The organism is Streptomyces sp. YIM S03343 (genome assembly GCF_054729195.1).
This window is the reverse complement of the sequence record NZ_JBPUKX010000001.1, coordinates 802,284-858,506: the sequence shown is the minus strand read 5'-3', so window position 1 is coordinate 858,506 and position 56,223 is coordinate 802,284. Positions and strand designations below refer to the sequence as shown.

51 protein-coding genes and 2 pseudogenes (2 of these 53 running past the window's edge) are annotated in these 56,223 nt (G+C 72.2%); 28 read left to right on the top strand and 25 right to left on the bottom strand.

Features of this window, described 5'->3' with window-relative positions:
- The 5 genes in view from ACSYGN_RS03745 to ACSYGN_RS03725 are tightly spaced (at most 5 nt apart) and all read left to right on the top strand, a layout consistent with a single transcriptional unit that may run on beyond the window.
- A protein-coding gene (locus ACSYGN_RS03745; RefSeq protein WP_460391772.1) for an ATP-binding protein crosses the window boundary here: on the top strand, positions 1-301 show its end. 1,454 nt of this gene lie to the left of the window's left edge; the window shows 301 of its 1,755 coding nt (coding positions 1,455-1,755); the start codon falls outside the window, past its left edge; it ends in the stop codon at positions 299-301.
- 5 nt (positions 302-306) lie between these two features.
- Positions 307-717, top strand: a complete 411-nt coding sequence (locus tag ACSYGN_RS03740; protein WP_360962141.1) for a roadblock/LC7 domain-containing protein — start codon at positions 307-309, stop codon at positions 715-717.
- Positions 714-1,085 (top strand): DUF742 domain-containing protein, encoded by a 372-nt coding sequence (locus tag ACSYGN_RS03735; protein WP_460391770.1) that lies wholly within the window; start codon positions 714-716, stop codon positions 1,083-1,085. Before ACSYGN_RS03740 ends, ACSYGN_RS03735 begins: the two co-directional genes overlap by 4 nt.
- Entirely contained in the window at positions 1,066-1,680 is a 615-nt protein-coding gene (locus ACSYGN_RS03730) for a GTP-binding protein (RefSeq protein WP_460391768.1), read from the top strand. The genes ACSYGN_RS03735 and ACSYGN_RS03730 overlap by 20 nt, the downstream gene beginning before the upstream one ends.
- Positions 1,677-2,930, top strand: a complete 1,254-nt coding sequence (locus tag ACSYGN_RS03725; RefSeq protein WP_460391766.1) for a cytochrome P450 — start codon at positions 1,677-1,679, stop codon at positions 2,928-2,930. The genes ACSYGN_RS03730 and ACSYGN_RS03725 overlap by 4 nt, the downstream gene beginning before the upstream one ends.
- Before the next feature lie 120 nt (positions 2,931-3,050).
- On the opposite strand, the gene ACSYGN_RS03720 is transcribed toward ACSYGN_RS03725, so the two are convergent.
- From ACSYGN_RS03720 to ACSYGN_RS03705, 4 genes and pseudogenes are all read right to left on the bottom strand, one after another.
- Positions 3,051-4,082, bottom strand: coding sequence for a 7-epi-alpha-eudesmol synthase (locus ACSYGN_RS03720; protein WP_460391764.1), 1,032 nt, complete (start codon positions 4,080-4,082; stop codon positions 3,051-3,053).
- Between the two features lie 743 nt (positions 4,083-4,825).
- Positions 4,826-5,146 (bottom strand): DUF4235 domain-containing protein, encoded by a 321-nt coding sequence (locus ACSYGN_RS03715; RefSeq protein WP_460391762.1) that lies wholly within the window; start codon positions 5,144-5,146, stop codon positions 4,826-4,828.
- A gap of 59 nt (positions 5,147-5,205) precedes the next feature.
- Positions 5,206-5,314: pseudogene (locus ACSYGN_RS03710) on the bottom strand (glutathione S-transferase family protein); the annotation flags it as partial.
- Between the two features lie 209 nt (positions 5,315-5,523).
- On the bottom strand, positions 5,524-5,976 hold the full coding sequence (locus tag ACSYGN_RS03705; RefSeq protein WP_460391760.1) for a nitroreductase family deazaflavin-dependent oxidoreductase: 453 nt from the start codon (positions 5,974-5,976) through the stop codon (positions 5,524-5,526).
- Positions 5,977-6,382: 406 nt separating this feature from the next.
- On the opposite strand from ACSYGN_RS03705, the gene ACSYGN_RS03700 reads away from it, so the two are divergent.
- Genes ACSYGN_RS03700 through ACSYGN_RS03690 form a run of 3 tightly spaced genes read left to right on the top strand, consistent with a single transcriptional unit; the run spans position 6,383 to position 8,458 of the window.
- A complete protein-coding gene (locus ACSYGN_RS03700; RefSeq protein WP_460391758.1) occupies positions 6,383-7,681 on the top strand; it encodes a cytochrome P450 in 1,299 nt (432 codons plus the stop codon).
- A gap of 11 nt (positions 7,682-7,692) precedes the next feature.
- Positions 7,693-7,902 carry a ferredoxin gene (locus ACSYGN_RS03695; protein ID WP_460391756.1) on the top strand — a complete coding sequence of 70 codons (210 nt, stop codon included), beginning with the start codon at positions 7,693-7,695 and terminating at the stop codon, positions 7,900-7,902.
- Between the two features lie 31 nt (positions 7,903-7,933).
- The gene (locus ACSYGN_RS03690) at positions 7,934-8,458 is read left to right on the top strand and encodes a flavoprotein (RefSeq protein ID WP_460391754.1); all 525 of its coding nucleotides are present in this window, start codon (positions 7,934-7,936) and stop codon (positions 8,456-8,458) included.
- Positions 8,459-8,473: 15 nt separating this feature from the next.
- Here the strand turns inward: ACSYGN_RS03690 and ACSYGN_RS03685 are convergent, their stop codons facing one another.
- Positions 8,474-9,298: an endo alpha-1,4 polygalactosaminidase gene (locus ACSYGN_RS03685; protein ID WP_460403199.1), complete on the bottom strand. Its 825-nt coding sequence runs from the start codon at positions 9,296-9,298 to the stop codon at positions 8,474-8,476.
- 365 nt (positions 9,299-9,663) lie between these two features.
- Here ACSYGN_RS03685 and ACSYGN_RS03680 point away from each other — a divergent pair, with 365 nt between their 5' ends.
- Positions 9,664-10,635 carry an aldo/keto reductase gene (locus ACSYGN_RS03680; RefSeq protein ID WP_460391752.1) on the top strand — a complete coding sequence of 324 codons (972 nt, stop codon included), beginning with the start codon at positions 9,664-9,666 and terminating at the stop codon, positions 10,633-10,635.
- Positions 10,636-11,248: 613 nt separating this feature from the next.
- Entirely contained in the window at positions 11,249-13,123 is a 1,875-nt protein-coding gene (locus tag ACSYGN_RS03675) for a ricin-type beta-trefoil lectin domain protein (protein WP_460391750.1), read from the top strand.
- Positions 13,124-13,173: 50 nt separating this feature from the next.
- On the opposite strand, the gene ACSYGN_RS03670 is transcribed toward ACSYGN_RS03675, so the two are convergent.
- On the bottom strand, positions 13,174-13,896 hold the full coding sequence (locus tag ACSYGN_RS03670) for a DUF4232 domain-containing protein (RefSeq protein ID WP_460391748.1): 723 nt from the start codon (positions 13,894-13,896) through the stop codon (positions 13,174-13,176).
- A gap of 231 nt (positions 13,897-14,127) precedes the next feature.
- Positions 14,128-15,495 (bottom strand): serine/threonine-protein kinase, encoded by a 1,368-nt coding sequence (locus tag ACSYGN_RS03665; RefSeq protein ID WP_460391746.1) that lies wholly within the window; start codon positions 15,493-15,495, stop codon positions 14,128-14,130.
- Between the two features lie 125 nt (positions 15,496-15,620).
- Between ACSYGN_RS03665 and ACSYGN_RS03660 the strand changes: the two genes are divergently transcribed.
- Positions 15,621-16,169: an RNA polymerase sigma factor gene (locus tag ACSYGN_RS03660; RefSeq protein WP_460391744.1), complete on the top strand. Its 549-nt coding sequence runs from the start codon at positions 15,621-15,623 to the stop codon at positions 16,167-16,169.
- Positions 16,170-16,258: 89 nt separating this feature from the next.
- Here the strand turns inward: ACSYGN_RS03660 and ACSYGN_RS03655 are convergent, their stop codons facing one another.
- Both ACSYGN_RS03655 and ACSYGN_RS03650 read right to left on the bottom strand, forming a co-directional pair.
- A complete protein-coding gene (locus tag ACSYGN_RS03655) occupies positions 16,259-18,649 on the bottom strand; it encodes a SpoIIE family protein phosphatase (RefSeq protein WP_460391742.1) in 2,391 nt (796 codons plus the stop codon).
- A 454-nt stretch (positions 18,650-19,103) separates the two neighbouring features.
- On the bottom strand, positions 19,104-19,496 hold the full coding sequence (locus tag ACSYGN_RS03650) for an SHOCT domain-containing protein (protein WP_460391740.1): 393 nt from the start codon (positions 19,494-19,496) through the stop codon (positions 19,104-19,106).
- A gap of 192 nt (positions 19,497-19,688) precedes the next feature.
- Here ACSYGN_RS03650 and ACSYGN_RS03645 point away from each other — a divergent pair, with 192 nt between their 5' ends.
- The 4 genes from ACSYGN_RS03645 (at position 19,689) to ACSYGN_RS03630 (ending at position 22,997) form a co-directional block, all read left to right on the top strand.
- On the top strand, positions 19,689-19,934 hold the full coding sequence (locus tag ACSYGN_RS03645; protein ID WP_460391738.1) for a hypothetical protein: 246 nt from the start codon (positions 19,689-19,691) through the stop codon (positions 19,932-19,934).
- A 3-nt stretch (positions 19,935-19,937) separates the two neighbouring features.
- The gene (locus ACSYGN_RS03640) at positions 19,938-20,327 is read left to right on the top strand and encodes a toxin Doc (protein ID WP_460391736.1); all 390 of its coding nucleotides are present in this window, start codon (positions 19,938-19,940) and stop codon (positions 20,325-20,327) included.
- Between the two features lie 394 nt (positions 20,328-20,721).
- On the top strand, positions 20,722-22,275 hold the full coding sequence (locus tag ACSYGN_RS03635; RefSeq protein WP_460391734.1) for a ricin-type beta-trefoil lectin domain protein: 1,554 nt from the start codon (positions 20,722-20,724) through the stop codon (positions 22,273-22,275).
- A 299-nt stretch (positions 22,276-22,574) separates the two neighbouring features.
- Positions 22,575-22,997, top strand: coding sequence for a protease inhibitor (locus ACSYGN_RS03630; protein ID WP_460391732.1), 423 nt, complete (start codon positions 22,575-22,577; stop codon positions 22,995-22,997).
- A gap of 385 nt (positions 22,998-23,382) precedes the next feature.
- Here the strand turns inward: ACSYGN_RS03630 and ACSYGN_RS03625 are convergent, their stop codons facing one another.
- Positions 23,383-23,814 (bottom strand): STAS domain-containing protein, encoded by a 432-nt coding sequence (locus ACSYGN_RS03625; protein WP_460391730.1) that lies wholly within the window; start codon positions 23,812-23,814, stop codon positions 23,383-23,385.
- A 242-nt stretch (positions 23,815-24,056) separates the two neighbouring features.
- Positions 24,057-25,562: an MFS transporter gene (locus tag ACSYGN_RS03620; RefSeq protein WP_460391728.1), complete on the bottom strand. Its 1,506-nt coding sequence runs from the start codon at positions 25,560-25,562 to the stop codon at positions 24,057-24,059.
- A gap of 195 nt (positions 25,563-25,757) precedes the next feature.
- Here ACSYGN_RS03620 and ACSYGN_RS03615 point away from each other — a divergent pair, with 195 nt between their 5' ends.
- From ACSYGN_RS03615 to ACSYGN_RS03605, 3 genes are all read left to right on the top strand, one after another.
- Positions 25,758-26,126 carry an ArsR/SmtB family transcription factor gene (locus ACSYGN_RS03615; RefSeq protein ID WP_460391726.1) on the top strand — a complete coding sequence of 123 codons (369 nt, stop codon included), beginning with the start codon at positions 25,758-25,760 and terminating at the stop codon, positions 26,124-26,126.
- 18 nt (positions 26,127-26,144) lie between these two features.
- A complete protein-coding gene (locus tag ACSYGN_RS03610) occupies positions 26,145-26,672 on the top strand; it encodes an SRPBCC family protein (RefSeq protein ID WP_460403197.1) in 528 nt (175 codons plus the stop codon).
- 261 nt (positions 26,673-26,933) lie between these two features.
- Positions 26,934-28,271 carry a S1 family peptidase gene (locus ACSYGN_RS03605; protein ID WP_460391724.1) on the top strand — a complete coding sequence of 446 codons (1,338 nt, stop codon included), beginning with the start codon at positions 26,934-26,936 and terminating at the stop codon, positions 28,269-28,271.
- A gap of 279 nt (positions 28,272-28,550) precedes the next feature.
- On the opposite strand, the gene ACSYGN_RS03600 is transcribed toward ACSYGN_RS03605, so the two are convergent.
- Positions 28,551-30,689 carry a SpoIIE family protein phosphatase gene (locus ACSYGN_RS03600; RefSeq protein ID WP_460391722.1) on the bottom strand — a complete coding sequence of 713 codons (2,139 nt, stop codon included), beginning with the start codon at positions 30,687-30,689 and terminating at the stop codon, positions 28,551-28,553.
- Between the two features lie 732 nt (positions 30,690-31,421).
- Here ACSYGN_RS03600 and ACSYGN_RS03595 point away from each other — a divergent pair.
- The 6 genes from ACSYGN_RS03595 to ACSYGN_RS03570 all read left to right on the top strand — a co-directional run bounded on the left by ACSYGN_RS03595 (position 31,422) and on the right by ACSYGN_RS03570 (position 37,310).
- Entirely contained in the window at positions 31,422-33,878 is a 2,457-nt protein-coding gene (locus tag ACSYGN_RS03595) for a SpoIIE family protein phosphatase (RefSeq protein ID WP_460391720.1), read from the top strand.
- A gap of 102 nt (positions 33,879-33,980) precedes the next feature.
- Positions 33,981-34,256 carry a hypothetical protein gene (locus ACSYGN_RS03590; RefSeq protein ID WP_460391718.1) on the top strand — a complete coding sequence of 92 codons (276 nt, stop codon included), beginning with the start codon at positions 33,981-33,983 and terminating at the stop codon, positions 34,254-34,256.
- Between the two features lie 153 nt (positions 34,257-34,409).
- Positions 34,410-35,477, top strand: coding sequence for a glucose-1-phosphate thymidylyltransferase (locus ACSYGN_RS03585; RefSeq protein ID WP_460391716.1), 1,068 nt, complete (start codon positions 34,410-34,412; stop codon positions 35,475-35,477).
- Positions 35,474-35,629 carry a hypothetical protein gene (locus tag ACSYGN_RS03580; RefSeq protein WP_460391714.1) on the top strand — a complete coding sequence of 52 codons (156 nt, stop codon included), beginning with the start codon at positions 35,474-35,476 and terminating at the stop codon, positions 35,627-35,629. The genes ACSYGN_RS03585 and ACSYGN_RS03580 overlap by 4 nt, the downstream gene beginning before the upstream one ends.
- Positions 35,629-36,510 (top strand): dTDP-4-dehydrorhamnose reductase, encoded by an 882-nt coding sequence (gene rfbD / locus ACSYGN_RS03575; protein ID WP_460391712.1) that lies wholly within the window; start codon positions 35,629-35,631, stop codon positions 36,508-36,510. Before ACSYGN_RS03580 ends, rfbD begins: the two co-directional genes overlap by 1 nt.
- Positions 36,507-37,310: a class I SAM-dependent methyltransferase gene (locus tag ACSYGN_RS03570; protein WP_460391710.1), complete on the top strand. Its 804-nt coding sequence runs from the start codon at positions 36,507-36,509 to the stop codon at positions 37,308-37,310. The genes rfbD and ACSYGN_RS03570 overlap by 4 nt, the downstream gene beginning before the upstream one ends.
- A gap of 272 nt (positions 37,311-37,582) precedes the next feature.
- Here ACSYGN_RS03570 and rfbC read toward each other — a convergent pair whose 3' ends face one another.
- Positions 37,583-38,173, bottom strand: a complete 591-nt coding sequence (gene rfbC / locus ACSYGN_RS03565) for a dTDP-4-dehydrorhamnose 3,5-epimerase (protein WP_460391708.1) — start codon at positions 38,171-38,173, stop codon at positions 37,583-37,585.
- Positions 38,174-38,177: 4 nt separating this feature from the next.
- A complete protein-coding gene (locus ACSYGN_RS03560) occupies positions 38,178-40,148 on the bottom strand; it encodes a glycosyltransferase family 2 protein (protein ID WP_460391706.1) in 1,971 nt (656 codons plus the stop codon).
- Positions 40,149-40,350: 202 nt separating this feature from the next.
- On the opposite strand from ACSYGN_RS03560, the gene ACSYGN_RS03555 reads away from it, so the two are divergent.
- Positions 40,351-40,851, top strand: coding sequence for a metallophosphoesterase family protein (locus tag ACSYGN_RS03555; RefSeq protein ID WP_460391704.1), 501 nt, complete (start codon positions 40,351-40,353; stop codon positions 40,849-40,851).
- 202 nt (positions 40,852-41,053) lie between these two features.
- Here the strand turns inward: ACSYGN_RS03555 and ACSYGN_RS03550 are convergent, their stop codons facing one another.
- The 7 genes and pseudogenes from ACSYGN_RS03550 to ACSYGN_RS03520 form a co-directional block, all read right to left on the bottom strand.
- Positions 41,054-41,704 (bottom strand): SRPBCC family protein, encoded by a 651-nt coding sequence (locus tag ACSYGN_RS03550; RefSeq protein ID WP_460391702.1) that lies wholly within the window; start codon positions 41,702-41,704, stop codon positions 41,054-41,056.
- A gap of 101 nt (positions 41,705-41,805) precedes the next feature.
- Positions 41,806-42,906, bottom strand: coding sequence for an XdhC family protein (locus ACSYGN_RS03545; protein WP_460391700.1), 1,101 nt, complete (start codon positions 42,904-42,906; stop codon positions 41,806-41,808).
- A gap of 238 nt (positions 42,907-43,144) precedes the next feature.
- Positions 43,145-44,251, bottom strand: a pseudogene (locus ACSYGN_RS03540) (vWA domain-containing protein); the annotation flags it as partial.
- 470 nt (positions 44,252-44,721) lie between these two features.
- Positions 44,722-45,597, bottom strand: coding sequence for an AAA family ATPase (locus ACSYGN_RS03535; RefSeq protein ID WP_460391698.1), 876 nt, complete (start codon positions 45,595-45,597; stop codon positions 44,722-44,724).
- A gap of 30 nt (positions 45,598-45,627) precedes the next feature.
- Positions 45,628-46,482: an FAD binding domain-containing protein gene (locus tag ACSYGN_RS03530; protein WP_460391696.1), complete on the bottom strand. Its 855-nt coding sequence runs from the start codon at positions 46,480-46,482 to the stop codon at positions 45,628-45,630.
- Positions 46,479-48,854 (bottom strand): xanthine dehydrogenase family protein molybdopterin-binding subunit, encoded by a 2,376-nt coding sequence (locus ACSYGN_RS03525; RefSeq protein ID WP_460391694.1) that lies wholly within the window; start codon positions 48,852-48,854, stop codon positions 46,479-46,481. The genes ACSYGN_RS03530 and ACSYGN_RS03525 overlap by 4 nt, the downstream gene beginning before the upstream one ends.
- Positions 48,851-49,369, bottom strand: a complete 519-nt coding sequence (locus ACSYGN_RS03520; protein ID WP_460391692.1) for a (2Fe-2S)-binding protein — start codon at positions 49,367-49,369, stop codon at positions 48,851-48,853. The genes ACSYGN_RS03525 and ACSYGN_RS03520 overlap by 4 nt, the downstream gene beginning before the upstream one ends.
- Before the next feature lie 194 nt (positions 49,370-49,563).
- Here ACSYGN_RS03520 and ACSYGN_RS03515 point away from each other — a divergent pair, with 194 nt between their 5' ends.
- Positions 49,564-51,426, top strand: coding sequence for a cellulase family glycosylhydrolase (locus ACSYGN_RS03515; protein ID WP_460391690.1), 1,863 nt, complete (start codon positions 49,564-49,566; stop codon positions 51,424-51,426).
- Between the two features lie 136 nt (positions 51,427-51,562).
- Here ACSYGN_RS03515 and ACSYGN_RS03510 read toward each other — a convergent pair whose 3' ends face one another.
- Positions 51,563-51,820 (bottom strand): DUF1876 domain-containing protein, encoded by a 258-nt coding sequence (locus ACSYGN_RS03510; protein WP_460391688.1) that lies wholly within the window; start codon positions 51,818-51,820, stop codon positions 51,563-51,565.
- A gap of 883 nt (positions 51,821-52,703) precedes the next feature.
- Here ACSYGN_RS03510 and ACSYGN_RS03505 point away from each other — a divergent pair.
- Complete coding sequence (locus ACSYGN_RS03505; protein WP_460391686.1) at positions 52,704-53,738, top strand: Acg family FMN-binding oxidoreductase; 1,035 nt, start codon at positions 52,704-52,706, stop codon at positions 53,736-53,738.
- An 86-nt stretch (positions 53,739-53,824) separates the two neighbouring features.
- Here the strand turns inward: ACSYGN_RS03505 and ACSYGN_RS03500 are convergent, their stop codons facing one another.
- The 3 genes from ACSYGN_RS03500 to ACSYGN_RS03490 all read right to left on the bottom strand — a co-directional run bounded on the left by ACSYGN_RS03500 (position 53,825) and on the right by ACSYGN_RS03490 (position 55,937).
- On the bottom strand, positions 53,825-55,072 hold the full coding sequence (locus ACSYGN_RS03500; RefSeq protein ID WP_460391684.1) for a YncE family protein: 1,248 nt from the start codon (positions 55,070-55,072) through the stop codon (positions 53,825-53,827).
- Positions 55,073-55,302: 230 nt separating this feature from the next.
- Positions 55,303-55,581 carry a hypothetical protein gene (locus tag ACSYGN_RS03495; RefSeq protein WP_460391682.1) on the bottom strand — a complete coding sequence of 93 codons (279 nt, stop codon included), beginning with the start codon at positions 55,579-55,581 and terminating at the stop codon, positions 55,303-55,305.
- A complete protein-coding gene (locus tag ACSYGN_RS03490) occupies positions 55,569-55,937 on the bottom strand; it encodes a nuclear transport factor 2 family protein (protein ID WP_460391680.1) in 369 nt (122 codons plus the stop codon). Before ACSYGN_RS03490 ends, ACSYGN_RS03495 begins: the two co-directional genes overlap by 13 nt.
- 154 nt (positions 55,938-56,091) lie before the next feature.
- On the opposite strand from ACSYGN_RS03490, the gene ACSYGN_RS03485 reads away from it, so the two are divergent.
- Positions 56,092-56,223, top strand: the start of a protein-coding gene (locus ACSYGN_RS03485) for a metal-sensitive transcriptional regulator (RefSeq protein WP_460391678.1). Its footprint extends 174 nt past the window's final position; only the first 132 of its 306 coding nucleotides appear in the window; its start codon is at positions 56,092-56,094; the stop codon falls past the right edge of the window.

Sequence of the window (56,223 nt, the reverse complement as noted above, 5' to 3'; positions counted from 1 at the left end):
GGTCCGTGAGTCGGTGACCATGGCGCCGCCCGCCGCTCCGGCCGACGCCGTGGACACCACGCCGGGCGGGCTGCCCCGGCGGCGCAGCAGGCGGGGGTCCGAACCGGAGCGTCCCGCCGGACGCCCCGTACGCGGCGAGGAGACGACGGTCTCCGCCATTCCGCCGGACGCGTCCTTCGCCGGTCTGGCCGCATTCGCCACGGCCGGACGCGAGTTCACCGAGGCGGACCCGCCGGCGGACGACCACGAGCCGTCCGCCGGACGCCAGTCCACCGAGCCCCGCACGGAAGAGAGCGACTAGTTCACATGACTCAACAGGGAACCGACGTGAGCTGGGCGCTCCGTGATCTGGTGGAGAGCATCCCGGAGATCCGTTTCGCCCTCGTGGCCTCCAGCGACGGCAAGGCCATCACCGCCTTCGGCGCCGAGGACCCCGACGATGTGGACCGCTTCGCGGCCGTGGTGGCCGGGCTCCAGGCCCTGGCCCAGCCGGTCGCCGAGCAGTTCCCCAAGTATGCGGGGCAGTTGCGGCTTGCGATGATCGAGGTCGACGGCGGTCACCTCTTCGTCGTACGGGCGGGGGTCGAGACGTATCTGGGTGTCCTCGCCCGCGAGGGTCTCGACCAGGGCCTGCTGGGTCATCAGATGAGGGACCTGGCCCGCAGAATGGGCGAGCTGTTGGGTACCACCCCCCGCCTGGAGGAGCACTCTGGATGAGTGCTTCCCGCCGGCCCCACGATCCGTCCGGTCTCGAGCGCTACTACGTCCTCACCGGAGGACGTAGCGGGCCGGGCGGCTCGGCCTCGAGTCTCGACGTGGCAACTCTGATCGTCTCCCGTAACGCCCCGGTCCCCGGGATGCAGCACGAGCACGAGGAGATCCTCCGGCGCTGCCGCGATCCGCTGGCGGTGGCCGAGCTGGGCGCCCATCTCGGGCTGCCCTTCAACATTCTCGCGGTGCTGCTGGCGGATCTGCTGGAGGCAGGCCGTGTCGAAGCCCGTGACCCCATCCCGGCGCACGACGCCGGGCGCGGGCCCGACCTCGCGCTCCTTGAGGAGGTACTCAGTGGACTTCAACGGCTTTGACCAATCCGGCAGGCCGGGCGCCGGAAGCACCCGCTCGGTGAAGGTGATGATCGCCGGCGGCTTCGGTACCGGGAAGACCACCATGGTCCGCTCGGTCAGCGACATCAAGCCGCTCACCACCGAGGAGACCCTCACCCAGGCCAGCGCCGACGTCGATCATCTGATCGGTGTCGCCGACAAGACGGAGACCACCGTCAGCCTGGACTTCGGTAAGATCGCCATCAGTGACGACCTGATCCTCTATCTGTTCGGCACGCCCGGCCAGGAGCGGTTCTGGTTTCTGTGGAACGGCTTGTTCAAGGGCGCGCTGGGGGCGATCGTGCTGGTCGACACACGGCGGCTGGCCTCCAGCTTCCGTGCGATAGAGGAGATGGAGCGGCTGGATGTGCCGTTCGTCATCGCCCTCAACAAGTTCCCCGACTCCAGGGAACACCCGGTCGACGAGATCCGGGACGCCCTGGACATCTCCCCCCACACACCGGTCGTGGAGTGCGACGCCCGCGACCGGAATTCCAGCCGTGATGTGCTGATCGCACTGATCCGGCATCTGAAGGAACGCTCCACCGTCGCACCCGTCGCTCTGGAGACCCGATGAACGCCCAGCCCTTAAACGATCCCGGCTCCGGGGGCTCGGGCGGCTGCCCGTTCGCCCATGGGGAGGGCCCGCGCAGGCTGTTCGGGCCCGAGGTGGCGACCGACCCCGTCGGGATGTACGAGCTGCTGCGCGGGGAGCACGGACCGGTGGCCCCGGTCCTGCTGGAGGGCGACATACCGGCCTGGCTGGTGCTCGGCTACCGGGAGAACCGGCGAGTGCTGGACAATCCGCGGCAGTTCACCCGGGACGCGCGGATCTGGCGGGACTGGCGTGAGGGGCACATCGAGGAGACGTCGCCCCTCATTCCCATGCTCGGCTGGCGGCCGGACTGTGTCTCGCAGGACGGCGAGCCGCACCGCAGGCTGCGCGGCGCGGTCACCGACAACCTGCTGGCCGCCGCGGGCCGGGGCATCCGCCGGCATGCCACGCACTTCGCGAACAAGCAGATCGACGCGTTCGCGGAGACCGGGCAGGCCGATCTGGTGATGGATTACGCCGAGTATCTGCCGATGCTCGTCATCACCAGGGTCCTCGGTCTCGCCGAGGCCGAGGGGCGGGAGCTGGCGGAGTCCAGCGCCCAGGTCCTCAAGGGCGGTGAGGACGCCGTGCTGCACGACAAGCGCATCATGGAGATCCTCGCGCGGCTCGCCGAGCGCAAGCGCGCCGAGCCCGGTGCCGACTTCACCAGCGGCATCATCAAGCACGGTGCGGGACTGGACGAGGACGAGATCGTCAGCCATCTGCGTCTGGTGCTGATCACCGGGCACACCACCACCAGCAACCTGCTGGCACGGGTGCTCCAGTTGGTCCTCACCGACGCGTCCCGGCTGTCCGGCCTGATCAGCGGCGAGCTCGACATCACCGGAGTCATCGAACAGGTGATGTGGGACTCGCCGCCGCTGGCCGTGCTGCCGGGCCGGTTCGCCACCTCGGACCTGGAGCTCGGCGGCCACCACGTCAAGGAGGGCGACCTGCTCGTCCTCGGCCTCAACCCGGGCAACCGCGACCCCGAGGTGCGGCCCGACACGGGTGTGTCCGTGCAGGGCAACCAGTCGCATCTGGCGTTCAGTTCGGGGCCGCACGAATGCCCCGGCCAGAACCTCGGGCTGGGCATCATCGAGGTCGCCGTCGACGTGCTGCTGCACCGGTTGCCCGGGCTCAGGCTCGCGGTGCCGCCGGAGGAGCTCACCTCCACGGCGTCCACCTGGGAGTCCCGGCTGGACCGATTGCCCGTGGAGTTCCCCGTCTGATCCGATCGCGAGCCGTGTCCCGTGCCCTCGGGGACCGGCTCGTACAACCCGCTTGTGCCACAAGGCCGCTGTCCGCCGCATTCGGACAGCGGCCTTGTTCCACAAGGAGGTTCAGGAGGGTCAGACGGCCAGCAGGTCGTCCACCGAGCCCTTGCCGGCGAGTTCGGCGTTGGCCGTCGGGCCTTCCTTGGCCGCCGCGTAGCGGCCGGTGGTCAGCGCCCACTCGTAATTGCCGTTGATCCAGTGCTGGATGGCCTCCACGCCCATCCGCACCCGGGTCCGCTCCTGCTCGTCCAGGCCCAGCTCGTCGCACATCCGCGGGATGCGCGACTCGAGTTCGAGGTACTCGTCGAGGCAGGCGGACGTCATCTTGTACGCCTCCTCCGCGGCCTCCTGCCAGCTGTACTCCCGTTCCCGGTACAGCACGCAGATCAGATTGTGGCCGTCGCCGCGCCGCCGCTCCCGCTCGAACGAGTGGATGTCGTTCATGAACCCGATGGTGTCGGCGGCCAGATCACGCATCCGCTCCATCAGCGGATGCCCCATCACCGCGGACGGCACCTCGAAGCCGCGGCTGCGCTCACCGGCGTCGATGCTGTGGTGGATGCCGACCGTACGGCGGCGGAAGGCGGCGTACTCGTCGAGGCCCAGCGTCCCTGCGAGCCCCCGCGCGGCCAGGTCCACCTCCTCGCAGTGCGCGACGAGGAAACGGCCCCAGGAGGCGGCGAACCGCGTCTGCCATGTCAGGCTCATGCCAGTGGAAAGATGTTCCCAGACCTCGGTCCAGGCCAGGGTGATCGGGCACACCACGCGCGGCCGGGTGCCGGCCGGGCGCAGCGGGGTCACTATCAACTCGCGCGCCACGTCGGCTATGAGCTCGGCGCGGTCGGGCTGATTTGCGTCGAACTGGTCGTCGAAGAGGAACGCCAGCGAGAACCAGTTCATCAGCACGACCATGTCGTCCGCCGAGGCGTACGGGTAGGTGCGGGCTGCCGCCTGCGGAAGGTCCCAGGTCTTGTACTCCTCGAACCCGGCCAGGCTGCGCACCAGCCCCATGTCCCAGATCCAGCGCAGATGACGGGCGCGTGCATACTCCAGGTGCTCGCTGACGGGTGTGTCGAAGGGTAGGTCGAACCGGACGTCCTGTGGCATGAGCTTCCTTTCGGGAGACGGAGCGCAGAGTCCCCCGGCCCTGCGAGCGGACGGCTTCCTTCGGCCGTCCGCGGGCTCGAAAACTGCTTCGAGTTCCGGAAGTTGAGCCGAGAAGCGGTACGAGCCTGCCCAGAGCCTAAATGATCTACACCGTGACCTGGCCGTGATCTGGGTTACTGTTCAAGCCACTTGGGCCGAGTACACTCCCTGTCCCCTCATGAGCGCCGTGAGTGTCGATACGCAACAGGCGTACCCGCCAAGGGAGATCGCCCGTCGGGCGAAGTGAACCGAGGGGGCGGGACCGGGCCCGACTCGCTTTCCTGGTCGAGGACCTGTTGGACGACCTGGACAAGGCGGAGCACAGGTGGTCGCGCTCGGCGGGCGGCCCTGGAGACGAGTGATGCGCCCGGGCCGTCCGAGGAGCGCGGCTCGCCGATCCGGCAGACCACTGCTGCAACCTGTCCGGCACCGTGCCCGCCTGGCCGAAGGAGGGCCGAAGGGGCCGGGGGAGGGCCGGGAGGGCAGGGAGAAGCCGAGGGAGGGCCGGGAGGGCAGGGAGAAGCCGAGGGAGGGCCAACCGAGGGCTCAGGGAGGGCAGGGTCGGGCCGACGGAGGGCTCAAGGAGGGCCTGAGAGCCGACGCAGGGCTGAGGGAGGGTTCAGGGAGGGCCCGGCGGGTCGGCGGCCGAATAGGGACCGTGGGTGGCCGGATGAGAGGTCCGGACTCAGACGCGGGCGGGGGATTCAGGCCGCGTCGCCGGAGTCCTTCTTCGCGGACGGCTCCTTCACGGGCCACGCCCCGGTCGACCGTGAGATCGCCTTCGCCCCGGAGCGGTTCACCGCGCTCTGCACCACCGCGAAGATCGCGCCCTGGAGCGCCGCCGCCAGCAGGATCTCCCCCCAGCCGCGGTCGCGGTCGAGCGCGTCCGGCACCTCGTCGTCATGCCGGATCGCATGGAGCGTTCTGCGGAACGCGAGCCCGGCCAGCGCACCGCCCGTCCAGCCGAGCGCCATGCCGATGGGACGGTAGACGAGGAGGAGCTGCTTCTTCTTGGGTCTGGCCATGGCGGCCTCCTTCGTACGGCGCCGGACGCAGCGGCGGTCGGGGCGAGTCACGGGCGGTGCGGAGCCAGGGGCACGACCCGGGTCGGGTCGATGCGGCTGTGCACCTGGTGACAGAGCCGTGTGATGTGATCGAAGTCCTACGGTGTCACCGAAACCGGACGTCTGGTAGCCGAGATCGTCCCGGACGTGACCGACCGGTCCGCCGGGGAGGCACAGAAGAGCCCCGCCGCGACGGGGGAACGCGGCGGGGCCTGACGCACGGTTGCCCGGTGCCGGATGGATTTATGCGTCCTGCGCCGAGATTTTTCCTCCGGACCGCGAAGCGGAACCCCAGCGGCCGAACGGAAGGCCGCCTACCGGCCTGTGACCTGCGGACTTCACCCGTTGCCCGCAGCCGGTTCGAGCACGAACACCGGGATCTCCCGCGAGGTCTTCTTCTGGTAGTCGGCGTACGGCGGGTACGCGGTCACCGCCCGCTCCCACCACTCGGCCTTCTCGGCCCCGGTCAGCTCCCGGGCCCTCATGTCCTGCTTCGCCGGGCCGTCCTGGAGCTCGACACGCGGGTCCGCCTTGACGTTGAAGTACCACACCGGGTGCTCGGGGGCGCCGCCCTTGGAGGCGACCACGGCGTACCGCCCGCCGTGCTCCACCCGCATCAGTGGGGTCTTGCGGATCTTGCCGCTCTGCGCACCCCGCGTCGTCAGCAGGATCACGGGAAGCCCCGTGTCCATCAGGGTCGTCCCCTTGGTGCCACCGGAGCTCTCGTACAGCTCCACCTGATCCCGCACCCACTGGGCGGGGCTTGGTTCGTACTCACCTTCGAGAGGCATGGCGTCAGTCCCAATCGTCGGTTACACAGCTCACTGCACCTTGATTCAACACCGGGACATGCCCGCGTCATCCATCACACTCACCCCTTCGGGGACACGGCCCGTCGGACAGCCGCAGGCGGGGGCGGGGGGGCCGGACCGGCCACGGCGGATCCGGGGCGGCGGACCCGTCCGGCCACGGCGGATCCAGGTGCGGCGGACCGTCCGGGCGGGCACCTCCGCCCGGCCTCGGAGCACGGCCCGCCGCCCGCCGGGGCGCCGCACGGGCTTCGGCCAGAAGCCGCGCTTCACCGATCTGGCCGAACTTCCCGTCGCAGAGTAGATGCCCCAGGCATCTAATGAGTGAGAAAGATCGAACGATCGGTACGAAGCACGCCCATCGGCTGCGAGGTCTCGAGGTCTGCCCATGACGGAATCGATGACACCGACGGAACCGACCACCCCCACCGAGCCCACCACCCCCACCGAGCCCACCGCATTCGCCTCACCCGGCCGTCCCGGCGGAGCCGCGGACGCCGCCCGCCCGGCTGTCGCCTTCCCACAGAGCCGTTCCTGCCCCTACCACCCGCCCACCGCCTACGAGCCGCTGCGTGCCGAACGTCCGCTGGCCCGCGTCACCCTCTTCGACGGCCGCGAGGTCTGGCTGGTCACCGGCCACACCGCCGCCCGGCAACTGCTCGCCGACCCCCGGCTGTCCAGCGACCGCACCCGCTCCGGCTTCCCGGCCCCCACGCCCCGCTTCGCCGCCGTACGGCACCGCAGGCCCGCCCTGCTGGGCCTCGACGGCCCGGAGCACCGGGCCCAGCGGCGCATGATGATCCCCGAGTTCACCGTGCGCCGCGCCACCGGACTGCGGCCGCACATCCGGGAGATCGTCGGCGAACGCCTCGACACGATGATCGCCCAGGGGCCGCCCGCCGAGCTGGTGAGCGCCTTCGCGCTGCCGGTCCCGTCCATGGTGATCTGCTCCCTGCTCGGTGTCCCCTACGCCGACCACGAGTTCTTCGAGGCGCAGTCCCGCCGGCTGCTGCGCGGTCCCGAGCCCGCCGACACCCTGGACGCCCGCGACCGGCTGGAGGCGTATCTGGGCGAGCTGATCGACCGCAAGCGGCGCGAGCCGGGCGACGGCATCCTGGACGACCTGGTCGCCCGGCAGCGGCGGGACGGCACCCCGGAGCGCGCGGACCTCATCGCGCTGGGCATCGTCCTGCTGGTCGCCGGACACGAGACCACCGCCAACATGATCTCGCTCGGCACCTTCACCCTGCTCCGGCACCCCGAGCGCCTCGCCGAACTGCGCGCCGACCCCGCGCTGCTGCCCGCCGCCGTCGAGGAACTGATGCGGATGCTGTCCATCGCGGAGGGGATCCAGCGCATGGCCGTCGACGACATCGATGTCGAGGGCAGCACGATCCGCACCGGCGACGGAGTGCTCTTCGCGACCTCCGTCATCAACCGCGACGAGTCCGTCTACCCCGAGCCCGACACCCTCGACTGGCACCGTCCGGCCCGCCATCACGTGGCCTTCGGCTTCGGCATCCACCAGTGCCTCGGCCAGAACCTGGCCCGGGCCGAGCTGGAGATCGCCCTCGGCGAGCTGCTCGGGCGGCTGCCCGGGCTGCGTCTCGCGGCACCGGCCGACGAGATCCCCTTCAAACCCGGCGACACCGTCCAGGGGATGCTGGAACTCCCCGTGACCTGGTGAGAGGCCCCGCCATGCACACACAGCACATCGACATCGACACGGGCCTGTGCATCGGCGCGGGCCAGTGCGCCCTGGCCGCGCCGGGGGTCTTCACCCAGGACGACGACGGCTACAGTGCCCTGCTGCCGGGCCGCGAGGACGGCGCCGGAGACCCGATGGTCCGGGAGGCCGCCCGCGCCTGCCCGGTGGGCGCCATCACGGTCACCGGTCCGGGCGGCTGAGCGCGGTTGAGCGGTCCAGTAGGGTGCCCGGGTGAGCGAACAGCCTTTCCTGTACGTCGTCGTGTGTGCCGCGGGGGTCGCCTCCGGTGTCGGCAAGCTGATCGGCGCGGCCCGGGAGCGGGGCTGGGAGGTCGGGGTCATCGCGACCCCGGCCGCCATGAACGGCTTCTTCGACACCGATGCCGTGACGGCGCAGACCGGCCGTCCCATCCGCTCCGCCTGGCGCACCCCGGCCGACCCGCGGCCCTTCCCGCCGCCGGACGCCGTGGTCGTGGCGCCCGCCACCTTCAACACGATCAACAAGTGGGCGGCGGGCATCTCCGACACCCTGGCGCTGGGCACCCTGTGCGAGGCGTACGGCCTGGACGTCCCGATCGCCGTGCTGCCCTGCGTGGGCGAGGCCCTGGCCGCCCATCCCGCCTACGGGAGCAGTCTGCGACGGCTGCGCGAGATGGGCGTCCGCTTCGGCGAGCCGTACGGCGGTGAGCCGGGGGAGGACGGCCGGTGGCCGGAGTTCGAGTGGGAGCACGCGCTGGATCTGCTGGAGCTGGGCTGAGGGGAGGCGGCGGCCTCACCTCACCTTGCGCACATATTCCCCGCTGCCCGGTGTGCTGACGTCGACGTCCCGCCGGACGATGCTCAGCCGGTTCCCGTAGCTCTTCAGCGCCTTGCTCAGCCCCGAGTCCGTGTACTCGATCACCAGGACCCGGTCGTCGAACGCCTTGGCGTAGACCCCGCACTCGTCGTACTCGCCGCACTCCTCCGCCACCGCGAAGTCCAGACCGGCCCTCCTGCGCTGCCCGGCCAGTTCGGAGGTGTTCTTCTGCCCGATGGCCAGACGACGGGAGTGCGCGTGGCGGGAGAGCAGGGTGATGAACGCGGTGGCGTCGTCGGCGGTGAGCAGATCCTGGGAGCGGGTGTAGCTGTCGTAGTTGTCGGGCTCGATCGCGTCGAAGCCCTTGGCCGCGCAGCCGTCGATCCAGTGGTTCACGCGTTCGGCGACCCGGGCCCGCTTGGCGGGGGTGCGGATGTCGAGCAGCGGCTCGTTCCAGTCCTCGTCGATGACGACGTCGCCGTCCGCGTCGCGCAGCAGCAGATCGGCGGGCCAGGACGCGCGTTCCTCGGGCTGTGCCTGGAAGGCGTTGACGTAGCAGATGTTGTAGAGCCCGGGCGCAGGGGAGGACGAGCGGTCGCGGGAGACGATACGGACCCCGGCGGGCGGGGTGTAGGCGCCGCCGATCTGGTAGTCGAACCCGGCGTGCTTCGGGGGCAGGCGTACGCCCGTGGGCGCGGCGGACGAGGCGGTCGCCGATGCGGTGGCCGACCGGCTGGGCCTGTGCGCGCTCGCACTGGGCGAGCTGTCCGCCTTCGGCGGCTTGGAGGTCGGCGTGCCCACGGCGGACGTGCCGGCACCTGAACGCGTCGCCTTCGGACCGGCCGAAGCGTCCTTGCCGCCGCCTCCGCAGGCGGCCAGCGTCAGCGCCGCGGTCGCCGCGAACACGGCGAGGGCGGCCGTCCGGCGCGGACCCCGCGTACCTGCTCCACCCTTGACGGGCACGGTCACGCTCCATCCGTCAGGGGTACGACCGGTACGCAGAGGATCAAAGCGTCGGCGAACACGCTCAGTCAAGTCGGCGCGGGGTGTGCCGAGTCGAGTGGGTCACGGCATCGTACGCTCCCCACGGGCGGCGACCCCGTCGACCACCGCGGTCGTCACCCGGCAGTCATCTGATGGCCACCCCGAAGGCAGGAGCAGCAACGATGCAGTACGTGAAGCTCGGTTCGACGGGCCTCGACGTGTCGCGGATCTGTCTGGGCTGTATGACCTACGGCCTTCCCGGCCGCGGCGTGCACGAGTGGACGCTCGACGACGAGGCGTCCCGCCCGTTGATCCGGCAGGCGCTGGAGGCGGGCGTCAACTTCTTCGACACCGCGAACGTCTACTCCGACGGCACCAGCGAGGAGATCGTCGGCCGGGCCCTGAGGGACTTCGCCCGCCGCGACGAGATCGTGCTGGCCACCAAGGTGCACGGCCGCACCCGGCCGGGACCCAACGGCGCGGGGCTGTCCCGCAAGGCGATCATGGCGGAGATCGACCACAGTCTGCGCCGTCTCGGCACCGACTACGTGGACCTCTACCAGATCCACCGCTACGGCCATGTCACACCGGTCGAGGAGACGATGGAGGCGCTGCACGACCTGGTCAAGGCTGGCAAGGTGCGCTACATCGGGGCGAGTTCGATGTTCGCGTGGGAGTTCTCCAAGGCCCAGTACACGGCCGAGCGGCACGGCTGGACCAGGTTCGTCGCCATGCAGAACCACTACAACCTCCTCTACCGCGAGGAGGAGCGCGAGATGCTGCCGCTCTGCGCCGACCAGGGCGTCGGGGTGCTGCCCTGGAGCCCGCTGGCCCGCGGACGGCTCACCCGGGACTGGGACACCGTCACCGAGCGCAGCGCCAACGACGCCTACGGCAGCCGCCTGTATCTGGAGAGCGACCGCGCGATCGTCGAGGCCGTCACCCGTGTCGCCGGCGCTCGCGGGGTGCCGCGCGCCCAGGTCGCCCTGGCCTGGCTGCTCCACCAGAACACCGTGGCGGCCCCCATCGTCGGCGCGTCCAGGCCAGGACACATCGAGGACGCCGCGGCGGCCGTGGAACTCACGCTGAGCGACGACGAGTTGGCCGAGCTGGACCAGCCGTACACACCGCACGCGATCGTCGGCCACTCCTGACAGACCCCTTCTGGCAGATCTTCTGACAGATCTTCTGACAGATCTTCTGACGGGCCCTCGACGCGAACCCTTGTGCTGCGGACTCCGCACCGCGGGGGCCCGCTACAGGACCCGTGCGCACCGCTGATCGGTTTCCGGACGGGGCGCCGGGTCACGGCCACCGGACATCCGCCCGTAGGCGCGGCGGGGCGGTCGGGGGAGACACTGTGCAGGTTGTGCGAGGGTTCCGGGTCCGTCGCCGGGGGAGCGAGTCGAAAAGCCGGTGCGAATTACGTCCCGCAAGAGGGCAACTTGGATGAAGCATATTGACGCTTCGTCAATATGCTTCGCCCCCTCCGACTCGGCGAAAAACCGTAAGGATCACTTGTTCGGGTGTGCTGGGCTGTGCGAAGGTGTGCCCTGTCGGCGTGCGGTGGCAAAGATTTCCCCCAACTGCGCGCACGAGGCAGCTTCGTGCGTCCCCACGGTTCAAAAAGGCTTCCCAGGGTGGTCGTTCGAAATGCCGAATCCTGAGCGGGTGGGCCCGGTCATGCCCTGACCTGGCCGTCTTCCCAAAAGTATGTACTAATTCCCGTGTTGCGTCTGGAGGATTGCAGCCGTGAGAGACGCACGCATGCCGAATTCCCCCGGGTCGGGCCGCGTCGGTCCGACCCCCTTTGTGTCGGCCCCCGTGTTCGATGTGACGGACGAACAGCTGAGTGTCGAACTGAAGAACTGGACGGGATCGGCACCCGCGCTGCATCCCGTCGGTGAGCTCCTCGACCGGCACTGGGAAGCGGCCTTCGCCTATGCGCGGCTGTGCACCGACGGCCCGCGTGCCGCAGGGATGCTCACCACCGCCGCGTTCACCCGTATCTTCGGCGAGTCGATCCGCCAGGCCGGGCCGACGTCCGGCTGGCGGCCCCATCTGCTGGTCACCGTGCGCCGGGTGGCCGCCGAGTGGGACACCGACGGACGCCGGGAACTGCTGCACCCCGAACTGCGCACCGGCGTCGCCGAACGCCTCGCGGCCAGGCTGCTGCCGCCACCCGAACGGCGCATGCTGTCCAGGGCGTTCCAGCGGCTGCCGCAGCCCGCCCGCGCCCTGCTCTGGCACGGCGAGGTCGAGGCCGAACCCCTCGCCGTACCGGCCGCGCTGCTCGGGCTCTCCGAGGACACCGCCCGCGCCGAACTCGGGCGCTCCCGCGAGCGGTTGCGCGACGAATGCCTTCAGGTGCACCGCGAACTCGCCCCCGAGCAGGAGTGCCGCAGCTACACCCGGATGCTGGACGTGACCTACCGGCGCGGCGCCGTCGCCGTCGACCCGGATCTCGCCGAGCATCTGGCCCGCTGCACCCAGTGCCGTGAAACCGCCGCGCAGTTGAGCCAGTTCAACGACGGTCTGCTCGGAGTGGCCCTCGCCGAGGCGGTGCTCGGCTGGGGCGGGCGCGCCTATTGCGAGGCCCGGCTGCACACCGCCCGTGAGGGGGCGGCCCCGGCCGAGGCGACGCCTCCGTCCGCGGAGTCCGTCCTCGCAGGCGGCGAGCCCTTCGTGCAGGCCGCGCCCGGGCCGGTGCCCGCCCCGGCGCACGCACTCGTCCCGGTGCCCCGTCCTCCCTCCCGGCGCACCGCCCACCGGGCCGCCCGGCGCGCGCGCCGCCGCAATCTCGCGCTGGCCGTGGCGGCCGTGAGTTCTCTGGTCGTCCTCCCGATCGTGCTGTGGAGCGTGCTCGGCTCCGCCGACGGTTCCACCGACGCCTCCGGTACGGCGGGCAAGGCGGCGAAGCCGTCCTCGAAGCCCTCCTGGATCGGCTCCGGGCAGACCTCCAAGGGCGCCCTGCGCGGGCGGCTGCACAACGTCGCGTCCGGGCTGTGCGTCGCCGTCACCGGCGGCAAGGCCCTCAAGGGCGCCGAGGCGGAGCTCGCCGACTGCTCCGCCGCCGCGACCCAGCAGTGGTCGTACGAGAGCGACGGACTGCTGCGCAGCGGCGCCGACCCCGGACTCTGTCTGGACTCCCATCTCGCCTACTCCGTACGGCTGGAGTCCTGCACGGACACGGCGGACAAGAACGTGCGCTACGACTTCACGCTCCCCGGTGTCCTGGTGCCGCGCTGGAACCAGGACCTGGCGATGACCCCGGCCGCCACCGACGACGCGGGTGCCCTCGTCCTGAAGACCCGTGCCGACGCCGCCAGCCAGCGCTGGGTGATCGACACCTCCGATCCGGACCTCCAGATGGAGGCGGTCAACTGGGACGCCGACAGCACCCCGGCGCCCTCCGTCACCCCCGCGCCCCCGGCGTCCGGGACGACGAGGACCCGCTCGGCCGCCGCCCCGGCCCCCGCGACCAGCGCGGCCCCGCAACTGACGGCGACCGCCGCGTCGGCCGGTCCGGGCACCGCTTCCTGCCCGGACGCTGGCTCCTTCTGCGGCGGCGACGCAGGAACCGGCCACGGCGGCAGGGGCGGCGGCGGAGGCGGCGGGGGAGCCGTCCGTACGACGCGCTGACGCACTACCGCCACCGCCACCGCCGCCGGCCGGTGCGACGGCCTACGGGGTCAGGGGGCGGTGCCGGGGTGGAAGACGCTCAGGAACACGGACGAGGAGTTGCCCGAGACCGGCACCGGCCCGCCCGTCCACGCCACCTTCAGCGGGTCGCGCTCGTCCGGCGGGGTGACGATCAGCTTGGCGGGTGTCGCCGAGGCGGCGCCGCTGACCTCAGGGTTGGAGAAGCTCAGCCCCGACCAGGCACTCTGGCCGGGCTTCAGGGTGACGGTGACGGGCGTGCCGGAGGACCGCTCGGGGTCGGGCCCGAGCTGCGTGCCGGACGCGTCCGTGAACGCGGCGCCCGGATAGCCGCGCACCGTGCAGGTGCGGCCCGAGGCGTTGGTGAGCACGACCGGGAAGTTCTCCTGCCCGGCCCCCGGGTCGTTGCGTCCGACGCTCGCCCTGAGCTCGGAGGTGTGGCAGCGGGTGCTGGTCGAGATGCCCGTGCCGGTGCCCGACGAATGCGTCGAGCCGGACGATTTCGACGCGGAGGACACGGATGTGCCCGACGACGCCTTCGCCGCCGTGGACGACGACTGTGAGGAACCGCCGTTCGTGCCGTCCGACGACGGTGCACCGGTGCTCTCGGTGGCGGGCCCGGCCGTGCCGGACACCGTGGACGGACCGCCCGCCGAGTTGCTGCCGTTGCCGCAGGCGGTCAGCAGACCCAGCACGGCGACCGTGCCCGCGAGCAGCGCCGCCGCCCGGTACGAGGACTGGGACGTGTACGCCATCATTCACACTCCTGGGAGTTCACCGCGTGCGTGGTGCGGTTCTGTGCCCGGCGCCCTGTGCGCCGTTCATGAGTTTCCGATGCGCGGAAGGCGGAAAAGGTTCGCGAATCGCGTGAATTTCTTTTTGCCGCAGGTTGGTGGCACGTCAGTGGCGGCCAGCGGAGGGTCATTGGCGGGTCCGTGGTGGGTCAGTGGTGGGTCAGTGGTGGCAGGTCGGCAGCCGGTCACAGGTCAGGTGATCCGCAGGGAACCGAGTATGCGTTCGGTCGCGTCTCGGCCGCCGTGCTGCCGGATCTGTACGTACAGCTGCGGCTGGGCCGCCCCGTCCGACGGGGTCAGCGCGGTCTCCGTGACCGAGCCGCCGTCCGGGCAGCCGCTCCAGGCGCGGATCCGGCCGTGCCAGCCGCCGCCCGCCCAGGCGCGGCTGCCGTCGTAGCGGCAGCCGGTGTGTGTGAGCCCGGCCACCCGCGGTGTGACGGCGCCGTGCTCGCTGAGGCCGACGAAGACACCGTTCACACCCCGCGTCAGATCCGGCCACCTCGCCAGGTCGTCGGCGACCGCGAACCCCGGTTCGTGCCCCGCCCCCAGGCCCAGCGCGCCGGGGTCCCAGCCCGAGTCCCGCAGCTGCCGCCCCCACCCTGCGGGCACCTCGGCCGTGACCCGCCCGGTACGGTCCGCGATGGGCACCTCACCGGGCCCGGACGACAGGCTCAGCAGGGTCACCGTCACCGCGGCCGCCGTCACCGCCGCGATCCCCGCGGCCACCGCGAGGACCCAGGGGCGTGGCCGTCTGCGCGGTCCGGGACCCGGCCGGGTGTCCGTCCGCTCCAGCTCCGCCGCGAGGTCCGCGGCCGAGGGCCAGCGGCGCTCCCGGTCCGGCTCCAGCGCCCGCAGCAGCGCCCGCTCGGCTTGGGCGCCCAGCTCCGGACGCAGCCGGGACGGCCGCACCACCTTGCCCGGCGCGCCCGGCACCGCGCCGGTGACCAGGGCGTAGCCCAGCGCGCCCAGACTGTACACATCGGCGCGCGCGTCGATGCCCGCGCCCGGCTCGGCCTGCTCCGGGGGCCGGTAGCCCTCCGAACCGGCGGCCAGGGTCAGCCCAGACGCCTGCGCCAGGCTCTTGGCAAGGCCCAGATCGGCGAGCAGCAGCCGCCGGGTGCCGTCGGGCGAGGTGCGCAGCAGGACGTTGCCCGGCTTGATGTCCCGGTGCACGATCCCCGCCTCGTGCAGCGCCTGCGCCGAGCGGGCCGCCAGCGCGGTCAGCCGCAGCGCCTGGTCGACCGGCAGCGGGCCCGCGGCGAGCCGGTCGGCGAGGGTGCCCGCGTCGGCGTACTCCATCACGAAGTACGGCCTGCCGTCGGGCAGTTCACCGATGTCGTAGACCTGCGCCACCCGGTTCGAGCCCGCCTTGCGCAGCAGCCGGGCCTCGGAGAGGAAGCGCTCGCGGATGTCGAGACGGTGCGACCAGTTGTCGGCGAGCACCTTCACCGCCACCGGCGCGTCCAGCACCTCGTCGTGCGCCAGCCACACCGTGCCGAAGGCTCCGCTGCCCAGCGGGCGTTCGAGACGGTAACGGCCGATCCGCTCCGGAGGCTGCATGCGACTATCATGCCTGCCCGAGATCGACTCCGACCGCAGCCGGCCCGCTGCCGTGGCCTCCGGCCGCCGCCGACCGCGTACGACCGAGTCCGACCGCCCTCCGACGAGCCCGAAGGGGACCTCCTGTGCCCGACCCCGCGCCGACCGAAGACCTCGCCCGGTACGCCGCCGCGGGCGACCCGGCCGCGCTGGAGCGGCTGCTGACGGAGATACGGCCCGAGGTCCTGCGGCGCTGCGGACGGTTCCTGCCCTGCCGCGAGGACGCCGAGGAGGCCGCGCAGGACGTGCTGCTCCAAGTGGCCCGGAAGATCACCACGTTCGAGGGCCGCAGCCTCTTCACCACCTGGCTCTACACCGTGGTCGCCAACTGCGCCCGGCAGAAGTACCGCGAGCTGAAGCGGCGCGCAGTCGAGCAGCCCGCCGCGATCGAGCCGTCCCGGTACGCCGACCCGCGCACCACCAGTGTCATCGCGGGCTCCCGCGTCGATCTGCTGGAGGCGCTGGACCGGCTGGAACGCGAGCATCCCCAGCTGGTGGCCCCGCTGGTCTACCGCGACATCTGCCAGCTGGAGTACGCCGAGGCCGCCGAACGGGCCGGTATCCCGCTCGGCACGCTCAAGTCCCGGCTGCACGAGGCCCGCCGACTGATCAGGCCCTGGCTGTCCGTGCACTGACGGGCCGCGCACTGTGGGGCCGCGCACTGAGGGTCATGCACCGAGGGGCCGTACGCCGCCGGGCCGCGGACTGCCGGGCGGCCGCGGGATCATTCGAGGTCCAGCAGATCCAGTTCGGCCCAGATGGTCTTGCCCTCGGGGGTGTAGCGGCTGCCCCAGCGCTCGGTGAGCTGGGCGACCAGCAGCAGCCCGCGCCCGCCCTCGTCCCAGGTCTTGGCGCGGCGCAGATGCGGCGCCGTGTGACTGGCGTCGGACACCTCGCAGGTCAGCGTCGCCGCGCCATGGATCAGCCGCAGCCGGATCGGGTGGGAGCCGTACCGGATGGCGTTGGTGACCAGCTCGCCGACCACCAGCTCGGTGGTGAACGAGGCCTCGGTCAGCCGCCACGCGTCGAGCTGCGCCACGACCTGCTTGCGGATCGGCGCGACCAGCGACGGATCGGCCGGTATGTCCCAGGTCGCCACCTGCGCGGCGGGCAGGCCCCGGGTGCGGGCGAGCAGCAGCGCCACGTCGTCCGCGACGCCGCCCGAGGGGAGCAGGGCGCGCAGCACGCGGTCGCAGGTCTCGTCCAGGGAACCGGAGGAACCGGAGTCCCGGGCGAGCGCCGCGCACAGCAGCTCACGGCTGGCGTCGAAGTCCCGCTCCCGTGCCTCCAGCAGACCGTCGGTGTAGAGCGAGAGCAGGGTGCCCTCGGGCAGCTCCAGCTCGGCGGACTCGAAGGGCAGCCCGCCCAGACCCAGCGGGGGCCCGGCGGGCAGGTCGACCAGCTCGGGAGCGGCACCCGGCCGGACCATCACCGGCGGCAGATGCCCGGCGCGGGCCATGACACAGCGCCGCGACACCGGGTCGTAGACCGCGTACAGACACGTCGCGCCGACCTCGCCGGTGGCGGTGTCGCCGCCGGTCTCCGCGGACAGCCGGACCACCAGATCGTCGAGATGGGTCAGCAGTTCGTCGGGCGCCAGACCGATGTCGGCGAGGGTACGGACCGCGGTGCGCAGTCTGCCCATCGTCGCCGACGCCTGCACCCCGTGCCCCACCACGTCGCCGACCACCATCGCGACCCGCAGCCCGGACAGCGGGATCACATCGAACCAGTCGCCGCCCACCCCGGCGCGCGCCGCGGGCAGATAGCGGGACGCCGCCTCCAGCGCCTCCGTGTGCGGCAGGGTGCGGGGCAGCAGACTGCGCTGGAGGGCGAGGGCGGTCTCCCGCTCGCGGGAGTAGCGGCGGGCGTTGTCGATGCAGACGGCCGCGCGCGCGGTGATCTCCTCGGCGAGCAGTACGTCGTCCGGGGTGAAGGGGTCCGCGCGGCGGTGCCGGCTGAGCACCGCGACCCCGAGCGTGAGACCGCGCGCCTGGATCGGCACCGACATCAGCGCGTGGATGCCGAACTGTCTGACCTGATCGCCGCGCCGCGCGTCCCAGGCCAGCCACTTGCCCGGATCGCCCGCCGGGGCCGACGTGGTGATGGTGCGGCCCGCGGTCAGGGAGTCCGCCTGCGGGGAACCGGGCGGGTACGTCAGGAACTCGCCCGGCCCCACCAGGGCCTCCGGGGCGTGGAAACGGCGGGAGCGGTGCGCGGCGCGGCGCAGCCGGACCGGCGCGGTGACCCGGACCGGGGGCTCGCCGCCGTACTCCAGCGGGTCGAGCAGATCGACGCTCACGAAGTCCGCGAACGCGGGCACACAGACGTCCGCGAGCTCCTGTGCCGTCCGGGTGACGTCGAGGGTGGTGCCGATGCGGACGCTGGCCTCGTTGACGATCTGGAGGCGCTGGCGGGCCAGGAAGTTGTCCGTGAAGTCATGGATGGCCGCGCACACGCCACGCACCCGGCCGCCGCCGTCGGTCACCGGGGAGATCCGGACCAGCCAGGCGTGCGCGCGGTTCTCGTTGCCGGTCCGCATGAACGACCGTACGTCCTCCGGGACGCCGCTGGTCAGCACGCGCAGCAGACGCCGCTCCATGTCCTCGCTCTCCGGCTTGCCGCCGATCTCGGAGGGCCGCAGCCCGCGGATCCGCTCCTCGGGGAGGCGGAGCAGGGCGGACATGGCGTCGTTGATCCTGTGCAGCCGCAGCGTCTCGTCGTAGAGGGCGATGGCGCAGGGCGACTGCGTGAGTCCCGCCGTGGTGAGCGGGCCGTACACGGCGGGGCCGGGCGCGCCGAGGGGGGTGACGATCAGCCATCCGCCGGGGCCGCCGGTGCCCTCGGGGGCGGGGCGGTAGTGGGCGAGCAGCCACACGCCGACGGTACGGCCGTCCCGGTGGCGGAGGGGGAGGACGCCGTCCCAGCGGGGGCCGGCCGGCATGGGCAGGGCGGTGCCCTCGGCGAGCAGTTCCGTCGCCGGGCGGCCCAGGACCTCGGCCGGCTCATGGCCCAGGAGGCGGCGGGCTCCGTCGTTCCATTCGACCAGGGTGCCGTCCGCGCCGATGACGGCCCTGGCGGTGGCCGCGTCGTCGAACGGGTAGACCGAGGTCATCTCGCCACTCCCCAGCGGACACTCAGCGTGAGCGGGTACGTTCCACTTGTGTCCCAGAGTAACCCTGTGGGACTGGGGCCGGGTTTCGTCCGCGGGTACGTCGTGGCTTGTCGCGCAGTTCCCCGCGCCCCTTGGGGTGGCTGGCGCCGGTTCTTCGGCTGCGGGTGCGTCGTGGTCTCTCGCGCAGTTCCCCGCGCCCCTGGGGGGTGCAGCCTGCGTTCGCTGCATGGCTCCCCGCCAGCCGCGGGCAGTCGTGCCGCTGCGGGGGTCCCCCCTGCTCGAAGAGCTTGGGGGAGGCACGGGTGGGCGCGGGCGGCACCCCGTCAGCGCCGGGCAGCGCGACCCACCCACGGCCGCCGGCAGCACCGGCCAGCCCGGCAACCCCGGCAACCCTGGCAAGTCCCGGCGACCCCGGTCGGCCCGGCGACCCGGCCAGTCCCGGCGGCCCCAGCCGTCAGTGCGATGCCAGGACCTTTGCCTTCGCCTGGGCGTACTCCGCGTCTGTGATGTCTCCGTGATCGTGCAGCCCCGCCAGCTTGGCCAGGGCCTCCGCCTCGCTCGGCTGGGTGCCCGCCGTCTCCTGGACGTACGCCCGGAACGCCTTCTCCTGCTGCTGTGCCTGCCGCAAGTCGCGCTCCCCCATACCCCGTCCCCGGGCGACCAGATAGACGAAGACGCCCACGAACGGCAGCGCGATCACGAAGATCGTCCAGCCGGCCTTGCCCCAGCCGCTCACACTGTCGTCCCGGAACAGATCACCGAAGACGCGGAACAGCAGTACGAACCACATGACCCACAGGAAGAACCACAGCATGGTCAAGAAGGCGTTGAGGAGTGGGTAGTTCATGGTTGCCTCCGCTTTCCGAGAAGTCCCAGAAGTCCCACCCCCGAGATTCCACGTCCGGCAGGGCCGCGTCCTCACCCGGGGAGGGTGACACCCGCCCGCGCGCGAAAGCCCCGCGCCGCCCGAGGTACCGTCAGGTGCACCTGCTGACCTGCGGGTATTTACGCGTGAGTACCCGGGCTGTACCGTTGACGCATGCCAGCCCTCAACGTGGAGTTCAGTGACCGCGAGCTGGAGGATCTGCGGCAGATCGCCAAAGAACGCGGTACGTCGATGAAGGCCCTCGTGCGTGAGGCGGCCGCGGCCGACATCGCGCGGCACCGGGCGCTGCAGGAGGGAGCGGAGGCGTTCCGGCGCTTCTTCGCCGCCCACGCCGACGAGTTCGCCGCCGCCTTCCCCGACGACGAGGCACCCGCCGCGGGTGTGGAGCGGACCGCCTGAACGATGTCACCGGCCTCCCACCCCGTGATCCACATCGATGTGCCCTGGCTGCTCCAGCGCCATGAGGAAGTCATGCCGGAGCAGCCCACGATCAACGACTTCTCCGCGCTGGTCGCCGCCGTGGCCCGGCACCGTGTCGACCCGCCCCGGCTCGGTGTCGACTCCGACCCCGCCTGGCGGGCCGCCGCCCTGCTGCACACCCTCGCCCTCCTCAAGCCGCTGCCCTCCGCCAACGCCCGTTTCGCCTGCGCGACCGCCGTGGCGTACATGTTCGTCAGCGGCGCGGGCATCGACCCTCCCTACGGCGCGATCGTCGACCTGGCCCGCGATCTGATGTCCGGCAAGGCGGACGTCTACGGCGCGGCCGACCGGCTGCGTTCCTGGCAGATCTGAGGCCGACCGGCCCCTGTGCATCAGGCTCCCGGGCCGCCGGCCGAGGGCGGGAGGAGCTGGGCCGGCGGCCGTTTCGCGCGGGAGAGCCGCCGTTCCTGCGCGGGGCCTCCGAGAGGGCCGGTCCCATGGGACTACGTTCGCCGGGCGGGCCGGGAGCGTGCGAGCCGCCCCGGCAGGGGTGCCCGATTCACACGGGGCGCACGACCGGACGAAGCGCTCCGGAGAATGCCGGAAACCGGCGCGACGGCGTCGTCCGGTCACCCGAACCGGGCGTTCCCTAGAAGGTTACGGATGTTTTCCGAGTGCCTTGTTGGGCCGGAGCGAGGTGTGCGAGGGTGAATCATCCGCGCGGCACCAGCGGCACCAGAAGGTACGCACCAAAGGAATCCGCCCAGTGGCCACCCCGCTCTCCCCTCGGTCTCCCCGCTCTGTTTTCCCGCCCCCGGACGGCGGATTACCGTGGGAATCCGACGAGTTGCTCGCCGCCCGGCTGAGAAGCGGCCCTGACGGCGAGGTCACACATTCCACGGCCGCCCTGATCGCCCGCCACTGGCAGCCGGTCCGCGACTACGCCGCGATCTGCCTCGCCTCCTCCGCGGGCACCGCCGACATGGTCACCGCCGCCGCGTTCCACCAGGTCTTCGACCGGCTGACACTGGGCGAACCCGGCGCCGCGCTGCGGCCCCGGCTGCTGCTGACGGCGCGTGACCTCGTACGGTTCTGGGCCGCCGACGACCTGATGTCCGGGATGCTTCCCGAACTCGGCAATCCCGCCGGAGCACGCGGACTGCGGACCGTGAAGTCCCCGACGCCGGAAAACCGTGAACTGGCCGAACGGGCATTCCACGGACTGACGCCGACCGCCCGCTGCCTGCTGTGGCACACCGAGGTCGAAGGGGAACCGATATCCGTCCCCGCCGCCCTCCTCGGCCTCGACACCGCCACCGCCGTGATCACTCTCGAACAGACCAGGGAACAATTCCGCGAGGGCTGTGTCCGCGCCCACCGGGAACTCGCGCCGACCAAGGAATGCCGATTCCACAACCGGCTTCTCGACGTCCCCCTCCGCCGCGGCGGCGAACTCCTGCCGGAGGTACGGCGGCATCTCGACGCGTGCCCCTACTGCCGGTATGCCGCCGAGCAGCTGAGCCACTTCGAGGCCGGCCTCGGCGCGCTGCTCGCCGAGGCGGTGCTCGGCTGGGGCGCCGACCGCTATCTCGCCTCACGCCCCGGCCGCACCGCACGCCGGTCCCGGACGGGACCGGCCCCGGCACGCTCCGCCGGGCGCCCGCGCCGGGCGGGCGGTGGACGGCACCGGCACCGTGCCCTGCCGCGCATCCTCGTCCCGGCGGAGGCACTGCGCTCGCCCCGTGCCCTGCTCGCCGGCGTCGGTATCGCCTCGGCCGGGCTGCTCGCCACCGTGCTCGCCCTGAGCCTCTGGCCCGACGGAGGCTCAGGCCCCGCGCCCGCCCCGTCCGCGGGCGCCACCGACGGCCATGGCACCGCCTCCCCGTCCACGCCGACTGCCAATGCCACCACCGGCCGGACCCGGCTGCGCGAGTCCGCGGCCGGTCTGTGTCTCGGCATCCGAGGCAAGCCCGAGACGGGCGCCGACGCCACGCTCGCGGTGTGCTCGTCCGCCGCGACCCAGCAGTGGTCGTACGAGCGCGACGGACTGCTGCGCAGCGCGGCGGCCCCGGGTCTGTGCCTGGACTCCCACGCCGACGCCGGTGTCATCATCCTGGGCCGCTGCGCCCCCGCGAAGGCCGCGCGCGGCGACGACGTGCGCTACGACCTCACCGCCCGGGGCGAGTTCCTGCCCCGCTGGACCCGGGACCTGGCCCTGACCTCGGCGAGCGCCCGGCCGGACGCCCCGATCGTCACCAGGGTCCGGGACGGCTCACCGGCCCAGCGCTGGCAGACCGTCCGGGTTCCGGCAGCCGGCTAGCCGGCCGTCCGGGCGCCCGGCGGCGGAATGTTTCAGGACGATTGACGAGCGTGCCGGTTTCGGCCAACTGGCGGTTTCCAGCGATCGGAAGGCGCCTGGTTCCGGGCTTCACTCGATCGTTTTCCGTAACTTCACGCCACTGATTGAATACAAAAGGTTACCGAAACATGTGCGTCCGATGTGTGTTCCGGGCGCGGACTCGGCAGACTCGCGCTCGCCGCCGCAGCCCCACCGGGCCGGGCGGCAGCCCTTGGCCCTGTCCTCAGGGCCTCGTCGAACCGAGCGGAAGGATGCACACAATGCCGAACACCGCGCGCTGGGCAGCGATCGTCTCTCTCACGGCCACCGCCGTCTGCGGTCCCCTCGCCGGGGCCGCCGTCGCCGCCCCGGACTCCCTCTACGCCCCGTCGGCCCTGGTGCTGACCGTCGGGCACGGCGAGAGCGCCGCGCTCGCCACCCCGGAACGCGCCGTCACCCTGACCTGCGCCCCGACCGCCTCCGGCAGCCATCCGGACCCGGCCTCGGCCTGCGCCGAACTGCGCTTCGCCGGCGGCGACTTCGACGCCATCGCGCCCAGAGACGACCGGATGTGCACCAAGCAGTACGACCCCGTCGTGGTCACCGCCGAGGGCGTCTGGCAGGGCAAGCGCGTCTCCTACGAGCGCACCTTCGGCAACAGCTGTGAGAAGGACGCCTACGGGAGCACCGTCTTCGCGTTCTAGGGCGTGTTTCGAAAGTAGCGCCGGCCGCCCGAAGGGCGGGCCCTGCGGCGTCTGGTGCGTGCGATCGCAAGGCGGAGGGTCGCCCTCGTACTGGGCGTACGTGGGCGATCCCGACAACACAGCCGGGGGCACCCCCTGCTCGTCAGAGCTTGGGGGAGTGCGTGCCAGGCGTCGCAGGGCAGGCGGGACTTTCGAAACACGCCCTAGCGGTACAGGACGTCCTGACACGTCGTAGGACGACGTTCCCAGGACCGGGATCGCACGGCCCCCCGGGTACGCCGGAGGGGGCCCGCCGCCGGGGAGTGCGGACCCCGCCGCGGGGGCCGGCGATCTCGCAGGGGGGTCCGGCAAGGGTGGTGTGGGGCCGCCCTGCCGGATCCCGGAATCACCGCCGCTCCCCGGCACCACCGGGAAAGCCGGGGAGCGGCGGGAACCGCGTCAGCAGTCCCGCGGCACGCAGCAGCCGGCGGATGCGCGGGCCGTCGCCGACCAGCCGCAGCCTGCCTCCCCGTGCGGCGGCCCGCGCCTCGGCCCGGCACAGCACCCGCAGCCCCGAGCAGTCCAGGAAGCCGACGGACCGCAGATCGACCAGCACATCGGGGGCGGAGCGTGCGGTCGCCGCGTCCAGATGCTCGGCGAGCCGCCCGGCGCTCTCCAGGTCGATCTCGCCCGCGGCCTGGACCACGGTGAAGGGGCCGCGCGTATACGTGCGGGCGTTCGCGTTCGGCGCGGGCCTGCGCCTGTCGCGGCCGTCGCGGGGCTCGGTGTCCGGGCCCCCGGCCGGTCCGGGGGTGAGGTCGTCGATGTCCGGAGTCATGTCCGCTCCAGCGGGGCAGGGCCGACTGTGATCCCGGAAGCTACCCCGCTCGTCGGGGCTGCATCCCTTTACGGCCGTCCGCAAGATCTAGTTCACTCGTGGCGGTGAATTTCACCGAATCGACTTGACTGATTCGGCTTGACCGAGGTGTCGGAGGGGCCGCCGTCTCCCTGCGGACGGCGGCCCCGGCACGGTTCGTGCGGCCCGGCGGCCCCTGCACGGCTCGCGCGGCCCGTCGGCCGTCACATGTGGACGACCGGTTCCGCGACCGCGTCCCGCTGCGGCACGTCCCGCCGGTAGAGCAGGAAGGCGATCACCGTGCCCGCGGCGAAGAACGCCGCCGACCACCAGAACGCGGTCGTGTAGCTCTCGATGGTGGCCTGTGCCCGGACCAGTTTGCTCGTCGCGTCCCGCCCGGCCAGATAGTCGGTCGCCGCGCTCGCGGCCAGCGTGTTCAGCAGCGCCGTACCGATCGAACCGCCCACCTGCTGCATGGCGTTGACCGTCGCGGAGGCGACACCCGCGTCCTCGGCGGCGACCCCGCCGGTGGCCAGCTGCATGGCAGGCGGCATCACCAGGCCGAGGCCCACGCCGATGACGACGACCTGCGGCAGGACGGCGCTCGCATAGTGCGAACCGACGCCGATGCCGGTCAGCCAGGCCATACCGGCGGTGGCGATCGCGAAGCCCAGCGGTATGACCGCCTTCGGGCCGATCCTGGGGAGCAGCATCGTGGTGCCGACCTGGGCCGTCACCATCAGCGCGCCGACCATCGGCAGGAAGGCCACACCGGTCTTCGTCGGGCTGAAGCCGAGGTTGAGCTGCAGGTAGTAGGTGAGGAACAGGAACACACCGAACATCCCGGCACCCGTGATCAGCACCGCCGTGAAGGAGGCCGCGCGGTCGCGGTCGAGCAGGATGCGCAGCGGCAGCAGCGGATGCGCGGCCCGGGTCTGCCACCAGGCGAACGCCGCGAGGAGCGCCCCGCCGGCGATCAGGAAGCCCCAGGTGAGCGGGGAGCCCCAGTCGTGGGTCTCGGCGTTGGAGAAGCCGTAGACCAGGGTGAACAGACCGGCGGCGACCAGGACCGTGCCCGGCACGTCCAGCTTGGAGTTCGCGGCGTCGCGGTGGTTGGTCAACAGCAGCCAGCCACCGGCGAAGGCGACGACGGCGATGGCCACGTTGACATACAGCGTCCAGCGCCAGTCCAGCGCGTCGGTCAGCAGCCCGCCGAGCAGCAGGCCCACGGCGCCGCCCGCGCCCGCGATGGCGCCGTACACGCTGAACGCCCTGGCCCGCTCGCGGGCGTCGGTGAACGTCGTGTTGAGCAGCGACAGGGCCGCGGGTGCCAGCAACGCGCCGAAGGCGCCCTGGAGGGCGCGCGCGGTGACCAGCATGCCGAAGCCGTTCGCGGCGCCGCCCAGAGCGGAGGCCGCGGCGAAGCCGACGACGCCCACGAGGAAGGCGGGCTTGCGGCCGAACAGGTCTGCCATCCGGCCGCCGAGCAGCAGAAGGGAGGCGAAGGCGAGGGCGTACGCGGTGACGATCCACTGCCGGTTGCCGTCGGAGAAGCCGAGGTCCGCCTGGGCGGAGGGCAGCGCGATGTTCACGATGGTCGCGTCCAGCACGACCATCAGCTGCGCCACGGCGACGACCGCGAGGATCCACCAGCGGCGTGCGGCAACCGCGTCGTGCGCGGCCCGCACCCCGCTGCCGGAGGCGCGGTCGGAGAGGGTCTTCTGTGGCATCGGGAACCACTCCAGGGAAGTCGTCCGAAGGGACGGAGGGTCAAGGATGGGGGTCGAGAGGAACCTAAACGAAACGGTTTCGTACAGATCGAGCCTAGAGCAGTTCCATCGAAACGGCAACGTTTCGCTAGGGGTTCTCATCGGACTCCGATTCATTCCTTGACGGGCATATAACCGGTCAGGCATATTGGACTTATGTCCGACGCCTCGCTGTGGACCGCCCTCGCCGATCCGCACCGCCGGGCCATCGTGGCGTTGCTCCTGGAATCGCCCCGGTCCGTCGGCGAGATCGTGGAGGCATGCGGTCTGAGCCAGCCGAGCACCTCCAAACATCTGAAGGTGCTGAGGGAGGCGGGCCTGGTGCGGGTACGGCAGGACGCGCAGCGCCGCGTCTACGCCCTCGACCCGGCCCCGATCGCCGAGCTCGACGCCTGGCTGACCCCCTACCGCAGACTCTGGAACCGGAGCCTGGACGCCCTGGGACGCCGCCTCGACGAGACACAGACGCAGACACCGACGCAGACGCCGGACGACCGCACGGAAACCTCCGTCCCGAAGGACTGATCCGTCATGCCCGCAGACCTGCCCACCGACCTGACCGGCAGTTATCTCACCCTCGACGACGGCCGCCCCGCCATCCGCTTCAGCCGTGTCTACGACCACCCCGTGGACCGTGTCTGGACCTGTGTCACCGACCCCGCCGAACTCGCCCACTGGTTCCCGTCCCACGCCGAGTTCGACCTGCGCGCCGGCGGCACCGTCACCTACAGCGGCGACCCCTGCACTGAGGACTCCACCGGCACGGTCGTCGCCGTCGACCCGCCCCGGCATCTGGCCTTCACCTGGGGCGGCGACGAACTCCGCTTCGATCTGGAGGACCTCGACGGGAAGCGGACCCGCTTCACCCTCACCAACGTCTTGGAGGCGGCGGACACCGCGGCCCGCAACTGCGGCGGCTGGGAGGTCTGCCTCCTCGCGCTCGACGCCACGGTGGCGGGCGCCCCGCACCGCGGGCCGCACTCCGAGGACGCCGCCGACTGGGCGCCGATCTACCGGGCCTATGTGGCCGCGGGCGTCCCCTCCGGCGCACCCGTGCCGCCCGGCGCCTGAACCAGTTCTCCGGTGCCCGTAGGGTGACGAACCGTCACCTTACGGGCACCGCCGTTGTGGCCCCGTACGGCCGATTCGCCTGCGCCTCAAAGGAGTTGGTAAACGGAATTGAACACACCTCCTGTCCCGCCCGTACCTAGTGCTGTCCGGTCGCCCAGCACGACACAACAAGAGCGAACGAACACGCACCCGTACGGACAGGCACGCGCAGGCGACTGCCGGCCGGCGGCACGGACCCCGTCCCCCAGGAGGTCGAGAAGGTTGAGTCACAAGCGAATTCCGAAGCGCAAGGCCGCGATAGCCGTCGGCGGAGTGGCGGCGCTCGGAGTGGCCGCGATCCTGCTGCCGAACGCCAACGCCTCCCAGGACGGCGGTACGGCCGCGAGCACCGCGCCCAAGACCTTCAAGGCGAGCGACGCGTCACAGCTCGCCTCGCAGCTCTCCGGTCTGATGGGCGACACCTTCGCCGGCTCCTACTACGACAGCGCCACCAAGCAGCTCGTCGTCAATGTCGTCGGCGCCGACAGCAGCGCCGTCGCCCAGGCCCAGCAGGCCGGTGCCAAGGTCCGCGAGGTCACCAACAGCACGGCCGCACTCAAGTCCGCCGCACAGACGCTGAAGACCAAGGCCACCATCCCCGGCACCGCGTGGGCCGTCGACCCGAAGACGAACAAGGTCGTGGTCACCGCCGACAGCACCGTCACCGGCAGCCAGTGGAACACCGTGCAGTCCACCGTCCAGGGCCTCGGCTCCGGGACGGCCGTGCTGAGGAAGTCGGCGGGCACCTTCAAGACCTTCGTGTCCGGCGGCGACGCCATCTTCTCCCAGGTCACCGGCGGCACCGTGCGCTGCTCCCTGGGCTTCAACGTCACCGCCAGCGACGGCAGTCCGGCCTTCCTGACCGCCGGTCACTGCGGGGTCGCCGCCAAGCAGTGGTCCGACGCCCAGGGCGGCGCGCCGGTCGCCACCGTCAACCAGGCCGTCTTCCCCGGCAACGACTTCTCGCTCGTCAAGTACGACGACCCCAACACCCAGACCACCAGCGACGTCAACACCGGCAACGGGCAGACCGTCCAGATCACCGCCGCCGCCGACGCCACCGTCGGTGAGACCGTGTTCCGGATGGGCTCGACGACCGGCCTGCACAACGGCCAGGTCACCGGCCTCGACGCCACCGTCAACTTCCAGAGCGAGACCGACCCCAACGGCGTCGACACCGTCAACGGTCTCATCCAGACGAACGTCTGCGCCGAGCCCGGCGACAGCGGCGGCTCCCTGTTCACCCAGGACGGCGGCGCCGTCGGCCTCACCTCCGGCGGCAGCGGCGACTGCACCACCGGCGGCGAGACCTTCTTCCAGCCGGTCACCGCGGCCCTCCAGGCCACCGGCGCCACGCTCGGCGGCGGAGCGGGCGCGGCGTCCGCCGACCCGTCGGCGACGGCTGCGGACCCCTCCGCGACGGCTGCGGACCCGTCGGCGACGGCCGCCGACCCGTCCGCGACGGCTGCGGACCCGTCGGCGACGGCCGCCGACCCGTCCGCCACGGCGACCGACCAGGCGGCGGCATCCGGCACCACCCGGCACCGCCACCGGCGCTGAGCGGGTAGTGCCGCGATGTGTCGTCTGTCGTCTGCGGCACCACCGTGGCCGGTCGCTCCCCCAAGCTCTCAACTTCGTTCGAGCAGGGAGGTACCCCCATCGCGGCGGAGCCGCATGTCGGCACATCCCCGCGCCCCTTCAGGGCGCTGGTCCGGCCCTTCTATCGCGCGCGTTCCCCCTCGCGCCGCACGGCCCACCGGTCCGGTCCCGCCGCTCAGCCGCGGCCGGGTGGGGCGGTGGACCCGGCCCGGCCCTCCGGCGGGAGGGCCGGGCCGGCCTTCACTCCTCGGCGCGCAGCAGCAGCAGTGCCACGTCGTCGATCCGCTCCCGCGCGGCCGTGCTGTGCCGCACCAGATGGTCGGCCACCTCGTCCAGCGGACAGTCCCCGACCTCCGCGAGCCGCTCGCCGAGATCTGCCAGCGCATCCTCGATGTCGACGCCGGGAGACTCGATCAGCCCGTCGGTGTAGAGGGCGAGCAGCGAACCGGCGGCCAGGTCGACCTCCGTCGTCGGATACCGGGCCGAGGCCGTGATGCCGAGCAGCGGCCCCCCGGCCAGGTCCAGCACCCGCACCTTGCCGTCGGGGCGCAGCAGCAGCGGCGGCGGATGCCCGGCCCGGGCCATCACGGCCCGCCCGCGCTCCCGGTCGAGCCGTAGATACACACAGCTCGCGAACAGCTCGGAACCGAGCTCGATCAGCAGCCGGTTGGTGCTGCCCATGACCTCCTCCGGCTCCTGGCCGACGGCCGTGTACGCGCGTACGGCGGTGCGGATCTGGCCCATCAGCCCGGCCGCCGTGACGTTGTGCCCCTGTACGTCCCCGATCACCGCGGCGGGCAGCGGCCGGGAGGCCACCAGGTCGTAGAAGTCGCCGCCGATGTCCATGCCCTGGGTCGCCGGGAGATAGCGGGCGGCCGTACGGAACCCGGGGAGGGAGGGCAGCGACTCCGGCAGCAGGGCCTGCTGGAGGCCGTGGGCGAGCCGGTGCTTCGCGTCGTAGAGCTGGGCCCTCTCCAGGGCCTGCGCGATCAGACCGCCCAGACTGGTGAGCGCCGCGCGCTCCTCGGCGGAGAAGGCGCGCGGTTCGGCGTAGGCGAGGACGCAGAAGCCGACCGGACGGCCGGTGGCGACCAGCGGCAGATACGCCCAGGCCTCCAGACCGTCCGGGACCACGGGCAGCTCGGGGAAGAGCCGCTCCAGCTGCTCCCGCGACTCGAAGAACGCGGGCACGCCCTCCTTCAGAACGTGCACGCCCGGTGTCCGGACGGTCAGCGGCATTCCGTCGTACCGAAGGACCGCGTTCGTGTCCTTGTAGCCGTGGTGGCCCAGCACATGCATCCGCCCGGCGCGCGCTGCGAGGATCGCCATGGCACGGCCGCCCGCCGCGGGGAGGATCTCGTCCGCCACCAGCTGGACGACGTCCTGCACCCCCGCCGCCTGGGTGAGCGCGCCCGCGAGATTCAGCATGTTCGAGATGGTGACCAGACCTCTCGATCCGTCGCCGGCGGGGCCCGTCGCGTCCCGGCGGTCCGGCGGAGCCACCGAGCGGGCCCGGCTGATCCGCACGCTCAGCCCGCTGGTGTCCGGGTACATCCGGAACGACAGCCAGGTCGCGGGCGGCCGCAGCGCCACGAACGACGTGACGTGCTGGCTGAGCAGCGCGGCCCGGTAACGGTCCTCGTACACCGGGTCGTTGAGCCAGCGCACCGACCCCCACAGCTTGGTGCCGAGCAGCTTGCCCGTCGGAACGCCCAGCAGATCCACCGCGGCCGCGTTGGCGAACCCGATCCGGCCGTGCAGATCCAGCGAGAGCATCCCGTACGGCAGCCTCGCCACCATCCTGGCGGCCTCCACGGTGCCCAGCGTTCCGGCCATGCCCATCATCGGCGAGCCCACCAGATCGGGTTCCGGGCGCAGCGGGCGGCCCTGCGCCGCGGCCCGCTCCAGTCGCAGCGCCAGCCGTCCGCAGGCCGCGGTCAGATGTTCCTGTTCCCAGTCGGACAGCTCCGGCGGATGGCCGCCGGGCCAGGTCACGAAGACGGCGCCGAAGACCGTAGTGGCCGTCGCCACGGGGAGGGCGGCGAGCGCGAAGGGGTACGGCAGCACCACCGCGATACGCGGATACGAGCGGGCCATGTCCGCCTCGCCGCCCACCCAGATCAGCCGCCGCTCCCGCGCTGCCTCCGCGACTGGGATGGGGGCGCTGAGCCCGACCCTCTCCCAGGGTGCCGCGAACTGCCGGGGCAGCCCGGCCATCACCGCCATCTCCAGCACCGGCTCGTCCGGGTTCAGCAGATACACGGCACCGGAGTGCGCGTGCACCTCCTCCATCATCGCCGCCAGCGCCAGGGACAGCACGGGCCGCCCCACCGGAACCCGCCCCGTCCCGACCGCCTGCCCCTCGCTCAAACCACCCACCTCCTCGACCCCCCGCCCCAAGCCTCACCCCACCCCCACCCCACCGCACGACGAACCCACCACAGCGACACAGCAGCCCCCCAGCCGCACGCCCCGCACCCACCCGCTGCCCGCGGGCGGTCGCGCCGCTGCACCCGCCCCCGCCATTCGCGGGCAGCCGCGCCGCAGCCGCCCCCACCCCCACTGCCCGCGGGCAGCCGCGCGCCGCAGCCGCTGCACCCACCCCTCCCGCAATCCGCGGGCAGTCGCGCCGCAGCCGTCCCCACCCCGCTGTCCGCGGGCAGCCGCGCCGCAGCCGCTGCACCCACCCCTCCCGCTGTCCGCGGGCAGCCGCGCCGCAGCCGCCCCCACCCCCGCTGCCCGCGGGCAGTCGTGCCGCAGGGCGGCACGGGTGGGCGCGGACGGCACCCCGCCGGCGCCGGGCTGCGCAACCCCGGCCCCGCCCCCAGCCCCGGCACCCCGCCAACCCCGGGCCTATCAACCCCGGCCCCAGCCCCAGCCCCAGCACCCCGCACCCCGCACCCCGCACCCAGCCCCCCACCCCGCACCCAGCCCCCCACCCCGCACCCAGCCCCCCACCCCGCACCCAGCCCCCCACCCCGCACCCAGCCCGACGGGCCCCGCACCCAGCCCCACGGGCCCCGCACCCAGCCCCACCGCCCCGCACACACCCCCAGCCCAAGCCCCGCAGGGACCCCGCAGGGGCTGCGTCAACCGCAGATACGCGCTGTAATGGCGAACGTGGTCAGTGAGGGCGCTGCGGTGCGCGGAGTGAGGGCCTTGCGTGCCGAGGTGGCCTTGGAAGCGGTCACGGCTGATCCGGCCTCACCCGAGCGTCTGCGGCGCGTCCTAGAACAGGCGATCGTCTTCACCGGCGCGGCGCTCGCCGCCGTATACACACCAGGTGAGGACGGCGATCTGCTGTGCCTGCTGGAGTCGGCGGGGCTGCCGCGGACCCTGTACGGGCTGCGGGACGCCTATCCCGTCGCCGGCGGCTCCGCAGTGGCCGAGGCCCACCGCACCGGGCAGCCGCTCTGGCTGGGGCCCGACGAGCTCGCCACGCACTCCGAGTCGCACCGGATGCCCGCCGGGGACCTCCACCTCGCCGCCCTGCCGGTGCGCGCCGCTGACGGCGGCGGCTGTCTGCTGGTCGTCAGCGAGGCACCCGGCGGCTTCGGCTCCGAGGACCGCCAGTGCATCGCCCTGATAGCCGGCGCCGTCTCCTGGCCGGTGGCCGCGGAACGGACCCGCGCCGGGGACCTGCCCCCCGGCGCCTTCAGCCTCGCCATGGACACCGGCCGGGTCGAGGTCGGCAGCCGGATCCTGGAGCTGTTCGGCATCAGCCCCGGCGCGTTCGACGGCAAGGTCGAGACCCTGCTCGGCCTCACCGTGCCCGAGGACCTGCCCGCACTGATGTCCGTCGTGGAGGCCGACCACATGTCCATCGGCGACCGCGAGCTGGAGTTCCGCGTCCTCCAGTCCGCCGGAGAGCCAAGATGGCTTCGGCTGCGCGGCCGGCTGCTGCCCAGCGGGGAGGGCCGCCCCGGGCGCCTGGTCGGCACCGTCGCCGACGCGTCCATGCCGCGCGCCGGTGCCACCGATGTCGGGCGTGTCCAGCGGCTGGCCGCCGCCCTCGCCACCGCCGGCACGGTGCGGGACGTGGGCCAGGCCATGGTCTCCACGCTGCGCGGGCCGCTGCGCGCCGACCGCATCGCGCTCGCCGAACTGGAGGGCGACCGGCTCGTCGTCACCGTGCTCGACCCGCCGCAGCCCGACAGCTGGCCGCTGCTGTGGCGGCTGGAGTGGCGCAGCGAGTGGCCCGACGCCCCGCTGCACAACATGCCCACCCTCGCCGCCGCCCTGCGCGAGGGCCGCGCCCGGATCTGGCCCGCCGGTGCCCTCCTGGAACCGGCCCTGGAACAGGTCGGCCCCGGCGGCCTCGCCGTTCTGCCGCTGGCTGCGGGCAACCGGACGGTCGGGGTCTGCCTGATGGGCTGGACCGCCCCCCACGACTTCGCCCCCGACGAACGCGCCCTGCTCACCGCCGCCGCCGGTCTCGCCGGACAGGCCCTGATGCGGGCCCGTGCCTTCGACGCCGAGCACGAACTGGTCGGCATGCTCCAGCGCCAGCTGCTGCCGCGCCGCCTGCCCAGACTCCCGGGCGGGGTCGCCGTCGCCCGCTATCTGCCGACCACCGCGGGTCTGGAGGTCGGCGGCGACTGGTACGACGTGATCCCGCTGCCCGACAACCACGTCGCCCTCGTCATCGGTGACGTCCAGGGCCACAGCGCGGCCGCCGCCACCCTCATGGGCCAGATGCGCACCGCCCTCCGCGCCTACGCAGCCGAGGGCCACCCGCCCGACGTGGTCGTCTCGCACGCCAACCGGCTCCTCATGGAGATGGAGACCGACCTCTTCGCCACCTGCTGCTACGTCGACGTCGACATGGAGGAAGGTTCCGCCTGGTACGTCCGCGCCGGCCATCTGCCGCCCGTGCTGCGCCACCCCGACGGCAGCACCGAGATCCCGGACACGGAGGGCGGCCCGCCGCTCGGCGTGGTCACGCAGACCGACTTCCCGATGAGCCCGCTCAGACTCCAGCGCGGCACCCTGATAGCTCTGACAACGGACGGCCTCGTCGAGTCCCCCGAGGAGGACATCGACACCGGGATGGACCGCCTCGCCGACCAGCTCGCCCGGTCCGACCCCGCCCGCCTCAACCCGGTGGCCGACGCCCTGCTCGGCAACGCCCGCCGCAGCGACGACGTGGCCCTGCTCCTGATGCGCTACGACGGCATGGCCGCCCGCCCGCAGCGGGAGAGCTGGACGGTGTGGCGGGTGCCGGAGGCCGCACGGCACGCCCGCCGCTTCAGCCGCCGCACACTGCGCTCCTGGGGCGTGACGGACGACGTGATGGACGCCGTCCTGCTCGTGGTGTCCGAGCTCGTCACCAACGCCCTCGTGCACACCGAGGGCCAGGTGCGTCTCGATCTCACCCTGGTCAACGAGCGGCTGCGCGTCGCCGTCGCCGACGCCTCGCCGCGCACCCCCGTCAAGCCCACCAGCATCGGCTGGGAGGCGACCGGAGGCCGCGGCCTGCTCCTGGTGGAGGCCGTGTCGGTGGTGTGGGGCACGGTCCCGGTGAGCGGAGGAAAACAGGTGTGGAGCGAGCTGGCCCTGACGCCGTGAGACCGCAAGAGCGCTGAGCACACCGCCACTCGGGTATCCGTGCGAGCCGTTTCGGCAGGTCGGGGCGGGCGTGCGCCCGCGCGCATGGTTGGCTTTGGGACCGTGGCGCACACCTTCGAAGAAATCGTGGAGAAGCAGCGCGCGGCCGACGCGGCGCACGCCCAGGTCAACGAGCTGCGGAACGCCTACGGCTCGCCCGCGCACGAGTCGTGGACCGAGGCGCAGACCGAGACGTACGAGACGGCCGTGAGGGCCTGGCGGGACCTGGCCAGGGACGCGCAGACCGCGATCAACGAGTACGCCAGGGACGAGGGACGCCCGCGCACCGACGTCGAGGCGGACGTCGAGGAGGCCGCCACGGCACCCCCGCAGCCGTGACCGGCGACCGCGCAACGTGCCCCGTCACCCGCTCGGAGTAACCGGCCCGACTTCCACTTGATGCCTCTTCGTAGTGCCAAGGCGAGGTTTTCGTAACAAAGAAGCCGCAAAGGAGCCGGACAGGAGACGAAGATCACCGCTAGGGTGAAGCAGATGAAGGCTCTGGTGCTCTCAGGCGGCGCAGGCACACGGCTGCGACCCATCACCCACACCTCGGCCAAGCAACTCGTGCCGGTGGCGAACAAGCCCGTGCTTTTCTACGGGCTCGAATCGATCGCCGCGGCCGGGATCACGGAGGTCGGGATGATCGTCGGCGACACGGCCGACGAGATCCGGGAAGCGGTCGGCGACGGTTCGGCTTTCGGGCTGGACATCACCTACATATCCCAGGAAAGACCCCTCGGCCTGGCGCACGCCGTGCTGATCGCCCGTGACTATCTCGGCGAAGACGACTTCGTGATGTACCTGGGCGACAACTTCATCGTCGGCGGCATCACCGACCTCGTGGACGAGTTCCGCGCCCATCGCCCCGCCGCCCAGATCCTCCTCACCCGGGTGCCCGACCCGCGCGCCTTCGGCGTCGCCGAACTCGACGCGCAGGGCCAGGTCGTCGGCCTGGAGGAGAAGCCCGAGCAGCCCAAGAGCGACCTCGCCCTGGTCGGCGTCTACCTCTTCACCCCGGCGATCCACCCCGCCGTACGGGCGATCGAACCGTCCCGGCGCGGCGAGCTGGAGATCACCCACGCCGTCCAGCACCTGATCGACATCCGTGCCGACGTACGCTCCACGATCATCAAGGGCTACTGGAAGGACACCGGGAACGTCGAGGACATGCTGGAGGTCAACCGGACCGTCCTGGAGACCCTGGACCGGCGCATCGACGGCGAGGTCGACGAGGCGTCCGAGACCGTCGGCCGTGTGGTGATCGAGAACGGCGCCCGCGTCGTCAACTCCCGCATCGTCGGCCCCGTCGTGGTCGGCGCGGGCAGCGAGATCACCGACTCCTACATCGGCCCCTACACCTCCGTCGCGGAGAACTGCCGGATCACCGACAGCGAGCTGGAGTTCTCCATCGTGCTGCGGGACTCCTCCATCGACGGGGTGGGCCGGATCGAGTCCTCGCTGATCGGCCGGCACACCCGGGTGACCCCGGCGACCGGCGTCCCCAGTTCCCACCGTCTCGTCCTCGGAGACCACAGCAAAGTGCAGATCCGTTCATGAACCTCCTCGTCACCGGCGCCGCCGGGTTCATCGGCCCCACCCATGTGCGCGTGCCGCTGGCCGCCGACGGCCCCGGCGCGCCCCGTATCGCCGTGCTCGGCAGACTCACCCGGCGGGAACCGCTCGAGCGCCGTACCGGGCAGGTGGCGTGATGCGCTGGCTGGTCACCGGGGCGGGCGGCATGCTCGGCCACGACGTCGTCGCGGAACTCCTCACCCGCGGCAACCTCGTCGTCGGCCCGGACCGCTCCGCTCTCGACATCACCGACCCGGACGCGGTGTCCCAAGCCTTCCGCGAGCACCGGTTCGATGTCGTCGTCAACTGCGCCGCCTACACCGCCGTCGACGCCGCCGAGACCGACGAGGCCACCGCCCTCACCGTCAACGGCGACGGCCCGGGCGTCCTGGCCCGCGCCTGCGCCGAGCACGGCGTGAAGCTCGTGCACGTCTCCACGGACTACGTCTTCTCCGGCGAGCCCCGCGACACGCCCTACCCCGAGGACCACCCCACCGGCCCGCGCACCGCCTACGGCCGCACCAAGCTCGCCGGCGAGCGGGCCGTCCTCGAGGAGCTCCCGGACGCGAGCGTCGTCGTGCGCACCGCCTGGCTCTACGGCGTGCACGGACCGAACTTCGTCCGCACGATGCTCGACCTGGAGTCCCGCAAGGACACCGTCGACGTCGTCGACGACCAGCGCGGCCAGCCGACCTGGAGCGCCGACGTGGCCGAACGTCTCGTACACCTCGGTGCCCGGCTGTGCCGGCCCGACGCCGTACACGGCGTCTTCCACGCCACCAGCTCCGGCGAGACCAGCTGGTACGACCTGGCCCGCGAGGTGTTCCGGCTCGCCGGAGCCGACCCGGCCCGGGTGCGTCCCACCGGTACCGCGGCCTTCCCGAGACCGGCACCTCGCCCGGCCTACAGCGCCCTCGGCCACCACCGGTGGCCGGAGGCCGGTCTCACCCCGCCGCGAGACTGGCGGTCCGCTTTGCACGAAGCCCTGCCCCTGATCCGCAAGGAGAGTCTGTCGTGAAGCGTCATGAGTTCCTCCGGGAGCTCCACAAGGTCACCGCGAACCGCAACTACCTGGAGATCGGCGTCAACGACGGCCGAAGCCTGACGCTCTCCAGGGTGCCCAGTATCGCGATCGACCCCGCGTTCAAGGTGGTCTCGGAGATCCGCTGCGATGTCCACCTGGCCAAGGCGACCAGCGACAACTTCTTCGCCCGGGACAACCCGCTGGGCCACCTCAAGGGCGGCCGTCATCCGCTGCGCAACATCGCCCGCAACCGCAGCCCGTTCGGCTACTGGCAGCGCACCACGCTCGACCTGTCGTTCATCGACGGCATGCATCTCTTCGAGTTCGCGCTGCGCGACTTCATCAACATCGAGAAGCACTCCGACTGGGCCAGCGTGATCGTCTTCGACGACATGCTGCCGCGCAGTGTCGACGAGGCGGCCCGTGACCGGCACACCGACGCCTGGACCGGTGACGTCTACAAGCTGATCGAGATCCTCAACCGGCACCGCCCCGACCTGGTTACCGTCCTCGTCGACACCGCGCCCACCGGCCAGCTGGTGGTCTTCGGCGCCGACCCGGACAACACGGTGCTGAAGGACAAGTACGACGAGATCATCGCCGAGTTCGAGGTGCCCGACCCGCAGAAGGTGCCCGAGGCGATCCTGGAGCGCACCACGGCCGTGAAGCCGGAGGATCTGATCGGCGCCGGGTTCTGGAAGCCGCTGGTCGTGGCCCGCAACCGGGGCACCAAGCGCGCCAGGGGCCTGGAGCCGCTGCGGCGCGCACTGGCACCGCTCAACTCGGTGCGCTGAGCGGGGCCGCATCGCAGTCCGCACGACACGCGGCGGGCCCGGCACCTTCCTGGTGCCGGGCCCGCCGTATGTGGCGTTCAGACCAGGGACTGTCCGGCATGATCTGCCGGGGTCCTAAGCAGGTCAGGCGACGTCCGCTGCGGTCCGGCAGCGCCCTGAAGGGGCGCGGGGCTGTACCGATCTGCGGCTCCGCCGCGTGGGCGCGACAAGCCACGATGGTGCCGCAGACGACAAACGACAGAGGACACATCGCGGCGCTTCCAGCCGAGCGCTCAGCGAAGCCGCGCGTAGTGCGCGGCGCAGTCCGCGTAGACCGGCAGCAGGCCGGCGCGCTGCGCCTCGGCCAGTGTGGGCGCGGCGGCGTCCTTCTCGGACAGGACCGGGTCCACACCGTCCGGCCATGCGATGCCCACGGCCGGGTCGAGCGGGTGCAGTCCGTGCTCACGGGTGGGGGAGTAGCCCGTGGAGCACAGATACACGAACGTGGCCTCGTCGGAGAGTGTCATGAAGGCGTGCCCGAGGCCTTCGGCGAGGAACACCGCGTGGTGGGTGTCGTCGTCCAGCCGGACGGCCTCCCACTGCCCGAACGTCGGCGAGCCGACCCGGATGTCCACCACCACGTCCAGCACCGCACCGCTCACGCACTTGACGTACTTCGCCTGGCCGGGCGGCACGTCCGCGAAGTGCACCCCGCGAACCACGCTGCGCCGCGACACCGAGTAGTTGGCCTGGGCGACCGTCAGGTCGTACCCGGTGGCCTCGCGGAACTCCTCGCCCCGGTACCACTCGTGGAAGCTGCCCCGCTCGTCCGGGAACACCTTCGGCTCCAGGATCCAGGCGCCCTCAATGCCCAGTGATCGCACCGCGTCACACCCTTCCGGTACCCGACCCGGGCCCCGTCCGGCCCAGGGTCGTGCCGATCAGCTTCCGCAGCCGCCGTACGACGCGCCGCGTGAGCCCCGCCGAGGACGGCCGCAGCGCCCGTACCTCCCCGGAGCGCGTGACCCGCAGCACCGGCGGCAGCGTCAGGAACCGCGCCGGCTGCGACGCCGGGGTGAGGCAGACCGCCGTACGCCAGGACGCCGCGGTCAGTTCGTCCAGCGGCAGCGCGGACGTCGTCAGCAGCGCGCCGGTCCCCTCGACGCCCGGGGTGAGCGTGCCCGGCACCTCCACGACCCGGCCGGACGCGGTGCCGGTCAGCCGCAGCAGCACGTCGGTGCTCCGCGGGACGTACAGGGGGAGCGGTGCGGTCAGGCATCCGCCGGTGACGGTCATGTCCTCGGGGGTGAGACGGGCCAGGCCGAGGGACTTGACGGCCCGGTCCACGTCCAGGGAGAGATCGGCGTGCGACGTCGTCCAGTACGGCAGGACGACCCGCCCGGCGATCACACCCGCGGGCGGCTCGGGGCGGTGCGGTTGCGGGGCCGGTCCCAGCCGGCACTCCTTGGTCCGGCCGCCCACCGTCAGGCGGACGTACAGGTCCCACAGTCCCTCGTGCACCGGGGCACCGCCCGCGGCGGTCGCCGGGTCGAGATCGGCGGTGCAGTGCAGCACCAGCCGGACGCGGCCGTCCATACCGGCCGGGACACGCTCCCGGGTGATGTCGACCTTCTGGAAGTGGGACGCGGAGGTGGTGCGCTCGCGCAGCACCAGGTCCGCGCGGGCCTTCCCGAACGCGGCCTCGGCGTCCGCGCCGAGCCGCTCGACGGCCTCGTCCAGCCGGCCGGGCGCGCCCTCGACGGGCGTGCGCTCCCCGCCGACCGGGAAGGTCATCGCCGCCTTTGCGGCCGTGTACTCGGTGTCGAAGCCGATCCGCACCCTGCCGTCGTGCCATCCGACCGTGCCGGGCACGGCTCTCGGTGTCACGGAGGACTCCCACTCGGCGTAGGCCACCACGTCGTCGTAGCGGCCCGCCCTGATCAACTCGGCGACGATGCGCTGGGCGGGCGGGAGCCCGGCCGCCACCCCGGGGCCGAAGCGCTCCGTGACGACGCCGCGCATCTCGTCGAACAGTTCCCGCCGGTAGTCCGCGGGCTTCGTCAGCAGCCCGCGGCCCCGCATCCGGTCCACGATCTCCACGCGCAGCCAGCGGCGGTACAGCCGGTCGCGCAGCGGGCCCGGCTCGGTGTACCGCTCGACGACGTCGAGGGCCTCGCGCAGGTTCTTGAAGTAGCCGACCGGGTCGAAGCGCTGGAAGCTCGAGTTGGAGCCGTCGTCGCGCCTGACGTGGTAGTAGCAGACGTAGTCGGAGAGCACCGAGATGGTGTCCGCGCGCAGGAACGCCTCGGCGGCGAAGACATGGTCCTCCAGCCGCCGCCTGCCCTCCGGGAAACGCAGCCCGGTGCGTTCGAGGAACTCCCGGCGGATCATCTTGTACGGGGTGAGGCTGTCGAACAGCGGGGCGTTCTCCACGGTGGCGTGCGGCCGGTTCACCCGGAACAGCTCCACCGGTACGGAGCGGCCCCGGCCGGCCATCTTGCCGACGACCATGTCCGCCTTGTGGGCGACGCCGTACGCGTACATCCGCTCCAGGGCCTCGTCGCCGAGGTAGTCGTCGTTGTCGACGAACATCACGTACTCGCCCTGTGCGGCGGCGATCCCCACATTGCGGGGCTTGCCCGCCCAGCCGGAGCTCTCCTGGTGGACGACGTGGATATGGGGGTGTTCGGCGGCGACCGCGTCGAGGCGGGCCGGGGTCTCGTCGGTCGAGCCGTCGTCGACGAAGATCACTTCGAACTCGTCGGGCGGCAGCGACTGCCGCAGCATCGAGGCGACACAGTCCTCGATGTACGGCCCCGGGTTGTAGACCGGAACGACGACGCTCACTCTGACCGGCATGCGGGTCCAATCCCCCTTGGTGCGCTGCCCGTTTGTGTGTTCGTACACAGTACGTTCCCCGCATGCTAACCCGCCCGGTGCGGCAGGTTCACCTCGAACGGTCGCAGCCTGTCACCGTGTCATCGCGATGCGTCGGTCGTGGCCGGGAACTCGCGGATCTCGGCCGGACGGCCGTCCACGGGAATCGGCCTACGCTGGCGTGGTGCGTCTGCTGATCGTGTCCGACACCCATGTGCCGCTCCGGGCCAAGACACTGCCCACCCCGCTGCTGGCCGAACTGCCGCGCGTCGACGTGGTGTTCCACGCCGGGGACTGGGTCGACACGGCCACGCTGGACCTGCTGGAGAGCCGCAGCCGGCGGCTGATCGGGGTGCACGGCAACAACGACGGGCCCGACCTGAGGGCGCGGCTGCCGGAGGTGGCGTACGCAGAGCTGGACGGTGTGCGCTTCGGCGTCGTCCACGAGACGGGGCCGGCGCAGGGCCGCGAGGTCCGCTGCGCCGCGCGCTTTCCCGGTCTGGACGTCCTGGTGTTCGGGCACAGCCACATCCCCTGGGACACGACGGCACCCTCCGGGCTGCGGCTGCTCAATCCGGGGTCACCGACCGACCGGCGCCGTCAGCCGCACTGCACCTATCTGACCGCTACGGTGGCCGACGGGGCTCTCACCGAGGTGGAACTGCACCGGCTGCCGCCGCGCTGAGCCCGTTGCCCCACCTCGGGAACCGCACCGGGCCGCTCCTCGCCGGAGAAGCGGCCCGGGCGTTGCGAGTGCGTGTGATCACGGACCTCCTTCCCGCGTGAAGAATGTTCCGACGGCGCGCGCCTACCCCGGTCGGCGCGGCTCACACCACCGGATGCGGAAAAGGATTCCCGGAGTCCCGGCTGAGGCCAGGAGTCCCGGCTCAGTCCCGCCCGCGTCGGCACAGGCGTGCCACCCGTGTCACCGCCCACGCCATCACGGCGGCGGCCACCAGTGCCACCGCGGCGCGCTTGGCCACCGGTACCGCGGCCGCCCGGAACAGGTCCAGGGGTTCCGTCTCGGACGCGTCCGGCAGCGGAACCGCCGTGGCCGTCGAGGCGGTGGCCGCCGCCGGTTCCGGCTCCTGCGGCGGGGCCGTCAGCCGCTGTGACAGGCAGTCCGCGAACTGGCCCACCAGCCGGTCGCCCACCTCCGTCATCACCCCGCGCCCGAACTGCGCCGGGCGCCCGGTCACCGTCAGCTCGGTGCCCACCGACACCGTCGTACCGCCGTCGCGCTCGACGAGGGAACTGGTCACCGTCGCCCGCGCGGTGCCCTGGCCGCGGGTCTCCCGCCCGCTGGCGACCAGCACCATCCGGTGCGCGGCGTCGTCCTGCTCCTCGAAGACGGCCGTCCCCTTGTACGTGACCGTGATCGGACCCACCTTGACCTTCACCGAGCCGACGACGGTCTTGCCGTCGAACGCCTCGACCGTCGCGCCGGGCATACAGGGCGCCACCCGCTCGATGTCGAGGAGCATGTCCCACGCCTCCTCGACCGGGACCGGCACGCTGAACTCGTGGTGCAGCTCCATGTCTTCCTCCCGCTCTCGTCCCCCCGACTCCGGCTCTCGTCCCCCTGGACTCCCGCTCTCGTCCCCCGGATGTTCGCGGACCTCCGCTCCCCGCAGGGGCGTCAGCCCACCGGATGGATGGCGCCCGCCGTGGCGGTCAGCGGGGCGCCGGTGCCGTGCCAGCGCAGGGTGATGATCTCCGCGGCCACCGACACCGCGACCTCCTCGGGGGTACGGGCCCCGAGGTCGAGCCCGACCGGGGAGCGCAGCCGCGCCAGCTCGTCCGGCGTCAGCCCGGCCTCGACCAGCCGTTTCGTCCGGTCGTCATGGGTACGCCGGCTGCCCATCGCCCCGATGTACGCCGCCGGCCGGCGCAGCGCCACCTCCAGCAGCGGCACATCGAACTTGGGGTCGTGGGTGAGCACACAGATCACCGTGCGCTCGTCGGTCTCCGTGCCGCTCAGATAGCGGTGCGGCCAGTCCACGACCACCTCGACCGCGCCGGGGAAGCGCTTGGGGGTGGCGAAGACCGGGCGGGCGTCGCAGACGGTGACCCGGTAGCCGAGGAAGTCCCCGATACGGGCGACCGCGGCGGCGTAGTCGATCGCTCCGAACACCAGCATCCGGGGTGGCGGGGCGAAGGAGTGCAGGAACACCGTGACGGCGTCCTCACGGCGCTCACCCCGGGGGCCGTAGTGCCTGAGGCCCGTGGCGCCGAGGGCTAGTTCGCCGCGGGCGTCGGCGGTGACGGCGGCGTCGAGACCGTCGTTGCCCAGGGTGCCGGTGACCCTGTCCGGCCAGACGGCCAGCGTGGCGCCGCGCCGCGCGGGTCCCTCGGTCACGGTGGCCACGGTCACCGGACGGCCGCTGCCCACGGACTCGGCGACCTCGGTGAAGCCGGGGTCGGTGTCCCGGGTGACCGGGCGGACCAGCACGGTGATCTCGCCGCCGCAGGTGAGCCCGACGGCGAAGGCGTCCTCGTCGCTGTAGCCGAAGGTCTGGAGCTGTGCCTCGCCGCTCGCCACGACCTCCTGGGCGAGCTCGAACACCGCGCCCTCGACACATCCGCCGGAGACGCTGCCGAGGACCTCGTCCTGCGGCCCGACCGCCATCGCGGCCCCGGGATCGCGCGGCGCGCTACGGCTCGTCCCGACGACGGTGGCCAGCCCGAACGGAGCGCCCGCCGTGTACCAGCGGCTCAGCGCCGGAAGGATCTCACGCACGACCGACTCCCTTCTGCACATCCTTGTACGAGTGCCCCGCGACTGGCTCTTCAGCCGCGACCGGTCCTTCGCCTGTGCCCGGTGCTTCAGCCGTGACCGGTGCTTCAGCTGGTGCCGTGACCGGTGCTTCAGCCGGCGCCGTCGGGGGTGCGCAGCCCGGCGTTGCGGGGTTGCCGCCCGCGCCCACCCGTGCCGCCCCAGCGGCACGACTGCCCGCGGTTGGCGCCGGGCCCGCCGTCGCGCCCCGTACCACCCGTGCCAGCTCCTCCAGCGCCGCCAGGCTGTGGCCCTCCACGAAGGCGTCCACGTTCGGCAGGGCCGCTGCCATTCCGGCTGCCAGCGGGGCGTAGCCCGGCCGGGCCTTCAGAGGGTTGGCCCAGACGACCCGGTGGGCCAGGCGGTGCAGACGGCGGGTCTGCGCGGCGAGGAGGGCCGGGTCGCCGCGCTCCCAGCCGTCGGACAGCACGACCACCACCGCGCCGCGTGCCATCCCCCGCTGCCCCCAGCGGTTCAGGAACTCCCGCAGCAACTCGCCCAGCCGGGTGCCGCCGCGCCAGTCGGGGATCGCCTCCGCGACCGCGGCCATCGCCAGGTCCGGGTCGCGGTGGGACAGCTCGCGGGTCACGCGGGTCAGCCGGGTGCCGACGGTGAACACCTCCGTGCGGGCCGAGCCGCGCGCCGCCGCGTGGGCGAAGCGCAGCAGCGCGTCGGCGTACGGCGCCATGGAACCGCTGACGTCCACCAGCAGCACCACCCGCCGGGGCCGCTCGGCGCGCCGGTGGCGGCGCAGCCGCGCGGGCTCGCCGCCCCGCCGCAGCAGCTCCCGCACCGTGCGGTGCGGATCGACGTCCCCGCGCCGTGCGGGCCGCCGCCGGGCGGTGCGCCGGGTCTGCCCCGGCAGGGTGAACGCGGCCAGCAGCCGCCGCAGTTGCTCCCGCTCGGCCGGGACCAGACGCGCGACGTCCCGGTGCCGTAGCACCTCCCGCGTGCTGGCCAGCGCCGCCGTCGGCGGCGCCTGGACCTCGCTCTGACCGGCGGGGCGGGGACGGCGCCGGACGTCGTCCCGCACGACCAGCCGCAGCCGGGGCGGTGAGAACGCCTTCACCGCACGGTCGGCCGGTCCGCCGCCGCCTCCGAAGTACGCCGCGAAGACCCTGTCGTAGCGCTCCAGGTCGTCCCGGTCGCCGCACAGTGTCAGCCGACCCGCCCAGTACACGTCGGCCCGCGCCCCCGGCTCCAGTGCGTCCACCGACCGCAGGAAGGCGTGCAGGCGCTCCGCGCTCGCGTCCACCCCGGCGGCGCGCAGGGCGCGGGCGAAGCCCAGCAGCGCGGCGTCCCCGCGCAACGCACCGTCCGACGGACCTGAACGCCCGGACGCCCGAGACGCTCCCGACTGCCCGGACTGCCCGGACGCCCGAGAGGCCCCCGACGGTTCGGACGGTCCGGACGCTCCCGACTGCCCGGACGCCCCGGACACCTGAGACGCTCCCGACTGCCCGGACTGCCCGGACACCTGAGACGCTCCCGACTGCCCGGACTGCCCGGACGCCCGAGAGGCCCCCGACGGTTTGGACGGTCCGGACGCTCCCGACTGCCCGGACGCCCCGGACACCTGAGACGCTCCCGACTGCCCGGACTGCCCGGACACCTGAGACGCTCCCGACTGCCCGGACTGCCCGGACTGCCCGGACGCCCGAGAGGCCCCCGACGGTTCGGACGGTCCGGACGCTCCCGACTGCCGGGACGCCCCGGACACCTGAGACGCCCCCGACGCCGCAGACGGCCCCGCCGCACCCGCCGCACCCGTCACGGTCCTCACGCCCCCGTCCTCGCCAGCACCGCCGCCAAGTCCATGCCCCGGGCCCGTTCCGCGTCCTCCCGGTACTTCAGCACCGAGCCCAGCGTCGCCACCGCCAGCTCCGCGTCCACCTCGCTGGCGCCCAGCGCGTCCAGGGCCTGGGCCCAGTCGATGGTCTCCGCCACTCCGGGAGGCTTGAGCAGATCCTGCTTGCGCAGCGCCTGCACCAGCGTCGTCACCTGCTCCGCGAGCCGTGCCGACACCTCCGGCAACCGGCGCCGCACGATGGCCAGTTCGCGGGCGAAGCCCGGATGGTCGAACCAGTGGTACAGACACCGCCGCTTCAGCGCGTCGTGCACCTCGCGGGTGCGGTTGGAGGTGAGGACCACCACCGGCGGCCGCTCGGCGCGCAGTGTGCCCAGCTCCGGGACGGTCACCGAGAACTCCGACAGCAGTTCGAGCAGGAACGCCTCGAACTCGTCGTCGGCCCGGTCGATCTCGTCGACCAGCAGCACCGACGGCTGGGTCTCCAGCGCCCTCAGCAGCGGCCGGGCGACCAGGAAACGGCGGTCGTACAGCTCGCTCTCCAGCCGTCCGGCGTCCGTGACACCGGCGGCCTCCGCGGCACGCAGATGCAGGAGCTGGCGCGGGAAGTCCCAGTCGTACAGGGCCTGCGAGGCGTCGATGCCCTCGTAGCACTGGAGCCGGATCAGGGGCGCGCCGAGCGCCTCGGCGAGGGCGGAGGCGAGCGAGGTCTTCCCCACGCCGGCGTCGCCCTCGCAGAAGATGGGGCGGCCCAGTCTCAGAGCCAGGAAGCAGGCGATGGCCAGCCCGTCGTCGACGAGGTAGCCCGTCTCCTCCAGACGGGCCCGCACCTCGGCCGGGCTGCCCATCCCCTGGGTGTTCTCGCTGCTGATCGGCGCTCACCCCATTCCGGCGGCGGCCAGCACCGCTCGTCTCGTCAGTACGCGCGCGAGATGCGCCCGGTACTCGGGGGAGGCGGACAGGTCCTGTGTCGGCTGCGCGCCCTCCGCCGCCGACCGCGCGGCCGCTGCCACCACCTCCGCGTCCCCGGCGCCGGACAGCGCCTGCTCGGCCGCCGTCGCCCGCAGGGGTGTCGCGCCCATGTTGGTCAGGCCGACCCGTGCCTCGGCGATGTGCCCGTCCTCGCGCCGTACCAGCGCGGCCACGCCGACCACGGCGTACGCCTGGGCCGCACGGTGGAACTTCTCGTAGTGGAAGCCCCAGCCCTCCGCCTTGGGCAGCCGCACCTCGACCAGCAGCTCGTCGGGCCCGAGCGCCGACTGGAGATAGTCGACGAAGAACTCGCCGACCGGGATCGTGCGCCGCCCGCCCGGTCCCACGGCGACCAGTTCCGCGTCCAGGGCGAGTGCCACGGCGGGCAGGTCGCCGGCCGGGTCGGCGTGTGCGAGGGCGCCGCCGAGGGTGCCCCGGTGCCGTACGGCCGGGTCGGCGACCGTGGCCGTGGCCGCGGCCAGCAGACCGGCGTACCGCTGCACCAAGGGGTCGTGCAGGACGTCGTGGTGGGTGGTGAGCGCGCCGATCACCAGCGTGTCGCCCTCCTCCCGCACCCCACGCAGGTCCGGGATCCGGCCGACGTCGACGACCAGTTCGGGGAAGGCGAGCCGCAGCCTCAGCAGCGGCAGCAGGCTCTGCCCGCCCGCCAGCACCTTGGCGTCCTCACCGGCGTCCGCGAGGAGCCGTACCGCCTCGCCGACCTCGGTCGGGCGGGCGTAGTCGAATGCGGCGGGGATCATGCCGAGGCCTCCTTCCGCGCGGACTCGACCGCGCGCCACACGCGTTCCGGGGTGCAGGGCATGCGTACGTCGTGGACGCCCAGCGGACGCAGCGCGTCGACGATCGCGTTGACGACCGCGGGCGTCGAGGCGATCGTCCCGGACTCGCCGACGCCCTTGGCGCCCAGCGGGTTGGAGGTCGCCGGGGTCTCGGTGCGGTCGGTCACGAACTCGGGCAGGTCGGGGGCGGCGGGCACGAGGTAGTCGGCCATGCTGCCGGAGACCAGGTTGCCCTCGTCGTCGTAGACCGCCTCCTCGTACAGGGCCTGCGCGATGCCCTGGGCGATGCCACCGTGCGTCTGGCCCTCGACGATCAGCGGGTTGACGACCTTGCCGACGTCGTCGACGCTGACATAGGAGCGGATCTTCGTCTCGCCGGTCTCGGTGTCGACCTCGACGGCGCACAGATGGGTGCCGTGCGGGTAGGAGAAGTTCTCCGGGTCGAGCAGATGCTCGGCGTTGATGCTGGGTTCCATGCCGTCGGGCAGGTCGTGCGAGGTGAACGTCTCGAAGGCGATCTCCTGGATCGACTTGCGGGCCTCGGGCGAGCCCTTGACGGAGAACACGCCGCCGCTGAACTCCAGGTCCCGTTCGCTGGCCTCCAGCAGATGTGCGGCGACCTTGCGGGCCTTGTCCACCACCTTCACCGCCGCGTGGTGCACGGCGGCCCCGCCGACGACCAGCGAGCGCGAGCCGTAGGTGTCCATGCCCTGCGGGGCGGCCTTCGTGTCGCCGTGGATCACCTCGACGTCCTCGAACGGCACGCCCAGCACATCGGCGGCGATCTGGCTCCAGGCGGTCACATGCCCCTGCCCGTGCGGGCTGGTGCCGGTGACCACCTCGACTTTGCCGGTGGGCAGCATCCGGATCGAGGCCGCCTCCCAGCCGCCCGCCGCGTAGCGCAGATCGCGCAGCACCCGGCTCGGGGCGAGCCCGCACATCTCGGTGTACGTCGACACACCGATGCCGAGCCGTACGGCGTCGCCGCGCGCGGCGCGGTCGGCCTGCTCGGCGCGCAGCTTGTCGTAGTCGAACAGGGCGAGCGCCTTCTCGGTGGCCGCCTCGTAGTTGCCGCTGTCGTAGGTGAGGCCCGCGATGCTGGTGTACGGGAACTCCTCGTGCCGGATCCAGTTGCGGCGCCGCACCTCGATCGGGTCGAGACCGAGTTCGGCGGCGAGTTCGTCCATGGCCCGCTCGATGGCGTACGTCGCCTCGGGGCGCCCGGCGCCGCGGTAGGCGTCGGTGGGGGTGCGGGTGGTGAACACACCGGTGCAGTCGAACTCGTAGGAGTCCATCTTGTAGATCGCCGGGTACATGAACGCGCCGAGGATCGGAATGCCCGGGGTGACCAGCATCAGATAGGCGCCCATGTCGGCGATCAGGCCGACCTTGATGCCCAGCAGCTTTCCGTCGCGGTCCGCGGCGAGCTCGATGTCCTGGATCATGCCGCGGCCGTGGTGGGTGGCGAGATAGCCCTCGGTGCGGGACTCCGTCCACTTCACCGGGCGGCCGGTCTTCCGGGCCACCGCGAGCGCGATGGCCTCCTCGCCGTACACCTGGAGCTTGGAGCCGAAGCCGCCGCCGACGTCGGGGGCGATCACCCGCAGCTTGTGCTCGGGGATGCCGGTGACCAGCGCCAGCATGATCCGCGCGATGTGCGGGATCTGCGTGGCGCTCCACAGGGTGTACTCGCCGGACGCGGCGAGCGGGGTGGCGACGACCGCGCGGGGCTCCATGGCGTTGGGGATCAGCCGCTGCTGGAGGTAGCGCCGCTTGAGGACGACGTCGGCGCGCTCGCGGACGGCGGCGAAGTCCTCGCCGGTCCTGAGGGGCCAGTCGTAGGCGCGGTTGGTGCCCTTGTCGGCGTGGACCAGCGGGGCGTCGTCGGCGAGGGCCGCCTCCAGGTCGAGCACCGGCGGCAGCGGGGTGTAGTCGACTTCGATCGCCTCCAGGGCGTCGGCCGCCGCGTACCGGTCGCGGGCCACGACGACGGCGACCGGGTCACCGGCGTGCCGCACCTCGTCCACCGCGACGGGCGGGTGGTCGGGCAGCACCATGTCCTCGGTGACCGGCCAGGCGCACGGCAGCGAGCCGAGCCCGTCGGCGAGGTCGGCGCCGCTGAACGCCGCGACGACACCGGGGCGTTCCAGCGCGGGGGAGACGTCCACCCGGTCGATGCGGGCGTGCGCCATGGGGCTGCGCAGAATGGCGAGGTGGAGCAGCCCGGTGACGGTGATGTTGTCCGTCCAGTTGGTCTGCCCGGTGATCAGCCGGGCGTCCTCCTTGCGCAGGCGGGCCCGGCCCACCTCCGGCTCGACGGCCTGGTCGGTCATGCCGTGACCTCCTCGGAGAGCTGCTGCCCGGTTGTCCCCGGCCGCGCCGCCTGCCCGTTCTCCTCGGCCGCGGCCAGCACCGCGCGGACGATGTTCTGGTAGCCGGTGCAGCGGCACAGATTGCCTTCGAGGGCGTCGCGCACCTCGGGCGCGGTGGGGTGCGGGTTCTCCCGCAGCAGATCGCGGGCCGCCATCAGCATGCCGGGGGTGCAGTAGCCGCACTGGAGGGCGTGCCGCTCGTGGAAGGCGCGCTGGAGGGCCGTCCACTCGCCGTCCCGGGCCAGGCCCTGCACGGTGGTCACCTCGGCGCCGTCGGCCTGCACGGCCAGCACCGCGCAGCTCTTGACGGTCGCGCCGTCGAGCTCGACCGTGCAGGCCCCGCAGTTCGAGGTGTCGCAGCCGATCGGGGTGCCGGTGAGTCCGAGGCGGTCGCGCAGATAGTGGACGAGGAGCAGCCGGGGCTCCACCTCGTCCTCGTACGTCGTGCCGTCCACCTTCACCGTGATGTGGGTCATGGGCCCTCCAGAGCCGTGCGGCGGTAGCGAGGGGTTCGCGAACTCGTGCGACAGGGACAAAGCGGCCACGTGGCGTGATGTACGTCACTCTATGTCGGGGTCGTGGCTGCGGCGAGTGGTGCGACAGGTGTTTGTTGAACATTGATCTATCGCTGTCAGGTGATTGACCTACGGCGGTGAGCGGGCCGACTGTAATGGACATGACGAATATCCGGGCACGTCTGACCGTCGTCGCCTTCGTCCTCGTTGGCCTCTGCGGATCCCTGACCCTGGCCGCCCCCGCCGGCGCCGTCCCGACCGGCTCCCTCCCCTTCGACGGTTCACCGCTCACCGTCCAGAACGGCCGCTTCACCGACTCCTACGGCCGAGAGGTCGTCCTGCGCGGCTACAACGTCTCCGGCGAGACCAAGCTCGCCGAGAACAACGGCCTGCCCTTCGCCTCCGTCGCCGACGCCCAGAAGTCCGCGACCGCGCTGCGCGCCCTCGGCGGCGGAAACTCCGTGCGCTTCCTGCTCTCCTGGGCCTACGCCGAACCCGTGCGCGGCCAGGTGGACACCGCCTACCTCGCCGCCGCCACCGCCCAGCTACGCGCCTTCCTGGACGCCGGCATCCGTGTCTACCCCGACTTCCACCAGGACCTCTACTCCCGCTACCTCTTCAACACCGGCAGCTGGTACACCGGCGACGGCGCCCCGAAGTGGGCGGTGGACGCGGGCGGCTACCCGCAGGAATCGTGCGGCATCTGTCTCTTCTGGGGCCAGAACATCACCCAGAACCAGGCGGTCACCAAGGCGTTCCACGACTTCTGGCACAACGCCTACGGCCTCCAGGACGCCTTCCTCACCACTGCCCAGACGACGATGACCTACCTCAGACAGCACCTCACCGGCGACGAGTTCACCGGCATCGTCGGCTTCGACCCCTTCAACGAGCCGTACGCGGGCAGTTACGACTCCGGCCAGACCAGCCGAACCTGGGAGCGGGATGTGCTGTGGCCCTTCTACGTCGCCTTCCGCGCCCGGATGGACGCCGCGGGCTGGCAGGACAAGCCGGCCTTCGTCGAGCCCAACCTCTTCTGGAACGCCAACATCGACACCCAGAAGCAGGAGGGCGGTCTGCTGGACGCGGGCACCCTCGGCGGGCGGTACGTCTTCAACACCCACTTCTACGACCAGAAGGCCATCTCCGGGATCCTGATGTGGGGCAAGGCGTCAGACGGCCAGTACGCCGCGGATTTCGGTACCGTCCGCGACCGCGCCTCGGCCGCCGGGACGGCCGCCGTGGTCAGCGAGTTCGGCCATCCGCTGTCCGGCACGGTGTCGGACAAGGCGCCCACCGTCGACAAGGCGATGTACCAGGCCCTCGACTCCCGGAAGAAGGGCGCGAACTGGTGGACCTCGCCGTCCGCGTCCGGCCCGGTGCTGTCCGGTTCGCAGTGGCAGTGGGACATCTACAGCGGCCGTCACCACGAGCTGATGAACGGCAACGCCGACAAGGTGATGACGACGGGCGACGCCTGGAACGACGAGGACCTCTCCGCCGTGGGCCTCGACGACTCCGGGACCGTGACGCTCCGTCAGGATGCCCGCCTCCTGGACCGCGTGTACCCGAGCGCCACCGCGGGCAGCACCCTCGCCTTCACCTACGAGGACCGCTCCCGCGACGGCTCCACCACCCTGACCTGGAACCCGGTGCCGAGCACCCTGCCGAATGTGCAGCAACTGGTCGGCTCGGGGCAGTACGGGCTGCTGGTGTGGCGTTCCGACGGCGGCTCCGCGCCCACCGAACTGCATCTGCCGGCGTCCTTCCCCACCGCCAGGACCACCGTTGTCTCCGACCTCGGCACGGTCTACGGCCCGCCGTCCTACACCTCCGCCACACCGGTCGCCGCCGCCCCCGAGCCCGGCGGCACCGGCAGCCGGCGCCTGCTGCTGACCTCGGCCGACTCCGGCGTGCTGCACTACGCGCTGGTGACCAACGGGGCCACTGCACCGTCGGCGACCCTGCTGGCCGCGGCCCGCTCCGAACTGGCGGCGTGGGCCGCGGCGCGGTTCTGAACGGCGACCGCGGGACCGTCCGGGTCCCGGACACCGCGGGATCCGGACAGCGGCGGGCCGGACGGTCCTCCGGTCCGCTGCCGGGTCACCGTTCCCATCGGGTCGCTGTTCCTGCCGGGTCGCTGTTCCCGCCGGGTCACCGCTCCAGCGGGCCCGTCAGGTCCACGATGTCGTCGGACGCGACGTCGTGGAGCCGGATCGACAGGTCCTCCAGGGCACGGCTGGCCGCGAGTTCGTCGCCGATCTCGGGGATGGGCCGGTCGACCGGATTGCGCCGGGCCACCCCCCGTCCGGTCACGGACGACGAGTCCCGCGTCCTCAGCACGGCCCGGGCGCGGGTGTCGTCGCCGTCCTCGGTGATGTAGATGTCCACGGTCCACTGCTTGGCTTCCATCGTGATCACTTCCGTGCGGGGAAGGAGGGACGAGGCGGGGCGAAACAGGTCCTTCCCCTCTTGCCAGCCTGCTCCTGCGGGGCGGGCCGGTCCAGAGCCGGACGGCCTTTTCGCCGGGGTGCACGGGGCGGTGCCGGTGAGTGCGCCGGGCGCGGGGAGCGCAAGGGGCGCACCGTCCCGGAAGCCGGGGACCTGCGGACCGCCCGCGACCCGGTCGACGCCTACCGGATCCCGGTCCGGTGATCGTTCCGCGCTGATTCCGCGCTGATGAAGCTCCTTGTGCCGCTTGAATGTTGGCGGCCGGCGAGTGGCCGGAACCGGTCGTTCCGGGTCCGTCCTTCCCTTCGGGACCCGGGACCGTCGGTCCCGCAAGGGGGCGTAACGGCACCCGTGGTTGGGAAGTTCGGCCGCCCTGTGCGGTGGGGGCGGTGCGCAAAGCTAGGTCCTGACCGACCCGGAGAGATCCCGGGTACGGCCCCGGAAGCCGCCTTCCCTCGCGGCAGCGGGCCGTACCGGGTCCAGACCGGTCGCCGTCCGGCCGCCCGCCCGTCTGCCCTGACTGCGGGGCGGCCGGACGCATGTGCGGCCCCCTTTTCCTTACGGCGCAAGGGCGCGGAGCCCATGCCGTACCCGGCATTCCCCCCTCCCCGCGACCGCGGTCGCCACCGACCCGGGCGCCACCGCGGCCACCGCACCGACCCGGACACCTCGCAGGCGTTCGAGTCGCCGTAAAAGCCTCCCCAGGAGCCCGCACCCGACACAGGGCCCACCGTCTCTGGCGCAGGGCCTGACGGCCCCGCCACCGGTACCGCCCGGCCCTCCACAACCGACTGGTGGTGACGGAGCGTAGACCCAGCGGAGAGAGCCCTGCAGAGGAGCAGAGATGCACACCACGGGAGTCCAAGCCGTTGCCCTGGAGACCCTGATCTCCGCGGCGGTTGCGGCACCGTCGATCCACAACACCCAGCCGTGGCGGTTCGATCCGGACCCGGTCGCCCGCACCATCGAGGTGCGGCTGGACCGCAAGCGTCAGCTCACTCTGGCCGATCCCCAGCGCCGGGCCATGTATCTGTCCGTGGGTGCCGCTCTCTTCAACCTCCGGATCGCCGCGGCCAACGCGGGCCGCCAGCCCGTCGTACGGCTGCTGCCGCACCTGGGCGACCCCGACCTGGTGGCGATAGTGCATCTCGCCGGCACGGCCATGTACGAACGCCCGCTCTACCGCGCCCTGTACGAGGCTGTCGACCGGCGGCACACCAGCCGTATGCCGTTCACCGGCCGCCCGGTGCCCGAGCCGATCGTCGCGGGCATGGTCGCCGCCGCCCGCAGCGAGGGCGCCCACCTCGACGTGCCCGACATCCTCGGCACCCAGCGCCTGCTGCGCCTGACGGCCGCGGCCGAGTCCCGCAATCGCGCCGACGCCGAACGCGTCGCGGAGACCCGCGGCTGCATCACCGTGCCGGGCGACGAGACGCCGTACGGTATCCCGGTGGGCGCCCTCGGTCCGCGCGAGGCCACCGGCCGGGTCCCGATGCGGGACTTCGCCGGGATGCTGCCCGGACTGCGGCTGCCCGTCCTGCCGTTCGAGCGGCACGCCCAGGTGGCCATGTTGTGGACCGGGCGCGACCGGCGCGAGGACTGGCTGCTGGCGGGCCAGGCGCTCCAGCATGTGCTGCTGCTGGCGACCGTCCACGGGGTGCGCACATCGATCCTGCACCAGGCGATGGAATGGCCCGACCTGCGGGAGGCCACCGGCGCCTCACGCCGCCGCTGCTGCCCCCAGTTGATGATCCGCTTCGGCTACGGCCCCGACGGCGGCCCCACGCCGCGCGCGACCGGTGTCACGGACGACGCGTCCGCCGCCGAGGGGGTGCGGGTCGGTGGCCCGGCGGTCTCGGCCCACGGAAGCCGCGTCTGAGAGACCGACAGGTCCCTATTGCCCTGGGGCGGCACCGGCAGGAGAACCGGTGCCGCCCCAGGGCTGTGCCGTGACGGGAACGGCTGTCAACTCGCGGACGGTCCCGTCCAGTCCGCGGAGATGTGCCCCAGCCGGACCCGCTGCGGGTGGTCGCCCACCGGGACCGACAGCACCTTCTGGCCGGTCGCGAAATCGATGGCGGTGACCTGGTCGGCGCCGGCCTCGGAGATCACGCAGTCCTGGCCGTCGCCGCTGACCGTGGCCCAGTACGGAGTCGACGCGGTGACCAGCGGGCCCTCCTGGAGGGTGGCACGATCGACGACGGTGGCGTAGTTGTCCATCGTCCCCGCGACACACAGCTTGGTGCCCGAGGGGTTCATCGAGATGCCGTGGTGGCGCGAGTCCAGCAGCCAGGTGGTGCGGTCCGTGCTGGTCGCCGGGTTCGAGGGCAGCGTCTTCACCCGGGTGATCTTGTCCGTGGCGACGTCGTACTCCAGGAAGCCGTTGAAGAACGACACCTGGAAGTACAGCTTCGACCAGTCGGGGGTGAACGCGGCGGGCCGCACCGCGTCGGAGTAGTTCTTCAGCCCGATCGCGTCGAGCCGGTCCCGCATGTCGATGATCTTGACCTGCTTGAACGTGGTCGCGTCGACGACCGTGATGTGCCGGTCGCCCTTCGTCCAGTCCCAGGCCGGGTCGTCGAGGGAGGTGGTGACCTCGCCTATCGCCATGTTCCAGATGTACTTGCCGCCGTTGGTGAAGACGTTCTCGTGCGGCTTGTCGCCGGTGGCGAACTCACCCACCTCCTTCCCCGTGTCGATGTCCAGCACCTGCACCTTGTTCGCCGTGGACGCGGAGACCGCCACACGGGTGCCGTCGGGGGAGACCGCCATGTGGTCGGCGCGGTAACCGGCCACCGGGAAACGCCAGTTGACCTTGTCGGTGGCCAGGTCGATGGACACGACGTCCGCGAAGCTCGGACGTGAGACCACCACGGACTTCCCGTCCGGCGTGGAGTACATGTCGTCGACGTACTGGTCGTGGCCCTGCCCGACCTCGTTGCGGATGGCCGTGTAGTAGATCCACTTGATCGGATCGGCGTTGATCTCGGCGATCCGCTGCGCCTTGTCCGGTACGACATTGATCTCGCCCACCTTCGCGAAGTCCCCCGAGGACTTCAGGACGGTGGCGGTGCCGTCCCAGTTGTTGCCCACGAACAGCACCTCCCGCAGCGCGGCGGACGAGTCCGCGGTGGCGGCGGTGGCGGGCGCGGCGACGGTCAGTGCGAGGGCGGCGGCTACGGAGCAAAGGTGCCTGGGTCTGAAGGCAGCCATGACTGCTCTCCTCTGGGGGGACGACGGCATGCGGGAGAAATGCCGGAGAACGGCGTGGGGGAGGCCAACACGCTTGTTCCGGACTCAACTTACTGAAAAGTAAGGAGGAGTCGCCCCGCTTCACAAGACTGTGGACGCGACAAAATCCGCGCGGTCGTCATGGCGTTCCGCGCGGTGGTTCGCGGGTGTGCGGGTCCGTCGGGTCTGCGGACCGGGTGTGCGACCGGCTGTCACCTGCCGGTGCCGCAGCGGCTGCACCCCCGCCGGGCGTGCGGCGCCCGTGGGTGCGGGCGGGGCCGCAGCGCCCGCAGCACGGGCCGCACCAGCAGGGCCGACACCAGCCGCTCCATGGCCCGTGCCGGCCGTCGCCCGGGGATCCGGGCGGTCCGCGCGGGGTGGACCAGCAGCGCGGGCCGGGCGCGTCCCAGTCCCGGCGCGCGGGCCGAGAACGTCCAGGTCACCCGCGAGGTGACCTGGAGTCCGTGCCGGTTCCTCCCTACTCGTCCCATGCCTGGATCAGGATCTCTTCGGCGATCTTGCCGTCGCGCAGCGTGACCATCGACTCGCTGAGCACACGGACGCCGTCCGAGTAGCGGCAGGACTGGCTGTAGGCGGCCTGGTCGCCCTCGACGATGCAGCGCTCCATTTTGTGCGTCATGTCGCGGCTGTAGATGTCCTCGTACATCGCCCGGATCTCGTCCTTGCCGTGCAGGACCCTGGGGCGGCTGGGCTGCGTGTTGCGGTCCACGACGCGTATCTCCGCGTCGTCCGCGTACAGCGACAGGAGTGGTGCGGCCGTGTGGCCCTCGAGGCCCCTGCGCAGGGTCTCCGTGTCGAACGAAGGGGAGCTTGCCGCAGTGCCCATGCTGACCTCCTTCGAGGGCCGCGGCCCGAGGGGACACGGGTCGCGGGAGCCTCACCTTCCGAGCCTCCCCCGCCCGGATCTGCTCGGCAAACGCACACAGCCACAGACGGGGTAAAATACCCCTAAGGGTATGCGGAGGAGAGGATGACTGACCGTGGAGCTGCAGTTCGAGGACGATGAGCTGAAGTCGGTGCTGAACCGGCTGCGCAGGGCGCAGGGGCAGATCTCCGGCGTGATCAAGATGATCGAGGAGGGGCGGGACTGCGAGGACGTTGTGACGCAGCTC

Bases quoted from the DNA above. Each gene is read 5' to 3' on its own strand.
- ACSYGN_RS03740 (WP_360962141.1), top strand. From the start codon at position 307: ATGACTCAACAGGGAACCGACGTGAGCTGGGCGCTCCGTGATCTGGTG.
- ACSYGN_RS03735 (WP_460391770.1), top strand. From the start codon at position 714: ATGAGTGCTTCCCGCCGGCCCCACGATCCGTCCGGTCTCGAGCGCTAC.
- ACSYGN_RS03725 (WP_460391766.1), top strand. From the start codon at position 1,677: ATGAACGCCCAGCCCTTAAACGATCCCGGCTCCGGGGGCTCGGGCGGC.
- ACSYGN_RS03720 (WP_460391764.1), bottom strand. From the start codon at position 4,082: ATGCCACAGGACGTCCGGTTCGACCTACCCTTCGACACACCCGTCAGC.
- ACSYGN_RS03715 (WP_460391762.1), bottom strand. From the start codon at position 5,146: ATGGCCAGACCCAAGAAGAAGCAGCTCCTCCTCGTCTACCGTCCCATC.
- ACSYGN_RS03705 (WP_460391760.1), bottom strand. From the start codon at position 5,976: ATGCCTCTCGAAGGTGAGTACGAACCAAGCCCCGCCCAGTGGGTGCGG.
- ACSYGN_RS03700 (WP_460391758.1), top strand. From the start codon at position 6,383: ATGACGGAATCGATGACACCGACGGAACCGACCACCCCCACCGAGCCC.
- ACSYGN_RS03695 (WP_460391756.1), top strand. From the start codon at position 7,693: ATGCACACACAGCACATCGACATCGACACGGGCCTGTGCATCGGCGCG.
- ACSYGN_RS03680 (WP_460391752.1), top strand. From the start codon at position 9,664: ATGCAGTACGTGAAGCTCGGTTCGACGGGCCTCGACGTGTCGCGGATC.
- ACSYGN_RS03675 (WP_460391750.1), top strand. From the start codon at position 11,249: ATGCCGAATTCCCCCGGGTCGGGCCGCGTCGGTCCGACCCCCTTTGTG.
- ACSYGN_RS03670 (WP_460391748.1), bottom strand. From the start codon at position 13,896: ATGGCGTACACGTCCCAGTCCTCGTACCGGGCGGCGGCGCTGCTCGCG.
- ACSYGN_RS03665 (WP_460391746.1), bottom strand. From the start codon at position 15,495: ATGCAGCCTCCGGAGCGGATCGGCCGTTACCGTCTCGAACGCCCGCTG.
- ACSYGN_RS03655 (WP_460391742.1), bottom strand. From the start codon at position 18,649: ATGACCTCGGTCTACCCGTTCGACGACGCGGCCACCGCCAGGGCCGTC.
- ACSYGN_RS03650 (WP_460391740.1), bottom strand. From the start codon at position 19,496: ATGAACTACCCACTCCTCAACGCCTTCTTGACCATGCTGTGGTTCTTC.
- ACSYGN_RS03645 (WP_460391738.1), top strand. From the start codon at position 19,689: ATGCCAGCCCTCAACGTGGAGTTCAGTGACCGCGAGCTGGAGGATCTG.
- ACSYGN_RS03640 (WP_460391736.1), top strand. From the start codon at position 19,938: ATGTCACCGGCCTCCCACCCCGTGATCCACATCGATGTGCCCTGGCTG.
- ACSYGN_RS03630 (WP_460391732.1), top strand. From the start codon at position 22,575: ATGCCGAACACCGCGCGCTGGGCAGCGATCGTCTCTCTCACGGCCACC.
- ACSYGN_RS03625 (WP_460391730.1), bottom strand. From the start codon at position 23,814: ATGACTCCGGACATCGACGACCTCACCCCCGGACCGGCCGGGGGCCCG.
- ACSYGN_RS03620 (WP_460391728.1), bottom strand. From the start codon at position 25,562: ATGCCACAGAAGACCCTCTCCGACCGCGCCTCCGGCAGCGGGGTGCGG.
- ACSYGN_RS03615 (WP_460391726.1), top strand. From the start codon at position 25,758: ATGTCCGACGCCTCGCTGTGGACCGCCCTCGCCGATCCGCACCGCCGG.
- ACSYGN_RS03595 (WP_460391720.1), top strand. From the start codon at position 31,422: ATGGCGAACGTGGTCAGTGAGGGCGCTGCGGTGCGCGGAGTGAGGGCC.
- ACSYGN_RS03585 (WP_460391716.1), top strand. From the start codon at position 34,410: ATGAAGGCTCTGGTGCTCTCAGGCGGCGCAGGCACACGGCTGCGACCC.
- ACSYGN_RS03580 (WP_460391714.1), top strand. From the start codon at position 35,474: ATGAACCTCCTCGTCACCGGCGCCGCCGGGTTCATCGGCCCCACCCAT.
- rfbD (WP_460391712.1), top strand. From the start codon at position 35,629: ATGCGCTGGCTGGTCACCGGGGCGGGCGGCATGCTCGGCCACGACGTC.
- ACSYGN_RS03560 (WP_460391706.1), bottom strand. From the start codon at position 40,148: ATGCCGGTCAGAGTGAGCGTCGTCGTTCCGGTCTACAACCCGGGGCCG.
- ACSYGN_RS03550 (WP_460391702.1), bottom strand. From the start codon at position 41,704: ATGGAGCTGCACCACGAGTTCAGCGTGCCGGTCCCGGTCGAGGAGGCG.
- ACSYGN_RS03535 (WP_460391698.1), bottom strand. From the start codon at position 45,597: ATGGGCAGCCCGGCCGAGGTGCGGGCCCGTCTGGAGGAGACGGGCTAC.
- ACSYGN_RS03530 (WP_460391696.1), bottom strand. From the start codon at position 46,482: ATGATCCCCGCCGCATTCGACTACGCCCGCCCGACCGAGGTCGGCGAG.
- ACSYGN_RS03525 (WP_460391694.1), bottom strand. From the start codon at position 48,854: ATGACCGACCAGGCCGTCGAGCCGGAGGTGGGCCGGGCCCGCCTGCGC.
- ACSYGN_RS03520 (WP_460391692.1), bottom strand. From the start codon at position 49,369: ATGACCCACATCACGGTGAAGGTGGACGGCACGACGTACGAGGACGAG.
- ACSYGN_RS03515 (WP_460391690.1), top strand. From the start codon at position 49,564: ATGGACATGACGAATATCCGGGCACGTCTGACCGTCGTCGCCTTCGTC.
- ACSYGN_RS03510 (WP_460391688.1), bottom strand. From the start codon at position 51,820: ATGGAAGCCAAGCAGTGGACCGTGGACATCTACATCACCGAGGACGGC.
- ACSYGN_RS03505 (WP_460391686.1), top strand. From the start codon at position 52,704: ATGCACACCACGGGAGTCCAAGCCGTTGCCCTGGAGACCCTGATCTCC.
- ACSYGN_RS03500 (WP_460391684.1), bottom strand. From the start codon at position 55,072: ATGGCTGCCTTCAGACCCAGGCACCTTTGCTCCGTAGCCGCCGCCCTC.
- ACSYGN_RS03495 (WP_460391682.1), bottom strand. From the start codon at position 55,581: ATGGGACGAGTAGGGAGGAACCGGCACGGACTCCAGGTCACCTCGCGG.
- ACSYGN_RS03490 (WP_460391680.1), bottom strand. From the start codon at position 55,937: ATGGGCACTGCGGCAAGCTCCCCTTCGTTCGACACGGAGACCCTGCGC.